The 57,671-nt window shown below is 34.3% G+C and carries 58 protein-coding genes and 1 other RNA gene (1 of these 59 running past the window's edge); 42 read left to right on the forward strand and 17 right to left on the reverse strand.

Features of this window, described 5'->3' with window-relative positions; translation table 11 throughout:
- Window positions 1-548: T9SS type A sorting domain-containing protein (locus EQG68_RS10085; protein ID WP_164975430.1), on the forward strand; the 548-nt coding region annotated here is incomplete at its 5' end.
- 74 nt (window positions 549-622) lie between these two features.
- On the opposite strand, the gene hutH is transcribed toward EQG68_RS10085, so the two are convergent.
- Window positions 623-2,122, reverse strand: coding sequence for a histidine ammonia-lyase (gene hutH, locus EQG68_RS10090; RefSeq protein WP_129464767.1), 1,500 nt, complete (start codon window positions 2,120-2,122; stop codon window positions 623-625).
- A gap of 123 nt (window positions 2,123-2,245) precedes the next feature.
- Between hutH and EQG68_RS10095 the strand changes: the two genes are divergently transcribed.
- Window positions 2,246-3,625, forward strand: coding sequence for a TlpA family protein disulfide reductase (locus tag EQG68_RS10095; protein WP_129464768.1), 1,380 nt, complete (start codon window positions 2,246-2,248; stop codon window positions 3,623-3,625).
- A 96-nt stretch (window positions 3,626-3,721) separates the two neighbouring features.
- Here EQG68_RS10095 and EQG68_RS10100 read toward each other — a convergent pair whose 3' ends face one another.
- Complete coding sequence (locus EQG68_RS10100) at window positions 3,722-5,218, reverse strand: NAD(P)H-hydrate dehydratase (protein WP_129464769.1); 1,497 nt, start codon at window positions 5,216-5,218, stop codon at window positions 3,722-3,724.
- A 270-nt stretch (window positions 5,219-5,488) separates the two neighbouring features.
- Between EQG68_RS10100 and thrA the strand changes: the two genes are divergently transcribed.
- The 3 genes from thrA to EQG68_RS10115 all read left to right on the forward strand — a co-directional run bounded on the left by thrA (window position 5,489) and on the right by EQG68_RS10115 (window position 9,978).
- Window positions 5,489-7,936 carry a bifunctional aspartate kinase/homoserine dehydrogenase I gene (thrA, locus tag EQG68_RS10105; protein ID WP_129464770.1) on the forward strand — a complete coding sequence of 816 codons (2,448 nt, stop codon included), beginning with the start codon at window positions 5,489-5,491 and terminating at the stop codon, window positions 7,934-7,936.
- 92 nt (window positions 7,937-8,028) lie between these two features.
- Window positions 8,029-8,952, forward strand: coding sequence for a homoserine kinase (locus EQG68_RS10110; protein ID WP_129464771.1), 924 nt, complete (start codon window positions 8,029-8,031; stop codon window positions 8,950-8,952).
- An 81-nt stretch (window positions 8,953-9,033) separates the two neighbouring features.
- Window positions 9,034-9,978: an alpha/beta fold hydrolase gene (locus EQG68_RS10115; protein ID WP_129464772.1), complete on the forward strand. Its 945-nt coding sequence runs from the start codon at window positions 9,034-9,036 to the stop codon at window positions 9,976-9,978.
- 93 nt (window positions 9,979-10,071) lie between these two features.
- Here EQG68_RS10115 and EQG68_RS10120 read toward each other — a convergent pair whose 3' ends face one another.
- Both EQG68_RS10120 and EQG68_RS10125 read right to left on the reverse strand, forming a co-directional pair.
- Window positions 10,072-11,112 carry a PLP-dependent cysteine synthase family protein gene (locus tag EQG68_RS10120; protein WP_129464773.1) on the reverse strand — a complete coding sequence of 347 codons (1,041 nt, stop codon included), beginning with the start codon at window positions 11,110-11,112 and terminating at the stop codon, window positions 10,072-10,074.
- 76 nt (window positions 11,113-11,188) lie between these two features.
- The gene (locus EQG68_RS10125; protein WP_129464774.1) at window positions 11,189-13,249 is read right to left on the reverse strand and encodes a S9 family peptidase; all 2,061 of its coding nucleotides are present in this window, start codon (window positions 13,247-13,249) and stop codon (window positions 11,189-11,191) included.
- A 141-nt stretch (window positions 13,250-13,390) separates the two neighbouring features.
- Between EQG68_RS10125 and EQG68_RS10130 the strand changes: the two genes are divergently transcribed.
- Entirely contained in the window at window positions 13,391-13,717 is a 327-nt protein-coding gene (locus tag EQG68_RS10130; RefSeq protein WP_129464775.1) for a YbaB/EbfC family nucleoid-associated protein, read from the forward strand.
- Between the two features lie 22 nt (window positions 13,718-13,739).
- Window positions 13,740-14,126, forward strand: a complete 387-nt coding sequence (locus tag EQG68_RS10135; protein ID WP_164975432.1) for an RDD family protein — start codon at window positions 13,740-13,742, stop codon at window positions 14,124-14,126.
- 120 nt (window positions 14,127-14,246) lie between these two features.
- Here EQG68_RS10135 and EQG68_RS10140 read toward each other — a convergent pair whose 3' ends face one another.
- Complete coding sequence (locus EQG68_RS10140) at window positions 14,247-15,272, reverse strand: threonine aldolase family protein (RefSeq protein ID WP_129464777.1); 1,026 nt, start codon at window positions 15,270-15,272, stop codon at window positions 14,247-14,249.
- A 159-nt stretch (window positions 15,273-15,431) separates the two neighbouring features.
- Complete coding sequence (locus EQG68_RS10145) at window positions 15,432-16,037, reverse strand: hypothetical protein (RefSeq protein ID WP_129464778.1); 606 nt, start codon at window positions 16,035-16,037, stop codon at window positions 15,432-15,434.
- A 114-nt stretch (window positions 16,038-16,151) separates the two neighbouring features.
- Here EQG68_RS10145 and prfB point away from each other — a divergent pair.
- Window positions 16,152-17,247, forward strand: a protein-coding gene (gene prfB / locus EQG68_RS10150) for a peptide chain release factor 2 (protein WP_129464779.1) whose coding sequence is annotated in 2 segments (ribosomal slippage) — window positions 16,152-16,214 and window positions 16,216-17,247 — 1,095 coding nt in all. Because the reading frame shifts where the segments join, the coding sequence is not laid out codon by codon here.
- 142 nt (window positions 17,248-17,389) lie between these two features.
- Window positions 17,390-18,316 (forward strand): AraC family transcriptional regulator, encoded by a 927-nt coding sequence (locus EQG68_RS10155; protein WP_129464780.1) that lies wholly within the window; start codon window positions 17,390-17,392, stop codon window positions 18,314-18,316.
- A 4-nt stretch (window positions 18,317-18,320) separates the two neighbouring features.
- Here EQG68_RS10155 and EQG68_RS10160 read toward each other — a convergent pair whose 3' ends face one another.
- Window positions 18,321-18,701, reverse strand: coding sequence for a DUF779 domain-containing protein (locus EQG68_RS10160; RefSeq protein ID WP_129464781.1), 381 nt, complete (start codon window positions 18,699-18,701; stop codon window positions 18,321-18,323).
- 75 nt (window positions 18,702-18,776) lie between these two features.
- Window positions 18,777-20,279 (reverse strand): aldehyde dehydrogenase family protein, encoded by a 1,503-nt coding sequence (locus tag EQG68_RS10165; RefSeq protein WP_129464782.1) that lies wholly within the window; start codon window positions 20,277-20,279, stop codon window positions 18,777-18,779.
- Window positions 20,280-20,534: 255 nt separating this feature from the next.
- Here EQG68_RS10165 and EQG68_RS10170 point away from each other — a divergent pair, with 255 nt between their 5' ends.
- From EQG68_RS10170 to EQG68_RS10220, 11 genes are all read left to right on the forward strand, one after another.
- Entirely contained in the window at window positions 20,535-22,163 is a 1,629-nt protein-coding gene (locus tag EQG68_RS10170) for an acyl-CoA carboxylase subunit beta (protein ID WP_129464783.1), read from the forward strand.
- Between the two features lie 249 nt (window positions 22,164-22,412).
- Window positions 22,413-22,841, forward strand: a complete 429-nt coding sequence (locus EQG68_RS10175; protein WP_129464784.1) for a hypothetical protein — start codon at window positions 22,413-22,415, stop codon at window positions 22,839-22,841.
- A gap of 47 nt (window positions 22,842-22,888) precedes the next feature.
- A complete protein-coding gene (locus EQG68_RS10180; protein ID WP_129464785.1) occupies window positions 22,889-24,559 on the forward strand; it encodes an RluA family pseudouridine synthase in 1,671 nt (556 codons plus the stop codon).
- Window positions 24,560-24,676: 117 nt separating this feature from the next.
- The gene (locus EQG68_RS10185) at window positions 24,677-25,582 is read left to right on the forward strand and encodes a hypothetical protein (protein WP_129464786.1); all 906 of its coding nucleotides are present in this window, start codon (window positions 24,677-24,679) and stop codon (window positions 25,580-25,582) included.
- Between the two features lie 202 nt (window positions 25,583-25,784).
- Complete coding sequence (locus EQG68_RS10190; RefSeq protein WP_129464787.1) at window positions 25,785-26,159, forward strand: hypothetical protein; 375 nt, start codon at window positions 25,785-25,787, stop codon at window positions 26,157-26,159.
- A gap of 85 nt (window positions 26,160-26,244) precedes the next feature.
- Complete coding sequence (locus tag EQG68_RS10195) at window positions 26,245-26,598, forward strand: hypothetical protein (protein WP_129464788.1); 354 nt, start codon at window positions 26,245-26,247, stop codon at window positions 26,596-26,598.
- A gap of 100 nt (window positions 26,599-26,698) precedes the next feature.
- On the forward strand, window positions 26,699-27,088 hold the full coding sequence (locus EQG68_RS10200) for a hypothetical protein (RefSeq protein WP_129464789.1): 390 nt from the start codon (window positions 26,699-26,701) through the stop codon (window positions 27,086-27,088).
- Between the two features lie 96 nt (window positions 27,089-27,184).
- On the forward strand, window positions 27,185-27,802 hold the full coding sequence (locus EQG68_RS10205; protein WP_129464790.1) for a hypothetical protein: 618 nt from the start codon (window positions 27,185-27,187) through the stop codon (window positions 27,800-27,802).
- Window positions 27,803-27,952: 150 nt separating this feature from the next.
- On the forward strand, window positions 27,953-28,345 hold the full coding sequence (locus EQG68_RS10210) for a hypothetical protein (RefSeq protein ID WP_129464791.1): 393 nt from the start codon (window positions 27,953-27,955) through the stop codon (window positions 28,343-28,345).
- Window positions 28,346-28,450: 105 nt separating this feature from the next.
- Window positions 28,451-28,948, forward strand: a complete 498-nt coding sequence (locus tag EQG68_RS10215; RefSeq protein WP_129464792.1) for a hypothetical protein — start codon at window positions 28,451-28,453, stop codon at window positions 28,946-28,948.
- Between the two features lie 60 nt (window positions 28,949-29,008).
- Window positions 29,009-29,542, forward strand: coding sequence for a hypothetical protein (locus EQG68_RS10220; protein ID WP_129464793.1), 534 nt, complete (start codon window positions 29,009-29,011; stop codon window positions 29,540-29,542).
- Window positions 29,543-29,677: 135 nt separating this feature from the next.
- Here EQG68_RS10220 and EQG68_RS10225 read toward each other — a convergent pair whose 3' ends face one another.
- The gene (locus EQG68_RS10225; RefSeq protein ID WP_394343612.1) at window positions 29,678-30,283 is read right to left on the reverse strand and encodes an REP-associated tyrosine transposase; all 606 of its coding nucleotides are present in this window, start codon (window positions 30,281-30,283) and stop codon (window positions 29,678-29,680) included.
- 314 nt (window positions 30,284-30,597) lie between these two features.
- Here EQG68_RS10225 and EQG68_RS10230 point away from each other — a divergent pair, with 314 nt between their 5' ends.
- From EQG68_RS10230 to EQG68_RS10260, 8 genes are all read left to right on the forward strand, one after another.
- Window positions 30,598-31,227 (forward strand): hypothetical protein, encoded by a 630-nt coding sequence (locus EQG68_RS10230; RefSeq protein ID WP_129464795.1) that lies wholly within the window; start codon window positions 30,598-30,600, stop codon window positions 31,225-31,227.
- 216 nt (window positions 31,228-31,443) lie between these two features.
- Window positions 31,444-31,911 (forward strand): hypothetical protein, encoded by a 468-nt coding sequence (locus tag EQG68_RS10235; RefSeq protein ID WP_129464796.1) that lies wholly within the window; start codon window positions 31,444-31,446, stop codon window positions 31,909-31,911.
- A 190-nt stretch (window positions 31,912-32,101) separates the two neighbouring features.
- Complete coding sequence (locus tag EQG68_RS15055; protein WP_164975433.1) at window positions 32,102-32,263, forward strand: hypothetical protein; 162 nt, start codon at window positions 32,102-32,104, stop codon at window positions 32,261-32,263.
- Window positions 32,264-32,282: 19 nt separating this feature from the next.
- Window positions 32,283-32,873 carry an outer membrane beta-barrel protein gene (locus EQG68_RS10240; RefSeq protein ID WP_129464797.1) on the forward strand — a complete coding sequence of 197 codons (591 nt, stop codon included), beginning with the start codon at window positions 32,283-32,285 and terminating at the stop codon, window positions 32,871-32,873.
- Window positions 32,874-33,038: 165 nt separating this feature from the next.
- Window positions 33,039-33,701 carry a hypothetical protein gene (locus tag EQG68_RS10245; RefSeq protein WP_129464798.1) on the forward strand — a complete coding sequence of 221 codons (663 nt, stop codon included), beginning with the start codon at window positions 33,039-33,041 and terminating at the stop codon, window positions 33,699-33,701.
- Between the two features lie 83 nt (window positions 33,702-33,784).
- On the forward strand, window positions 33,785-34,120 hold the full coding sequence (locus tag EQG68_RS10250; protein WP_129464799.1) for a hypothetical protein: 336 nt from the start codon (window positions 33,785-33,787) through the stop codon (window positions 34,118-34,120).
- A gap of 90 nt (window positions 34,121-34,210) precedes the next feature.
- The gene (locus tag EQG68_RS10255) at window positions 34,211-35,266 is read left to right on the forward strand and encodes a hypothetical protein (protein ID WP_129464800.1); all 1,056 of its coding nucleotides are present in this window, start codon (window positions 34,211-34,213) and stop codon (window positions 35,264-35,266) included.
- Complete coding sequence (locus EQG68_RS10260) at window positions 35,263-36,297, forward strand: endonuclease (protein ID WP_129464801.1); 1,035 nt, start codon at window positions 35,263-35,265, stop codon at window positions 36,295-36,297. The genes EQG68_RS10255 and EQG68_RS10260 overlap by 4 nt, the downstream gene beginning before the upstream one ends.
- Before the next feature lie 42 nt (window positions 36,298-36,339).
- On the opposite strand, the gene EQG68_RS10265 is transcribed toward EQG68_RS10260, so the two are convergent.
- On the reverse strand, window positions 36,340-38,073 hold the full coding sequence (locus EQG68_RS10265) for an amidohydrolase (protein WP_129464802.1): 1,734 nt from the start codon (window positions 38,071-38,073) through the stop codon (window positions 36,340-36,342).
- A 690-nt stretch (window positions 38,074-38,763) separates the two neighbouring features.
- Between EQG68_RS10265 and EQG68_RS10270 the strand changes: the two genes are divergently transcribed.
- Window positions 38,764-39,135: a hypothetical protein gene (locus tag EQG68_RS10270; protein ID WP_129464803.1), complete on the forward strand. Its 372-nt coding sequence runs from the start codon at window positions 38,764-38,766 to the stop codon at window positions 39,133-39,135.
- A 183-nt stretch (window positions 39,136-39,318) separates the two neighbouring features.
- Here EQG68_RS10270 and ffs read toward each other — a convergent pair.
- Window positions 39,319-39,417, reverse strand: an RNA gene (ffs, locus tag EQG68_RS10275) — signal recognition particle sRNA small type.
- A gap of 87 nt (window positions 39,418-39,504) precedes the next feature.
- Here ffs and EQG68_RS10280 point away from each other — a divergent pair.
- Complete coding sequence (locus EQG68_RS10280) at window positions 39,505-40,578, forward strand: glutaminyl-peptide cyclotransferase (protein WP_129464804.1); 1,074 nt, start codon at window positions 39,505-39,507, stop codon at window positions 40,576-40,578.
- A gap of 17 nt (window positions 40,579-40,595) precedes the next feature.
- On the opposite strand, the gene EQG68_RS10285 is transcribed toward EQG68_RS10280, so the two are convergent.
- Window positions 40,596-40,928, reverse strand: coding sequence for a tRNA-binding protein (locus EQG68_RS10285; RefSeq protein WP_129464805.1), 333 nt, complete (start codon window positions 40,926-40,928; stop codon window positions 40,596-40,598).
- Between the two features lie 95 nt (window positions 40,929-41,023).
- On the opposite strand from EQG68_RS10285, the gene EQG68_RS10290 reads away from it, so the two are divergent.
- Genes EQG68_RS10290 through EQG68_RS10300 form a run of 3 tightly spaced genes read left to right on the forward strand, consistent with a single transcriptional unit; the run spans window position 41,024 to window position 44,274 of the window.
- A complete protein-coding gene (locus tag EQG68_RS10290; protein WP_129464806.1) occupies window positions 41,024-41,581 on the forward strand; it encodes a thioredoxin family protein in 558 nt (185 codons plus the stop codon).
- Complete coding sequence (locus EQG68_RS10295) at window positions 41,582-42,997, forward strand: glycogen synthase (RefSeq protein WP_129464807.1); 1,416 nt, start codon at window positions 41,582-41,584, stop codon at window positions 42,995-42,997. It begins immediately after the preceding gene.
- Between the two features lie 2 nt (window positions 42,998-42,999).
- The gene (locus EQG68_RS10300) at window positions 43,000-44,274 is read left to right on the forward strand and encodes a glucose-1-phosphate adenylyltransferase (protein WP_129464808.1); all 1,275 of its coding nucleotides are present in this window, start codon (window positions 43,000-43,002) and stop codon (window positions 44,272-44,274) included.
- A 70-nt stretch (window positions 44,275-44,344) separates the two neighbouring features.
- On the opposite strand, the gene EQG68_RS10305 is transcribed toward EQG68_RS10300, so the two are convergent.
- Both EQG68_RS10305 and aroC read right to left on the reverse strand, forming a co-directional pair.
- On the reverse strand, window positions 44,345-45,619 hold the full coding sequence (locus tag EQG68_RS10305) for a dicarboxylate/amino acid:cation symporter (protein WP_129464809.1): 1,275 nt from the start codon (window positions 45,617-45,619) through the stop codon (window positions 44,345-44,347).
- Between the two features lie 5 nt (window positions 45,620-45,624).
- Complete coding sequence (gene aroC / locus EQG68_RS10310; RefSeq protein ID WP_129464913.1) at window positions 45,625-46,686, reverse strand: chorismate synthase; 1,062 nt, start codon at window positions 46,684-46,686, stop codon at window positions 45,625-45,627.
- Window positions 46,687-46,846: 160 nt separating this feature from the next.
- Here aroC and EQG68_RS10315 point away from each other — a divergent pair, with 160 nt between their 5' ends.
- Window positions 46,847-47,677 carry a UDP-2,3-diacylglucosamine diphosphatase gene (locus tag EQG68_RS10315; protein WP_129464810.1) on the forward strand — a complete coding sequence of 277 codons (831 nt, stop codon included), beginning with the start codon at window positions 46,847-46,849 and terminating at the stop codon, window positions 47,675-47,677.
- Window positions 47,678-47,760: 83 nt separating this feature from the next.
- Entirely contained in the window at window positions 47,761-48,255 is a 495-nt protein-coding gene (locus EQG68_RS10320; RefSeq protein WP_129464811.1) for a hypothetical protein, read from the forward strand.
- Window positions 48,256-48,296: 41 nt separating this feature from the next.
- On the opposite strand, the gene EQG68_RS10325 is transcribed toward EQG68_RS10320, so the two are convergent.
- The 3 genes from EQG68_RS10325 to EQG68_RS10335 all read right to left on the reverse strand — a co-directional run bounded on the left by EQG68_RS10325 (window position 48,297) and on the right by EQG68_RS10335 (window position 50,415).
- A complete protein-coding gene (locus EQG68_RS10325) occupies window positions 48,297-48,719 on the reverse strand; it encodes a protease complex subunit PrcB family protein (protein ID WP_129464812.1) in 423 nt (140 codons plus the stop codon).
- 1 nt (window position 48,720) lies between these two features.
- Window positions 48,721-49,869 carry an N-acetyl-alpha-D-glucosaminyl L-malate synthase BshA gene (gene bshA / locus EQG68_RS10330; RefSeq protein WP_129464813.1) on the reverse strand — a complete coding sequence of 383 codons (1,149 nt, stop codon included), beginning with the start codon at window positions 49,867-49,869 and terminating at the stop codon, window positions 48,721-48,723.
- A gap of 84 nt (window positions 49,870-49,953) precedes the next feature.
- The gene (locus EQG68_RS10335) at window positions 49,954-50,415 is read right to left on the reverse strand and encodes an Lrp/AsnC family transcriptional regulator (RefSeq protein ID WP_129464814.1); all 462 of its coding nucleotides are present in this window, start codon (window positions 50,413-50,415) and stop codon (window positions 49,954-49,956) included.
- Between the two features lie 158 nt (window positions 50,416-50,573).
- Between EQG68_RS10335 and EQG68_RS10340 the strand changes: the two genes are divergently transcribed.
- The 7 genes from EQG68_RS10340 to EQG68_RS10370 form a co-directional block, all read left to right on the forward strand.
- A complete protein-coding gene (locus EQG68_RS10340) occupies window positions 50,574-51,800 on the forward strand; it encodes an aminotransferase class I/II-fold pyridoxal phosphate-dependent enzyme (protein ID WP_129464815.1) in 1,227 nt (408 codons plus the stop codon).
- Window positions 51,801-51,892: 92 nt separating this feature from the next.
- Entirely contained in the window at window positions 51,893-53,377 is a 1,485-nt protein-coding gene (gene nhaC / locus EQG68_RS10345) for a Na+/H+ antiporter NhaC (protein ID WP_129464816.1), read from the forward strand.
- A 194-nt stretch (window positions 53,378-53,571) separates the two neighbouring features.
- Window positions 53,572-54,069 carry a thiol peroxidase gene (gene tpx / locus EQG68_RS10350; protein WP_129464817.1) on the forward strand — a complete coding sequence of 166 codons (498 nt, stop codon included), beginning with the start codon at window positions 53,572-53,574 and terminating at the stop codon, window positions 54,067-54,069.
- Window positions 54,070-54,075: 6 nt separating this feature from the next.
- Window positions 54,076-54,453: a diacylglycerol kinase gene (locus tag EQG68_RS10355; RefSeq protein WP_129464818.1), complete on the forward strand. Its 378-nt coding sequence runs from the start codon at window positions 54,076-54,078 to the stop codon at window positions 54,451-54,453.
- Between the two features lie 52 nt (window positions 54,454-54,505).
- A complete protein-coding gene (locus tag EQG68_RS10360) occupies window positions 54,506-56,959 on the forward strand; it encodes a DNA translocase FtsK (RefSeq protein WP_129464819.1) in 2,454 nt (817 codons plus the stop codon).
- A 1-nt stretch (window position 56,960) separates the two neighbouring features.
- The gene (locus tag EQG68_RS10365; RefSeq protein ID WP_129464820.1) at window positions 56,961-57,602 is read left to right on the forward strand and encodes a LolA family protein; all 642 of its coding nucleotides are present in this window, start codon (window positions 56,961-56,963) and stop codon (window positions 57,600-57,602) included.
- Window positions 57,603-57,610: 8 nt separating this feature from the next.
- Window positions 57,611-57,671, forward strand: the 5' portion of a protein-coding gene (locus tag EQG68_RS10370) for an LptF/LptG family permease (protein WP_129464821.1). 1,364 nt of this gene lie beyond the right edge of the window; 61 of the gene's 1,425 nt are visible here — the first part of the coding sequence; the start codon lies at window positions 57,611-57,613; its stop codon lies beyond the right edge, outside the window.

A 57,671-nucleotide genomic window follows, 5' to 3' on the forward strand; every position in this document is an offset into this window, starting at 1 on the left:
ATGTGGTAGAAACTTCTGTACCGGCCGGAACTATTGTAGACAACATTTCTTTCCCTGATTTTGGTGGTTATTTAGAATTACCAAACTTAGATTTTACCTTAGACGTTCGTGATGAAACAGGAACAGTTACCGTCGCTTCGTACCAAGCTCCATTGCAAACGTTAGGATTAGATGGTGCTGCCATTACTGTTGTAGCCAGTGGATTTTTAGATCCATCACAAAATAGTAACGGACCTGCATTTGGTTTATGGGTGGCTCTTGCTTCCGGTGGTGATTTGATTCCACTGCCTGAAATCCCACTAAGTGTGGATAATTTTGATTTAAATTCAATTTCATTGTATCCAAATCCGGCAAGAGAAACAATCACTCTTTCTATTCCATTTGATTACAATAACTTCAAAGCAACTATTTACGATTTGAGCGGAAGACAAGTAAAAACTGTTTCCAATCCAAATAATATTGACATAAGCGATTTAAATAGTGGTATGTATATTTTAAATACAACCCTCAACGATCTTAGTTTTAATCAAAAGTTTGTGAAAAGCTAAGCATTTTTCAAACCAATAGTTATTGAAGGGTCATCAGAAATGATGGCCTTTCGATTTTTAAATAAAGTGTGGTTTTAATTTAACTCAATCTCAAAACTCCTCAAAAAAGCAATTGAGTTTTCAATATCATAATGCAAAATGCGGTCTTCTTTGACAAATGGAACTTCCGTTCGATATGATTTCAAAAATTGCTCAATAAATTCACTGGATTTCAATGGTCTTCTAAACTCAATGGCTTGCGAAGCATTCATCAATTCAATAGCCAAAATGCGTTCTAAATTTTCAATAATTTTCAAACATTTTGTCGCGGCATTCGCACCCATACTCACGTGATCTTCTTGTCCGTTACTGGATACAATGCTGTCAATACTGGCCGGAGTGGCTAATTGTTTGTTCTGACTTACGATGCTTGCAGCCGTATATTGCGGAATCATAAATCCGGAATTCAACCCCGGATTGTCTACTAAAAATGCAGGTAAACCACGAAGACCGGAAATTAATTGATAGGTTCTTCTTTCCGAAATACTTCCCAATTCCGCTAATGCTATTCCAAGAAAATCTAACGCTAGAGCCAACGGTTGTCCGTGGAAATTTCCACCGGAAACAATCGTATCTTCCCCAACAAAAATATTTGGATTATCCGTAACAGAATTAATTTCGGTTCGAAAAACCCTTCGTACATAATCCATCGCATCCTTTGAAGCTCCGTGCACTTGCGGCATACATCGGAAAGAATACGGGTCTTGAACGTGCGTTTTCTTTTGATTGATGATTTGACTTCCTTCTAAAAAATCAATGATTCGTTGAGCGGTTTCAATTTGCCCTTTGTGCGGTCGAACCAAATGAATCAACTCATTAAACGGATCAATTCGACCATCAAAACCTTCTAAAGAAATGGTACCGATTAAATCCGCTAAATAGCATAATTGATAGGATTTTAATAAAATATGAACACCATAAGCACTCATGAACTGCGTGCCATTTAGCAATGCTAAACCTTCTTTGGATTGCAAAACGATAGGTTTCCAATTAAAATGAGCAAGTAGCTCTTTGGAATGGACTTTTTTACCTTCAAAATATACTTCTCCTTCTCCTAATAATGGCAAACTCAAGTGAGCTAACGGAGCCAAATCACCTGATGCACCTAAGGAACCTTGCGTGTAAATCACGGGTAAAACATCATGATTAAAAAAAGCTATTAATCGTTCCACTGTTTCCAATTGAACGCCTGAATTTCCGTAACTCAACGATTGTATTTTAAGTAACAACATCAATTTTACGATTGCGTTTGGTACTTCCTCCCCTGTTCCACAGGCGTGCGATTTTACCAAGTTTTCTTGGAGTTGAGAAAGATTTTCATTCGAAATTTTCACATTACATAATGACCCAAATCCGGTATTGATTCCGTAAATTGGATCGGTTTGTGATTGCATTTTTTTATCTAAATAATCACGGCATTTTTGGATGTTGACTTTCGCTTCTTCCGATAAAGCCAACGATTTATTTTCAAGTAAAATTTGATTGATGGTTTCCAATGAAAGCACATCGGAACTGATATAATGATAATGGTCCATTTATAGTTTGGTTGAGGCTCCAAAATTCCGCAAACGTTTGCATAAATGCAACACAATTGTGGTTTTTTTAATAACAAAATGTGATTGAAATTGATTACATTTGATTATCTAAACAATTTTACAATGAGAAAAATACTCTTTTTATTACTTTTTATTTGTTTCCTATCTTGTCAGGAAAAAGAAATAATCACCACCATATCCGGAACTATAAAAGATACAGAGGCAAAAGAAATGGAATTGGAAGGAATTAATTTTTCAAAGAAAATTCTGCTTCAAGCCAATGGTGCCTTTTCTGACACGTTGGATTTACCCTATGATGGAATGTACTATTTGATTCTAACAGATGAAAAATCATTTTATGTGTATCTGGAAAAAGGATTTCAGCTTCAATTGGAAACTAATGCCGATGATTTCATCAATTCTTTGAAATATAGTGGTAGTGGAAAAGATGAAAACAATTACCTTGTTCAAAAAAATAAACTCATTGAATCCAAATACGGAGACCAAAGTAACTTTGAAAATGTTATGAAAATCTTCTCTGTTGAAGAAAACGTTTTTCTTGAAAACATAGAAAGTCTGAAAAAAAGTATGTTGGAAAAATTAGCTTCTTCCAATATAAAAAATGAAGTATTTCTCAACAATGAAAAAAAAGAAATTGAAATTTTAGCATTAAAATATCAAGAACAATATGCCCCATATCATGGTTATTCTATCAATAATAGGGAATATAAAACCGGTGAAACATTTCCAAAAGCCGGAGATGATTATGATATGAATGATGAAGAAACTTTCAAACATTCTTATTCGTATCGAACATTAATTGGTGGTATTTTTCAACGCATCATGTACGAGACGCCATCTGAAGACAAAACACCTTTTGATAAAGGACTAGGTAAACTCAATACTATTAAAAGTGAAATGATTCGTAGTGAATTAGTCAAAAACATGATGTATGAAATGAATCTTTCTGCTAAAAATATTGATTTGATTTACAAAGAGTTAATGAAACATTCTATTGACTCGGTCTTTAAAAAAGAAACTACCTTAAAATATGAAACCTTAAAAAAGTTAGTAAAAGGTTCGCCCTCACCTACTTTTGATTATGAAAACATCAATGGAGGAAAAACTTCCTTGGAAAGTTTGAAAGGTAAATTTGTTTACATAGACGTTTGGGCTACTTGGTGCGGACCTTGTATTGGAGAAATCCCGGCTTTAAAAGAAGTTGAAAAAGAATACCACGGAAAAAACATCGAATTTGTTAGCATTTCCATTGATGATAAAAAAGACCATGAAAAATGGAAAAAAATGGTGGCTGATAAAGAATTGAAAGGCATTCAATTGTTCGCTGATAACGACTGGAAATCTGATTTTGTAAAAAAATATGCGATTGATGGAATTCCAAGATTCATTCTTATCGATACCGAAGGTAAAATTGTCAATGCTGATGCTCCCAGACCCTCCGATACTAAATTAAAAGAAGTATTGACCGAACTTGGGTTATAGTGTAAATGATAATTTTTTTAAACCATTTAGCAATTAAGAACCATTAAAATTGTGCACGACTTAATGAACCTTAATTTCTTAATGGTTTAATTTTTTTTAATTTTTCAACTCCAAAAATACTTTTCCCAAATATTTGATAATATCAGAAGCAATAAAACCTTCATACCCCATATCGTTCATCGCAATATCAGCTGTTCGTCCGTGAAAATAAACGCCTAAAAAAGCTGCATCTACAGCCGAGTATCCCTGGGCTCTAAAACTCGTTATCATACCTGAAAGTACATCTCCACTTCCTCCGGTAGCAAGGGCCTGATTTCCTGATGAATTGACATATACATTTTTACCTTCAATAATTAATGTGTAAGCCCCTTTAATTAAAATTACAAACTGATATTTTTGGGCTAATTGCCTCGTTTTTTCAATTTTTTCAAAATCGTCTTTCCAAGTGCCAATGAGTCGTTCTAATTCTCTGGGATGAGGGGTTAAAATTGAATTTTTAGGAACTAATTCTAACCATTCCGGATGCTCTGAAAGAATATTTAAAGCATCAGCATCAACCACTAAAGGTGTTAAGTTGTTTTTTAAAAAATGATAAAAAGCTTCTTTTGTTTCGTTTTCTTGACCAATTCCCATTCCAATACCAATAGCTTTAGGTTGAATAGCAAAATTAATGTCGGTAATTTTATAATTGTTTTCGTCGGCTATAACCATAGCCTCAGGTGTAGCTGTTTGCATAATTTCATACCCACATTTCGGAATAAATACGGTTGCTAATCCACATCCTGATCGCAAAGCTGCTTGCGAAGCCAAAACCATAGCTCCTATTTTTCCAAAACAACCTCCAATTAATAAAACATGTCCTTGTGTGCCTTTGTGTGAAAACTTTGAAATAGGTTTATATCGTCTTTTAATTTCATTTAAATCCGTGTAATAATAATTGGTTGGAATGGATTCAATGGATTTTTCATCTAATTGAATTGGTAACAAAACAATATTGTCAATATAATTTTCATTTTCAGGAAGATAAAAAGCCAGTTTAGGAAATTCAAATGTAAGCACTACATCAGAATGAATAGCTATCGTTGTTTTTTTATCCAAAAATAGTCCCGACGGAACATCAATGGATACTTTAAACGATTGATGATAATTTATTTTTTGAATCAGTTTTTGAATCCAACTTGCTAATTCTCTGGTTAATCCAATTCCGAAAATAGCATCTACTATAATGTGATTTTCACCAATATCAGGAAATTCAGAAGTTTCACTAATCACATCATAGCTTAAGTTGCATTCCTTTAAACGACCAAGATTTGAATTAAAATCAACGGAGAAATTTTCGCTAAATGACACAACATACACATGAACCTCAAAATAATTTTGTTTCAGCATTCGGGCTATCACTAAGCCATCTCCCCCATTGTTTCCCACACCACAAAAAATGTGATAAACTGTTTTTTTATCTTGAAAATGATTGACTAACCATAAAAAGGCTTGCAAAGCGGCTCGTTCCATCAGTTCAAGAGAGGAAATTTGTTGTCGCTCAATTGTCAATTTATCAAGTTCTTTAATTTTTTCTGCTGTAAAAATTTTCATCTGATAGTAGAAAATTAAGTTTGTTGAGATATTCGTAAAAGTTTAAAAATCCTTTTTTCTTCACGTAAATTTATTACATTTGTTTCAGATGAAATCACAAAAGAACATATTTTATTCAATTCTATCCTTCAATTTGTTGAACGGATATTCTTTTGGCACATCTTCTACGACTACAACCCCATTCGGGGTATAATTTACACATATCATCCTAAGCTATGCTTATTCGAAAGAATAAAATAAAATCTATGTATTCCATTAAAAATTAATCAAATGAAGGTATTAAAATTCGGAGGAACTTCGGTTGCCAATGCTCAAAATATAAAGCTAGTACTCGAAATTGTTGAACAAAAATCAAAAGAAGATAAGCTCATTGTAGCTGTTTCCGCTTTTAGTGGCGTAACCGATTTATTATTATCTGCAGCCTCAAAAGCATCTTCCAAAGATAATTCGTATAGAGATGTCGTTTTGCAAATCGAGAAAAAACATCTCGAAGCTATAAAAGAATTAATTCCGGCAAACGAACAAACGGCTTTGCTACATTATTGTAAAAAGAATATTTCGCTATTAGAAACTTTATTAGATGGTTGTTATTTGTTAGGTGAATTAACCACCAGAACATCCGATATGATTGTCAGTTTTGGTGAACTACTTTCTTCCTACATCATTGCAGATGCGATGAAACAAAAAGTGGTCAACAGCCAATTTAAAGACAGTCGTGAATTAATCAAAACCAATAATCACTTTGGAAAAGCCGAAGTTTATTTTGAAATTACAAACAAAAATATCCGAAATTATTTTTCAGATAACGCTACACAAGTAACAGTAATTCCCGGATTTATTGCTTCCTCCATGAGTAACAACACCACAACTTTAGGTCGTGGGGGTTCCGATTACACTGCTGCCATTGTAGCCGCTGCATTACAAGTAAAAGAATTAGAGATTTGGACGGATGTAAATGGTATGTTTACGGCCAATCCTAAAATCGTAAAACAAGCTCAACCCATTGAAAAAATAACCTACGAAGAGGCAATGGAATTGTCTCACTTTGGGGCAAAAGTGCTTTATCCGCCAACTATACAACCGGTTTTGAGCAAAAATATTCCGATTTGGATAAAAAATACCTTTGAACCGGAAGCTTATGGAACGTTTATTTCTTCAGAATCCAATCCAAGCGGAAATCCTATAAAAGGAATATCACATATTGATAAAATAAGTTTAATAACCTTAGAAGGCTCCGGAATGGTAGGTGTTGCCGGTGTTTCAAAGCGTTTGTTCGAAGTGCTTTCTAATCATGTTATCAACGTTATTTTTATCACACAAGCTTCATCCGAACATTCCATTTGCATTGGGATTTTGAATGCAGAGGCTGATTTGGCTAAAACATCCATTGATAAAGTTTTTGAATTGGAAATTGCTCAACAAAAAATCAATCCGTGTGTGATTGAAAAAGATTTATGTATCGTAGCTTTGGTGGGCGAACAAATGAAAAATCACCAAGGAATCAGTGGAAAAATGTTCAGCACGCTAGGCAAAAACAATGTAAATATTCGGGCCATTGCTCAAGGGGCTTCGGAACGCAATATTTCTGTAGTGATCAATGAAAATGATGTCAAAAAAGCATTGAATACACTACACGAACGCTTTTTTGAAGAACAAACCAAGCAATTGAACTTATTTGTCATGGGGGTTGGAAATGTAGGCGAAAAATTCATCGAACAAATTCACCAACAAAAGAAATTCCTAAAAGAAAATTTGAAGATTAATCTTCGGGTAATTGCCCTTTCCAATTCCAGAAAAATGGTTTTTGAAGAAGAAGGAATTGCCTTAAAAGATTGGAAAACAGCGTTAGAAAATGGTGAAAAGGCCTCTAAATCGGATTTTATTGAAAAAACAAAATCCCTGAACCTTCGTAACAGTATATTTGTAGATATCACTGCCAATGCTGAAATTTCAAAAACCTACGAACAGTATCTTCGTAAAAACATTGCAGTGGTAACGTGCAACAAAATTGCTTGTTCCTCTGAATATGAAAATTATCAAAATTTAAAACGCTTGTCGCGAAAATACAATGCTCCCTTTTTGTTTGAAACCAATGTGGGTGCAGGTTTACCCATTATTGATACGTTAAAACATTTGATAGCTTCCGGAGATCGAATCCATAAAATTCAAGCAGTTTTATCCGGAAGTTTAAACTTTATTTTTAATAATTTCAGTGAAACCTACAATTTTCATGATGTGGTGAAAGAAGCCGGCGTACAAGGTTTTACCGAACCCGATCCGAAAATTGATTTGAGTGGTGTGGATGTAGCACGTAAAATTTTGATTCTCATTCGCGAAAGCGGTTATCAAATGGAAATGGAAGACATTGAAAATGTTTCGTTTTTACCCAAAGAGTGTATGGAAACAACTAATAATGTTGACTTTTTTAAGTCCTTAACAAAACATGCAACTCATTTTGAAAACTTATTGAAAGAAGCAAAAGAAAAAGATTGTCGTTTGAAATTCGTTGCTAAATTCGATAACGGAAAAGCGGGTGTTGGTTTGCAATACATTCCAAAGGAAAGTCCGTTTTACAATTTGGAAGGAAAAGATAATATTGTGGAATTTTTCACCGATCGTTATGTCGATCAACCGTTAATCATCAAAGGAGCCGGTGCCGGTGCTGCAGTAACAGCTTCCGGAATTTTTGCGGATGTGATACGGATTGGAAATGTTTAATTTAAGGTACTGAGCTTCTAAGGTTCTAAGGTTCTAAGTTACTAAGCAACCTCTGAACCTTAGAATCTTAGAACTTAGAACCTTTTAAAAAAATGAACGAAATAAAACTATTCTGCCCCGCCACTGTTGCCAACTTATCCTGTGGATTTGATGTCTTAGGCTTGTGTTTAGAGGGTATTGGTGATGAAATGATTATTCGCAAAAGCAATGAAAAAGGTATCCGAATTACTAAAATAACCGGAGCCGATTTGCCTTTAGAAACTGAAAAAAATGTAGCCGGTGTGGCCGGAATGGCATTGTTAAATCATTTGAATTTGGAGTTCGGTTTTGAAATTGAAATCCATAAAAAAATCAAAGCCGGTAGCGGAATCGGAAGCAGTGCCGCCAGTGCAGCCGGAATTGTAGTGGGAATCAATGAATTATTGGGAAATCCTTTACTTCGAAAAGAGTTGATTCCGTTTGCGATGGAAGGCGAATTTTTAGCCAGTGTAAGTTATCACGCTGATAATGTGGCTCCTGCAATTTTAGGAGGATTTACATTAGTTAGAAGCTATGATCCGCTAGAAGTGATTAAAATTAAAAGTCCGAAAGATTTGTTTGTAACGATTATTCATCCTCATATTGAAGTCAAAACTTCTGAAGCAAGAAGTATATTACCGAAGGAAATTCCGTTAAAAACAGCCATCACTCAATGGGGAAATTTAGGCGGATTAATTAGTGGATTATATACAGAGGATTATGAATTAATTGGAAGAAGTTTGCAAGATGTAGTGGCAGAACCCTATCGAAAAAACTTAATTCCTGAATTTGATAATGTAAAAAAAGTAGCTTTAGAAAATGGTGCGTTGGGTTGCGGAATTTCAGGTTCTGGACCATCAATTTACACCTTAAATAAAAGTTACAAAACAGCTGAAAATGTGGCTAATGAAATAAAAAAAGTCTATTCAAAAACCAAAATCGGGTTTGATGTTTACACATCAAAAATTTGTGATAATGGTGTAATTAAGCTGAAATAAATTCTTTTCTAACTATTAAAATTGTGTAAATCTATTCATGTAATTTAAATGCCTAAATTTGCTAAAATCAAAATTGGATACATGTTTAAATATTATTCTGTTCTATTCCTAATTATTACTTTTTTGTCAGGTTGCAACAGTCAAAAAGGAACAACTATTGACGATTATGTTTTTCGTAAAAAAGAAGAGCGAACAAAATATATCAAAGCATATAATGAAACATTAAAGCTTTGGAAAATTCCATTTAAGGAAGAAAATATTATTACAAGCTACGGAACTGCTCATGTTATTATTACTGGTCCAAAAAATGCAGAACCACTCGTTTTATTACATGGAATGGATGCCAGTTCAACCATGTGGTATCCAAACATCAAAGTTTTATCAAAAAACCATCGTGTGTATGCCATCGATTTTTTGATGGAACCCGGAAAATCCGTTTCTTGTGGTGAAACAATATCTAAGGAAGAAACCATCGCTTGGTACAATGAAATCTTTACACATTATAATTTAAAGAAAATTAAAATTGTGGGTGCTTCTCGCGGAGGTTGGTTGGCAACTTTATTAGCTACCCAAGAAAACAGTAATATCAGCAAAATGGTTTTGTTGAGTCCGGCACAGACGCTGGAAAATTTAGACAAAATGCACAAAGCGTCTTCTGCGTTGATGTTTAAACTTTTTCCTAACAAGAAAAAATTAGAAAACACATTGAATGCTTTTGCTTTTTATCCTGAAAAAATTGATCCAATTTACAAGAATCAGTTTTTTTTAGCTAATAAATTTGCCAAAGCAAACATGAGTTTTATACAAATGCAACCCTTTTCAAAAGAAGAAATTGAAAAAATTACGATTCCAGTTTTAATTATGATTGGAGATAACGATATAGTAAATTCTCAAAAAAGTTTAGAAAAAGGCAATGAGCTTCTCCCAAAAGGTGAAATGATAACAATTGAAAATGCCGGTCACTTTTTAACCATTGATCAACCTGAAATAGTTAATCAAAAAATGATTGAATTTTTAGAAAAGTAATTTATGAGTATTGGATATAAATAAAAAACTCCAAGCTATTTACTTGAAGTTTTTCTATATTCAATTATCTATTTTCTTTATTCTATTCTCTTCTTACTTAATAAATTCTATTTTCTGAACTTCTTCCATATTCACACTGTCAAAGAAGCCTTGATCATTCATCCAGTCATCACTGAACACTTTACTCATATAACGTGACCCATGGTCAGGGAAAATGGCAATAACATTTGAATTAGCATCAAATTCACCCTCTTCGGCAAATTGACGAATGGCTTGAACAACTGCACCGGAAGTATACCCAACAAATAACCCTTCTTTAACGGCAATTTCACGTGTAGTATGAGCACTTTCTTCGTCAGTTACTTTGATGAATTTGTCAATCACATCAAAATCAGTAGCGGTTGGAATTAAATTTTTTCCTAAACCTTCTATGCGGTAAGGATAAATTTCTTCACTGTCAAATTCTTTGGTTTCGTGGTATTTTTTCAACACTGAACCATACGCATCAACTCCTAAAATTCTAATGTTTGGATTCTTTTCTTTCAAATATTTAGCAGCTCCTGATAAAGTACCACCTGTTCCGCTACAAGCGATTAAATGGGTAATTTGACCGTTAGTTTGTTCCCAGATTTCCGGACCGGTAGTTTTATAATGAGCATCAATATTTAATTGATTAAAATATTGATTGATATAAATAGAACCTTTTGTTTCTTCATGTAATCGTTTTGCAACATTGTAGTAAGAGCGTTCGTCATCTGCCGAAACGTGAGCCGGGCAAACATAAACTTTGGCTCCCATACTGCGTAACATGTCTATTTTATCACGTGATGATTTAGAACTTACCGCCAAAATACAATTGTATCCTTTTATAATACTTACCATGGCAAGGCTAAAACCTGTATTTCCTGATGTTGTTTCGATAATGGTATCGCCCGGAGAAAGTATTCCTTGACGTTCAGCTTCTTCTATAATGTATAATGCTATTCTATCTTTGGTTGAATGGCCTGGGTTGAACGATTCAACCTTAGCATAAAAATTACCTTCTAAATTATCTGTAATTCGATTGAGTTTAATTAATGGCGTATTTCCAATCAAATCCAATACACTATTATAAGCTTTTATCTGTTCTTTCATAAAAAATATGTTAGTCAAGGCAAACTTCTATTGTTTTTGGCAACCTTAAAACCTTGCAAATTTATAAAAAAAAATTTTATTTTTCAATTCCTTCTAAATCTAAAAGAAAACTAAACTCTTTTGCCAATTCTTTTAAAGCTTCAAATCGCCCTGAAGCCCCACCATGACCCGCATCCATGTTGGTGTCTAAAAACAATAAATTTTTATCTGTTTTTAACGTTCTAAGTTTAGCAACCCATTTGGCCGGCTCCCAGTATTGCACTTGTGAATCGTGCAACCCAGTGGTAACCAACATATTTGGATAATTTTGAGCTTTAACATTGTCATACGGTGAGTACGACTTCATATAATCATAATATTCTTTGTCATTCGGATTTCCCCATTCATCGTACTCGCCGGTAGTCAAAGGAATTGTTTCATCCAACATAGTTGTCACTACATCTACAAATGGAACGGCAGCAATCACCCCATTATATAACTCAGGAGCCATATTCACGACTGCACCCATCAACAAACCTCCGGCAGATCCTCCTTGTGCATATAATTTTTTAGGGTTGGTATAATTTTGTTCAATTAAATATTTTGAACAATCAATAAAATCCGTAAAGGTATTTTTCTTTTTTAATAATTTTCCGTCTTCATACCATTGGCGACCCATGTCTTCTCCACCGCGGATGTGAGCAATCGCATAGATAAATCCCCGGTCTAATAAACTTAAAAGGGTTGAATCAAAATTAGGATCCATCGAATTACCATAGGAACCATAGGCATATTGCAACAACGGATTATTGCCGTCTTTCTTCATTTCTTTGCGGTATACTAACGAAATGGGTACCTTTGTACCATCCGTAGCCGTAGCCCAAACTCGCTCTTCTTTGTAGTTGGCTTTATCAAATTTTCCACCCAAAACAGCCATCTCCTTTTTCACCTCTTTTGTTTTGGTTTTCATGTTAAAATCGATAACCGAATAAGGTGTGGCCAACGATTGATAGCCAAAACGAAGAATGTCCGTGTCAAAATCCACATTGGTACCCACAAATGCGGAATAGGTTTCTATTTCAAACGGTAAATAATACTCACCGCTGCCACTCCAAGGCATGATACGGATTTTATTTAAACCATTGGAACGTTCTTCCACCACCAAATAGTTTTTAAAAATCTCAATTCCTTCAATCAACACGTTTTCATCATGTGGAATTACATCTACCCAATTTTCTGCTGTTGTAGCTGTATCCGGAGTTTTCATTACCTTGAAATTGGTTGCTTTGTCTTTGTTGGTCACAATGTAAAAATGATCATTATAATGTGAAATGTTGTATTCTAAACCTCTCGTTCTGGGATGAAAAACCTTAAATCGATCTCCGGGTTTATTAGCATCTAAAATTTGAAATTCTGAGGTCAATGTACTACTGCTGTTAATTACTAAGAATTTTTTCGATTTTGTTTTGGCAATGTATACACTGAATGTTTCATCTTTCTCATGAAAAACTATTTCGTCTTTTTTAGCATCGGTTCCTAAAACATGTTTGTGAATTTTATTCGAACGTAAGGTAACTTTTTCTTTGGTGGTGTAAAACAACGTTTTGTTGTCATTAGCCCACACAGCTGCACCGGAAACATTTTCAATTTTGTCTGACAAGAGTTCACCGGTCTCCAAATTCTTTACCTGTAAGGTGTAAATCCTTCTTCCTACTTTATCGGTAGAAAACGATACCAATTTGTTGTCTTCACTCACATTTAAACCGCTTAAATTGAAGTAAGAATGCCCTTTTGCCATTTCATTGCAATCAAACATAATCTCCTCTTGAGCAGTTAAACTTCCTTTTTTTCGTGAATAAATCGGATATTCTTTACCGGTTTCAAAACGGGTAATGTAGTAATATCCATTATATAAAAAGGGAACAGATTCATCGTCCTCTTTGATTCGCGACTTCATTTCCTCAAACAAATCTTTTTGAAATGCTTGCGTGTGAGCCGTCATTTTTTGATAATAGTCGTTTTCGTCTTTCAAGTATTGAATGACTTCCGGATTTTCACGGTCGTTTAACCAATAATAAGGATCTACTCGCTGATCGCCATGCTTTTCAAGGACGGTATCTTTTTTAGCCGCCATTGGGGGTTGTATATTTTCTGACATGTTAATCTCCTTTTTTTGACAGGAAGTTGCAAAAATAATACAAACAAAACTTAACGTTACCCATTTAGCCATAAAAAAATAGTGTAATAAAACTATGCAATATATTACATTTGCAGTTCAGAATTTATAAAAATTATCAACATGTTTGGAGACTTAATGGGCATGATGGGTAAACTCAAAGAAACCCAACAAAAAATAGAAGAAACAAAAAAGCGTTTAGACCACGTTTTAATTGATGAACAAAGCAATGACGGGCTTTTAAAGGTAACCTTAACTGCCAATCGTACCGTAAAATCGATTGAAATTGATCCTTCTCTTTTAGAAGATAAAGAACAATTGGAGGACTATTTTATTTTGGTTATGAACAAAGCCATTCAAAAAGCAACCAACGTTAATGAAACGGAATTAGCCGCCGTTGCCAAAGAAGGAATGCCGAATATTCCGGGAATGGATATGTTTAATAGATAAACGAATACATAAACGAATGTCTATGGAAAGAGAGTATCCAACAATACTTGAAAGAATAAAATCGACTACAATTGATACAATTATTATTATTGCATTCATGTATTTCGCTTCAGAAATATTGAATTCATTTGAAAATGTTCCGGATTTTATCAGAATGATATTATTTGCCTTAATACTATTGTACGAACCAATTTTGACTGCTTTTGGTGCAACTATTGGAAACGAAAAAATGGAAATTCGGGTAAGAAGTAACGCAAATCATGCTAAAAAAATTAATTTTTTCCAAGCTGTGATTAGAGTCATTTTAAAATATTTACTTGGTTGGTTATCCTTTATCACTCTTTTTTTTAGTGATAAAGGAAGAACTATTCATGATTATGCAAGTGGGAGTATCATGATTAAAGTTTAATAGCAAATCATTTTTCTATCTACTTTACTAAAAGATTTTACAAAGCCTATTTATAGCTTTAAAATTACATGGACGATTTTGATCAATTAGGAAATTATGAAAAGTGTTTTTGAATTTTTTCTAAAACACCATCTTCTCCAACGCTTCCATCACATACGAATGCATTACTTCCTTGTAATCCAAATGGGTTACCATGCGCAGTTTTCCTTTGCCTAACGAGCTGATGGAAATGTTTTTCTGCTTTAATTTTTCAATGACCAATTCATCTTTGATGTGCGGTAAAACCGAAAAAATCACAATATTCGTCTCTACTTCCTCCACCGTTTGTACCCAGTTGGTTTTAGCTAACACTTCCCCTAATTCTTTCGCACGTCGGTGGTCTTCTGCTAAGCGTTCGATGTTGTGCTCCATCGCATAAAGTGCCGCGGCTGCCAAATAGCCGGCTTGTCGCATGCCGCCTCCTAATACTTTTCGAATGCGTAAGGCTTTGTGATAATCCTTTTCACTCATCAATAAAACGGAACCAATCGGTGCTCCCATTCCTTTGGAAAAACATACCGAAATAGTGTCAAACAATATCCCAAATTGCAACGGATCTTGGTTTTTGGCGACCAAGGCATTCCACAAACGGGCTCCGTCCAAATGGTATTTTAATCCGTGACGGTCGCATACTTTGCGGATGGCAATTAAATCGTCCATTTCATAACAGGCTCCTCCCCCTTTGTTGGTCGTGTTTTCCAACGCAACCAAAGTGGTTAACGGACTATGGTAAAAGTCAGGCGGATTGATGGCGGCTTCCACTTGCTCTGCGGTAATCATTCCACGATGACCGTCCAACAAACGACAGGAAACTCCACTGTTAAAGGAAACCCCTCCTCCTTCGTAGTTAAAAATATGGGCATATTTATCGGCAATCAATTGTTCTCCCGGTTGGGTATGTAATTTGATAGCTGTTTGATTCGCCATCGTTCCGGAAGGAAAAAATAAGGCTTTTTCCATTCCAAAAAAAGCAGCGGTGTAGGCTTCTAATTCATTTACGGTAGGGTCGTGTTTAAATACATCATCCCCCACTTTTGCCGTAAACATCGCTCTTAGCATATCTAACGAAGGCTTGGTTACGGTATCACTGATTAAATTTATTTCCATATTTTAAAGCTATATTGCTTGAATTCTTTATCTTATTTGTACTTTATATTTACTTATTTTTTACCTAAATGCATCTTATACGACTTATATGGTTTAAAAAAAAATTATTTTAAATTTCATCTTTATTCTAACCATGCAAAAACATATTTACATTAAGGACTATTTTTTATCCAAAATTATTCCATTAAACATATATATCCCAACTGGTAATCTACTTATAAAATTCTGAAACTGTTTTTCCAAATCAATTTCGTTATTGATGATTTTAAGTATTTTTCTTGCATCCATAACTTCATTGGGTATTTCAACTGAATCTGTTTTATAATAATAGTCGGATTTTAATTCCCAAAAAGAAGCACTTTGATTTAATTCTTTTTGAAAAAGATTAAAAATAATTGTTGTTCCATCTAATCCTTTAATACAGTTTTTAATTTCACTACAATCCTTTAGTTTATGATATCCACTATTTTTCAATTTCGTTATTAACTTCTCAACTAACTTTTCTGGTATTTTAATTCTTTGAGAAATTATACTAGTTTGTTCTTCCTTTTTATTAGTCTTCCATACGCTATGAGTTAGATTTCCTTCATATGTTTCATTCTTGAATTTAATTAATTCTAATCTTTGAAATTCAGCTACGTCAACGCTATAAATTTCTTCATGTAAAAGACTATCAAATTCGGTTAAATTATACTCATAATTAGTTTGTCCGAACGAAAATATTCCAATTAGTGATAAAAAAAATGTGAAAAAAAAATTTTTCAAAATAGTTAATAACAAACTTATATGACTTATATGGTTTAAAAACAATCCGTTTTTTATGATTAGGACAACTCACATCTACTCCCTACCTTTGCAAAAAACAAAACTACAATAATTATGACAAATACCGAACAAATTAAAGGTATTGTAGAACGCCTTGGTGCGTTGAGGAGGTATCTTTGACATCGATAAGAAGTTAATTGAAATTACCAACGAAGAAGAAAAAACCTTCGACCCTACCTTTTGGAACAATCCAAAAGAAGCTGAAATCGTGGTCCGCGACTTGCGTTCAAAGAAAAAATGGGTAGAAGACTATCAAAAAGCAGTCAATTTATCGGAAGAATTACAAATGGTTTTTGAGTTTTTCAAAGACGGCGATGCTACTGAAGCTGAAGTAGATAGCGTTTTTGAACAAACCAATACCTTAATTGAAAACCTGGAGTTTAAAAACATGCTTTCGGAAGAAGGTGATAACCTGAGTGCCGTTTTGCAAATCACAGCCGGTGCCGGTGGTACGGAAAGTTGCGACTGGGCTTCCATGCTCATGCGAATGTACCTCATGTGGGCCGAAAAAGAAGGCTACAAAGTAAAAGAACTCAACTTTCAAGAAGGTGATGTTGCCGGAATTAAAACCGTAACCCTAGAGATTGAAGGCGATTATGCTTTTGGTTACCTAAAAGGCGAAAATGGTGTGCATCGATTGGTGCGTATTTCACCGTTTGACAGTAATGCCAAACGCCATACTTCCTTTGCTTCCGTATATGTATACCCGTCTGTGGATGACACAATAGAAATTGAAATCAATCCGGCAGACTTGGAAATCATTACCTCTCGTTCAAGTGGTGCGGGTGGACAAAACGTGAACAAAGTAGAAACGAAAGTACAGTTGTTTCACAAACCCACCGGGATTCAAATTCAATGTTCGGAAACGCGTTCACAACAAGATAACCGTCAACGGGCGATGCAAATGTTACGTTCGCAATTGTATGAAATTGAATTGAACAAACGAATGGCACAAAGAGCCGACATCGAAGCCGGAAAAATGAAAATTGAATGGGGTTCGCAAATTCGAAACTACGTGATGCATCCTTACAAATTAGTTAAAGACGTCCGAACCAGTCATGAAACCAGTGATGTTGAAGGCGTTATGAACGGTGAAATCGATGCGTTTTTGAAAGCGTATTTGATGATGATGGGACAAAAGGAGGAATAGTTTAAGGGTTTAAAAGTTTAATATTTTAAAGGTTTAAAAGGGATTGTTAGTTAAAAGGGTTATCTTAGTTCTTAGATTTTAAAAAGTGTAAAAAAAGGTGTGAAGTTTCGATTTTTTTACTACTTTTATTAAAAGTATTGGTATGAATCATTCTAAGGTAACCTTACAAACGCCCGCCTTAACGCACGAAAAATCACTTAAAACTTTAGTCGAGAACAGAACTGTTTATTCCTTGAATAACTGTGAGTTAAACTTATTTGAAACGTACGAACAAAGCATTAAAGTTCCGTTGAAGTTTAATGATTTGGTAGTGACCAGTATGCTGCGGGGCAAAAAAGTAATGCACCTTTTTGAAGACCCTGAGTTTGAGTATCTGCCGGGGGAAACAGTTATCATTCCTTCCAATGTAGAGATGAAAATTGATTTTCCGGAGGCCACACAACACAATCCTACACAATGTTTGGCATTGGCTATTGACCAATTTAAAATCAAAGAAACACTCGATTTTTTAAACGAACGCTATCCTAAAGAAGGCTATAAACACTTTTGGAAATTGGATTATGAAAATTATTTCTTTTATAACAATTTAGAACTGGCTTCCACCATCAACAAACTCATTAAAGAATGCATGAGTACGTCGATTACCAAAGATGCGTTAGCCGATTTGACCTTACAGGAACTCTTGGTTCGTATTATTCAATCGCAAACAGTTAAAGCGATTAACAGTCATCAACTGATTGACAGCAATAATCCCATTGCCATTGTAGTGGAATATATCCGTCAGAACATTCAAAACGCAATTAGCTTGAAAGAATTGAGTGATAAAGCTTGCATGAGCACCACCTCTTTTTACCGCTATTTTAAACGAGAATTAGGCATGAGTCCTATTGAGTTTATCCTGAATGAAAAGATTAAGTTTGCCAAAAATTTATTGAATAATCCCAGAATCAATATCTCGGAGGTTTCGTATGCCACCGGTTTTGAAGATGCCAATTACTTCATTCGGGTGTTTAAAAAATACGAAGGCGTTACCCCAAAACAATACCAATTAATGAATGTGAATGGATAATATGCTATTCGTTTCGCTTGATGTCCATTAAATTAGCAGCTTCTTCTTCTGTAAACAATCGGTAATTTACTTTAAAAGTTTTACCAAAAGGTGTTTCCAACGAAAAACCACCTGCTCCTATTCCATCCGTTACATCTAACGTAAAATGTGCGTGCTTCCAGTATTCGAACAAATCTTTGTCCACCCAAAATTCAAAACCGCTGACTGTTCCTATACAAACATCGCCGTAGCGAAGGTAAAAGCCGCCTTTTTCAAAGCATTGGGGTTGGGTTCCTTCGCAACAGCCACCCGCTTGATAAAACATTACATCACCGAATTTTTCCTGTAACAGTGCAATTAATTCCAACGCTTTTTCTGTTGCGTCCAATCGTTTTACTTTTTCCATTGGTTAAAAGTTTAAAAGCCACGAATCCACAACCTCTTTAGTGAATCCGTGGCTTTATGGGTATTTTGGTTGTTTTTAGAAAAATCCTAATTTATTTTTATTGTAGGAGATCAACATGTTTTTGGATTGACGATAATGCCCCAACATCATTTTGTGGTTTTCACGGCCAATTCCGGATTGTTTGTAACCCCCAAACGGTGCTCCTGCCGGATACGCATGGTATTGATTCACCCATACTCTACCCGCTTGAATGGCTCTTGGCACTTGATACAATTCATGAGCATCGCGTGTCCAAACGCCTGCTCCTAAGCCATACATGGTGTCATTGGCTATTGCAATCGCTTCTTCTGTAGTTTTGAAAGTGGTCACCGCCAAAACCGGTCCGAAAATCTCTTCTTGAAAAATTCGCATTTTATTGTGTCCTTTGAATAACGTAGGTTGAATGTAATATCCGCCTTCCATTTCACCACCCAAATGATTGACTTCTCCACCGCACAATAATTCAGCTCCTTCTTCTTTTCCTAATTTGATATAAGAAAGTATTTTATCTTTTTGTATTTGCGACGCTTGTGCTCCCATCATTACTGATGTATCAAAAGGATTTCCGGTTTTGATGGCATTAACTCTGGCTATTACTTTTTCAATAAAGACATCATAAATGGATTCGTGAATCAATAATCGAGAGGGACACGTACACACTTCACCTTGATTCAAAGCAAACAACGCCACGCCTTCCAACGCTTTGTCTAAAAATTCATCGTCGGCATCCATCACCGATGGGAAAAAGATATTGGGTGATTTTCCACCTAATTCCAGCGTAACCGGAATAATGTTTTCTGTGGCATATTGCATTACTAAACGTCCGGTGGCGGTTGAACCGGTGAATGCTGCTTTGGACACTTTTGGATTGGTAACCAGTGTTCTGCCTAATTCCGCTCCAAAACCATTTACGATATTCACTACCCCTGCCGGAAGTAAATCTTCAATCAATTCCATTAAGACCATTATGGAAATTGGCGTACTTTCTGCGGGTTTTAACACCACACAATTTCCGGCAGCTAAAGCGGGAGCGAGTTTCCATACTGCCATTAATATTGGGAAATTCCAAGGAATAATCTGTGCGACTACACCAATAGGTTCGTGCACAATGATGGAAACGGTGTCTTTGTCTAATTCACTAATAGAACCTTCTTCTGCCCGAATCACTCCTGCAAAATAACGAAAATGATCAATGGCTAAAGGCATATCTGCAGCCATGGTTTCTCTGATGGCTTTTCCATTATCTAAGGTTTCAACAGCGGCTAAATGTTCTAAGTTCGCCTCCATTCGGTCGGCAATTTTATTTAAAATAATGCTTCGCTCTGTTGCAGAAGTTTGTCCCCAAGTTTTAAAAGCTGCATGTGCGGCATCCACAGCCATTTCAATATCCATCTTAGCCGAATGAGCGGCTTTGGCCATTAATTTTCCATCTACCGGCGACAATACTTCAAAATATTGTCCGGTGGAAGGTGCGGTCCATTTTCCGTTAATGTAGTTATCGTACTTTTCTTTTAATTGGGGTCTTGCTATTACACTCATAATCTGTTATTTTTTGGTTTACTCAAAAGTACTTTTAACTGTTTTCTTAAAATAGCACATTTTTGGCAAATGATAGCACAAAATTGATTTATCGTATTTTTTACTCGTTAAAAATGAGACTTACATATTTTTTACGCTAAATTTTAAACTATCCTCAACTCCCAACTCCCAACTCCCCACTCCCCTCTCAAAAAAACAAATTTCCTACTTCTCAAACGATTTCGTATTTTAGCATCCGAATAAAAAATAAACCCCATGGATTTAAACTTCAACAAAAACGAAGACCACAATAAACTTTTATTAGCCGAATTAAAACGCCGTTTTGCTCAAGTGAAATTGGGCGGTGGCGAAAAAAGAATTGAAAAACTGCATGCCGAAGGTAAAATGTCCGCTCGTGAACGCATCGATTATTTGTTGGATGAAAAAGCCAAAAGCATTGAAATCGGGGCTTTTGCCGGAGACGGAATGTACAAGGAACACGGCGGTTGTCCGTCCGGTGGTGTGGTGGTGAAAATCGGGTACATCAAAGGAAAACAATGTATCGTAGTGGCTAATGATGCCACAGTGAAAGCCGGTGCTTGGTTTCCGATTACGGGAAAAAAGAACTTGCGTGCCCAAGAAATCGCCATTGAAAACCGTTTGCCGATTATTTATTTAGTGGACAGTGCCGGGGTGTATTTACCCATGCAAGATGAGATATTTCCCGACAAAGAACATTTCGGACGTATCTTCAGAAACAACGCTATTATGAGCAGTATGGGCATTACGCAAATTGCGGCTGTTATGGGGAGTTGTGTGGCCGGAGGAGCCTATTTACCGATTATGAGTGACGAAGCGATGATTGTCGATAAAACCGGAAGTATCTTCTTAGCCGGAAGTTATTTGGTAAAAGCCGCCATTGGCGAAAACATTGACAATGAAACGCTGGGCGGAGCGACTACCCACTGTGAAATTTCTGGCGTAACCGACTATAAAGCCAAAGATGACAAAGATGCGTTAGACCGCATCAAAAGTATTGTGGGTAAAATAGGTGACTTTGATAAAGCCGGATTCAACCGAGAGAAAGCGGCCAAACCTGCTTTGAAAGAAAGTGATATTTATGGTATTCTCCCGAAATCGAGAGCGGATCAATATGACATGATGGAAATTATTAAACGTTTGGTGGATAACTCCGAAATGGATATGTATAAAGACGGATACGGACAATCCATCATCACGTGTTATGCTCGTATTGATGGCTGGGCGGTAGGAATCGTAGCCAACCAACGCACCGTTTCCAAAACCAAAAAAGGGGAAATTCAATTTGGTGGGGTGATTTATTCGGACTCTGCCGATAAAGCGACGCGTTTTATTGCGAATTGCAACCAAAAGAAAATTCCGTTGGTTTTCTTGCAAGACGTGACCGGATTTATGGTAGGAAGCAAATCTGAACACGGCGGTATCATTAAAGACGGAGCCAAAATGGTGAATGCGGTTTCCAATTCGGTGGTGCCTAAATTTACGATTGTTGTAGGCAATTCGTATGGAGCCGGCAATTATGCCATGTGTGGAAAAGCCTATGACCCTCGCTTAATTGCCGCTTGGCCGAGTGCTGAATTAGCGGTAATGGGTGGCACACAAGCCGCCAAAGTACTGATGCAAATTGAAGCCTCTTCTCTGAAAGCGAAAGGTGAAATTGTGGATGAAGCCAAAGAAAAAGAGTTGTTTGATAAAATCAAAGCCCGTTATGATGAACAGGTTTCGCCTTATTATGCAGCCTCCCGATTATGGACCGATGCCATCATCGACCCGCTGGAAACGAGAACCTGGATATCCATGGGCATTGAAGCGGCAAACCACGCTCCGATTGAAAAGCAGTTTAATTTGGGGGTAATACAGGTGTAGTTGTATTGATTGACAATTGCTATGTTTCTATGTGGTTAAATTGTTTAAAACCACATAGAAACATAGTTTTATTTAGTCTAAATGCCGTTTCACTTCATCTAGAGCATCATAGCTATGTGAGCCCAAAATTGGGCTATCTATCCCTTTTTTTTGCTATGTTCCTATGCGGTTAAATTGTTTTTTATTACAGATTGCACCGCTGAGAATTAATTGGCTTAATTTTTGATTCTCAAACAAAAATCAATTCAAATGAAAAAAATTCTCTTTTTGCTGATTACTTTGTGTTCAACTTCAGTTATTGCTCAAAACGAAGATTATATTGGAACTTACGAATTTTACAATAAAGATGTCAAAGGTGATGTGATTAAGTATGAACTTCTCTTAAACGCTGATCAAACCTTTACTTTTCACTTTTACAGAAACATCATTTGTTCGGTTTGCAAAGAAGAAAACAGCTATGGAAAAGGTAGTTGGAAAATTGAAAATAAAATAATTCATTTTACAACCAACGCAGATGATTTGGACTCAAAATACACCTTAAACTTTTCCGGATCTACAGCACGATTAATAAAAAAATCACCGAGAGACTTAACAGACAAAATTGTCCCTACTGCTCTTCAATTCTATAAATCAAAGATTTTTTGGATTGAAAACTTAAAAATTTTGAAGAAGGAATAAATCCCAAAATCACCCAAATTCCAATTTCCTTTTATAGCTTTGCAGCGATGAAAAACCACACCCATTTTATCGCTTTCAAGCAAAACATTTCCGGTATTGAGTTACCTCAAAAATTCACCTTTCCGTTTTATTACGAACCGCATGAATTGAGTAAAATAGCCGCTTCTGAACTACAAGACTACTTGCACACCCAAACCGATTGGGAGCACAATTTCGGCTTACAAGAAGGCCAACAAGGCTTAGTCATCGGGAAAATGTTTGGCGTGTTGGTCGTGCAAAATGAAGCGGGAGAAGTAGGTTATTTAGCCGCTTTCTCCGGAAAATTAGCCGATAGCAACGAACACCGTCACTTTGTGCCACCCGTGTTTGACATGTTGCAACAAGACGGTTTTTTTAAACAGGAAGAAAAAATCCTGAACGAATACAACCGCCAAATTGAAGCCTTGGAAAACGATACAACGTATCATACATTACAAGCCCAATTGGCCACTACCCTTTTGCAAGCCGAACACGACAAAGCCGAAAAGAAAGAACAAAGTCGATTGAATAAAATTCGTCGGGATGAAAGGCGGATGAAAGCGGAACAAGAACTGCCCTTTGAAGACTACAAAGCCTTGCAGAAACAATTGAGCAAAGAAAGCCAGCAGGAAAGCATTCAGCTCAAGCAAATGAATTATTATTGGAAAGAAACGATTGCCCAAGCCCGGCAAAAAGTAGCTGATTTTGAAGCAAACATCCAACGGTTAAAAGACGAACGCAAAGCCAAATCGGCGGCGTTGCAACAGAAATTGTTTCAGCAATATGCATTTTTGAACGCACAAGGCGAAACCAAAAGTTTGGGAGCTATTTTTGACAACAATCCGCCGGCGAGTGCGGGAGAATGTGCCGCCCCGAAATTGTTGCACTATGCCTTTCAACACCAACTGCAACCGATTGCCTTGGCTGAATTTTGGTGGGGACAATCGCCAAAGTCTGAAATACGGAAACACGGCCATTTTTATCCCGCGTGTACGGGCAAATGCAAACCCATTTTGGCTCACATGTTAGTGGGCTTGAACGTGGACGACAACCCGTTGTTGCAGAATCCGGCGGAAGACAAGGAGTTAACCTTTCTATACGACGATGCCTATTTATCGGTAGTGCATAAACCGGCCGAGTTTTTATCGGTACCCGGCAAAGCGATACGGGATTCGGTGTATACCCGTTACCAAGCTCGGTTTCCGGAAGCGACCGGACCGTTGATTGTGCACCGGTTAGACATGTCCACCTCCGGGATATTGTTGTTAGCCAAAAGCACGGAAGTCTATTTGCAACTGCAAGCCAAATTCATGAAACGCACGGTGCAAAAAAGGTATGTAGCCTTATTGAACGGAATAATTAACCAAGACCGTGGCGAAATCAATTTACCCTTGCGGGTTGATTTAGACAACCGCCCAAACCAGTTGGTGTGTTACCAACACGGTAAACCCGCCAAAACGCTGTGGGAAGTGGTTGAACGCCGGGAGCACACTACGTTGGTACACTTCTACCCCATCACGGGCCGCACGCACCAGTTGCGGGTGCACGCCGCCCATACGGAAGGCCTCAATGCCCCTATTGTAGGCGATGATTTATACGGCACCAAAGCCGACCGCCTATATTTGCATGCCGAACGCATACGGTTTTGGCATCCGGTGTTGGGGAAAGAGATGGAAGTGGTGGATGGGGTTGGGTTTTAGGTATTTGTCAGGAAAAACTGGTTTTAATATTATGAGGATTTGAAAAAGTTGTGTAGATTTGATAATATTTACTAGTTGTCAGTAATTCTAAACAGCATTATTCTAAAAATAAGAGAAATGGATGAAACTCAAGAACCAGATTACACTTACTATTTAGCTGAAAGAAAAAGGCGGAAAACTGTTTTAAAGAATTTTGTCAAAAAAAACATTAAAAGAGTAAGTAGCTATTTGAGTTTGATATTAGTTATTCCTGCATTATTAGGTGGAATTTGGCAGGTATTGGAATTAATCAGCATCCGCTTACAATTAATACGCTTTTTCTCTGCAAGTCAACTGATAGCTGACGGAATAATTGTAATGATATTTTTGTCTTTTACTAGTATGGGTATTTTAATGATTATTGGAATTTATGTAATTGATCCGCCCAAAAAACCACCAGTTCCTATTTTAGAGAATGATGAACCAAAATATGCACTTGGAAATGCTATAAGTGCGGTGCTAATATTCGGTGGCTATCATTTCTTAATGAACTATCTGTCAAACGACTTGGAAGCAAAACCTACCGGGCATAATTTGTGGATGCTTTTCATGGCTGTGGCAGGATTTCTAATTATTACATTCCTTATGTTGAAAGGCTTTACAGAAACCAAATTTAGTCTAGGAAAAGTTAATGGCCTTTTGCACTATTATATGTCCTATTTTATAATTGGAGGTTACTTGTATTCCCTTTCAAGAGTATTTATAATGTTTCATTTGATCTTCATGGTTCCAAAAGATTTAGTAAATATTCAACAAATTGAATGTAAAGTCGAGTCACTATATCCGAAAAACGCCCACAAGCTTCAATATTTTAATGATAAATATGCTTTCATTGAAATATACGACACCATTAAATTGGCAAAAAAAGATTCTATCGCTGGGAAAATTCTAATCCTCAATTTTGATGAACTTTTAGAGGAAAAAAATTGTGGACAAAAAAATATAGATGAAAATATTATAAAACCAAAAATTAAATATGATTAGTTTGAGCTAGAAACCCCCAAGCTCTCCTGAGTCTTCTATGATAGCACGTGCTCTGCGAATTGCGTTTTTTAATCCGAAAAACAGCTTTTGATTTTTGCGAGAAGTTGAAAAAGTTGTTTAGATTTGAATATATTTACCAGGCTCCCCTAAGTCTTCAATGACAGCAATCTTTTTAAAAACTTAAAGAAAAAAATTTTACACTATGTTCGAGGAGTTTAAAATAAAATACTTGGGAATTCAGCCCATCGGTAAAGTATCAACAAATCAACTTGAAGGACTTATTGCGAGAGAATTTCCGAGGTATATAGATGAGATTATACTAAAATTTAATAGCATTAAGGCTGATAATCCAAATGCGATAAACAGAATTTCAGCTGCAATTTTGAAGCTTTCAAACAAAGATATTTCAAAAATTGACAGTTATATTGAAATGTCAAATAATGACTGTAGAGATGTTTTAGCTTTAGCAGAATATCCGAGGTATTCCAAACTTGGTTTCTCAGATTTAAATAATAAAAGAATGAGAACTATTTATTTAGAAGATTGGGCAGAATATTCTAAATGGATAAATGAATAGTAAACAACAATACTGAAGCCTTACACCTACATTGATAGCATGTTGAATTAATAATAATATTGAAGTAAAAAAAATAATTCTACAAATGGAAATTCCTACTTCTTATATTTGGTTTTTAAAGTTAAAATTGACAAAGTTTATTCCATGGCAATTCGATATTGAATTAAATTTAAACTCTGTCATTAATCAAAGGTTTAAAGAAGAACATAGTTTAAATCGCGAAGTTTTAACTTTTGGAAAAAGGCAAGATATGGATACATTTGCTGGTTTTGAAATAAAAAATGGTAAAGTTTGTGAAAATGTTGTTGTCTTTCATTTATCATTTCAAAAAAACACATCAGATTGGAATATCATTGAAAATGAATATTCAGACTTTTTTGAATTTATTCAAAACAAAGTTTTGCCAGAAATGAAAGAATGTATTAAGGATGAAATTTAAATACATATAGCTTAGCTAGCCTCCCTAAGTTTTCATTGATAGTATCTTTTCAGGGAATTTCTTTTAGCTAAATATATATTTTCACTAACGATTTCATACAATGAAAAATAAAAAATTAGAAAAATATCATTTTGAAGAAATAGTATTGATACTTTTAATATTAGCCACGGATTTATCAAATTATGATGAAAATAATTTAGAATTGTTTGGTGAGGATATTGAAGGTAGAATTGAATCACTATTTACTAAAGAATTTCTTAATTCTCTTGATAAAAAATATGGATTTGATGACAAAATTATATTTAAGCTTGAAGAATTGAAGTTAATTGTAATTAATCTATATGAATCGAATTGGATAAAAAAGTTGACATACACCAACATTGAAATTGATAAGATTAAAATTAAATCAATAAGTATTTTAAAAGATTTAAAGATATCATATGTAGAACCAGAAAAGTTTGCAGAAAGTCATTTGAATATTGAATGGTAATTACCCTTGCTCTACATTCTAAGATAAAAAGCAAGTAATATTTGATAATTACAATTAATAATGAATTACATTACAAACAATTAATAATTTTATTTTTTGAAAAACAAAGGTCTTTTACTTGCAATAATTCTTTACTTTCTAATCGTAAATACGTCTTACTTTTGGGAAAGTCATCTCGGTCTTTTAGCTTTTCCGTTTTATCTTATCTTAGGGGTTGTCTATTTGGGATTTATTTTTGTTTTCATTAGAAATATCTACTTTTTGATTAAGGAAAATTTTTCAGAAAAAAAGCGGTTCATTACATGTGGTCTTTTACTTCTGGTGTTGACCTTAACCTTTTTGAAACCCAAAGGAATATTTGACTTTGAAAGACTTGAGTCTTCTAACATTTTAGAAGCACAAAGCGAAGGAGCTGCAAATTGCACAACAGTAATAAAATTAAAAAAAGATTACACGTTCAATAAACGGTCTATCTGCTTTGGCGTATCAAAAGTCAAAGGCAATTTTATTTTTCAAAATGATACCATTTATTTTAAAAATATTCAATTAGGTAAACTTGATACTGAATTTTATTCATTTGCTGTTATTGAGCCAGATGAGTTTAATAAAATGAATAAACATTTTATCTTGAAATGTTTTAAAAACAAAACAGATTCTACAGGAACAAAATTAAACATCACAAAAATAGAATGGGAATCATTGAAGCATTTATAGAAACCCGCTCACCTAAGTCTTATATGATAGCACGTGCTCTGCGAAAATCGTTTTTTAATAAGAAATACAGCTTTTAATTTTTGTGAGCAATTGAAAAAGTTTTATAGATTTATTTATATTTACAAATCAGTACAAATTTTATAGAAAAACATGATGAAGTACTATTTAACTTTTTTTACTATTATTTCATTTACTTTTTCAACATTTTGTCAAACAAAAGAATTTATTAAAATTAAACTTGTAGATTTTTCGAGTGTTGAATTACCCCCAAAGTGTGGACGTGAACCATTCGGTGTAGCATTAAAATTTGAACTGCTTGAAAATTTAGATTCAACGAATAAGGGAGAAAATATTTTAATTATAATTACATGCCCTATTGAGATTGGAGTGGAAAATTATAAAGATAATAGTCACTTTAAATTTTCAAGATACACAGACAAAGAAGAAATTAAAATGCTTGAAAAGGATTGGAATGTTTGGAGCGTTTATGAAAATGAAAATCTACCGACTTATTGGGCTGATCAAATTGAAAAAATAGAATGAAATTTCAATCGTGCTTAATTAAGTCTTCTTTAATGGCAGCTAGGCTCTCCTAAGTCTTCTTTAAATAAAACTTACAAAGTTCTGACCTAAAAACATAACACTGATATGAGAAAAACGTTAATTATAATTACGATGTCTTTAAGTTATGTATTGATTTTCTGTTCTGAAAAGAAAACTGAAAGCAAAAAAGAGATTATAAAAATTGAAACGCCTGAATATGTAAAAATGAATAAAAACAGTAAACTAACAGATAGTTTATTGAATGTAGCCATTAGTAAAGGCGATGAAAAAGTCTATAATACGGTAGCCGGAAATTTTATTTTAGATGCTAATTATGAAGGATTGTTATATTATTCATTAATGATGGCAAATAAGTATAATTCTCCTGAAGCACATTATCATATCTTCTTAATTTTGAGTAATCCAAACAATGGTCAACCGTTTGAACAACTGGATGATAAAACTAAGAACTTAGCTCTTTATCACTTGGTCAAATCAGATGAATTAGGTTATGAAAGTGCAAAGTATTCTATAAAAGAAGTATTTGGAAATGATGAAGTTAACCAAAAGTCTGATTTCTATTTAAAGAAATATAATAATTGAAATGTTGTAATGGGTTGACGAATAAATGCTTGCTTAATTAAAAAAATAATTTAACTACACTTGAAAAGAGATTTTATCATAGTACTTCTAATTCTGATTACCTTTTCGAGTTGTTATCAATCGAAAAAGGAGAAAATAGATAAAACAAGCGATTATCAATACGTTGATGAAAGAGCTGTTATATTGAAAGATTCGTGGTATTATGATTGGTTAAAAAAAATATATGGTTATGTACCATGGCAACCAACAGAGGAAGATTTGAAACTTACTCAAACTATTTTAGAGCATGCGATAGAAAATTATGAGTTTGACTTTATCAAGAAACCAATTAAATCAAATATTGAAAAATACTTCCGACAATATATTCCATTTCTCAATGAAAAAGGGGAAAAAGCTATTGAAATAAATGCATTTTGTGAGCTTTTAAAAATTCCTCCTAAAGAAGAATTAGCTAAAAAAGGAGTTACTGAATGGAATGAAATAGATTGGAAAAACTATTACGTTCAAGTAGATGACGGAGGCCTTTGTTATTGGCGAATAAAAATAAATATTGATAAAATGAGTTATGAATCGGTAATGGTAAATGGGTTTTAGGTTATCAAGGTTCAATAAGTATTCTTTTATAGCACCTACTCTACAAATAGCAATTTTCAACCCGCTCACCTAAGTCTTCTGTGATAGCACATGCTCTGCGAATGTCTGTGACTTCGCAGCAAAATACTTCCTATTTTAATACAAATCATAACGCTGCACATTGTTTACATTCATCACATCAACAATCGGATTATCTGCTTTTTCAATAATAACCAAACCAACATTATGCACATAATTAGAAGCACTTGAATACAAATAATGTGACGCTTTTTCAACTAATCCAGCTCGAACCGGATTCAAATGAATATAATCTAATTTTGACCACATAAACAGATTGGTATAAATTTCTTCCGGATGATTGCCATATTGCCAAAATTGAAATACTTTATTTCTGGAATGGCTTTCAGTTGCCAATCGAAAACGTTCTAACATCCATTCTTTTCTGCTTTCCGGTTCAGATTGTATTTTGCTTAAAATTGTTTTGGCTGTAAACTTCTTAAAATCACGAATTAAATCAGATAACTTTCCATCACCAGATTGAACAACCATATGAATGTGATTGCTCATGATCACATAGCCATACAAAACCATAGCTTTATTTTTGATACAATAATCCAAAGAAGCAATGACTTCGTCTCGGTATATTTTTCTTGAAAACACGTCAATCCAATCTACCACCGTAAGGGTAATAAAATGCGGTAGTTTTTGATCTCTAATGACATAACCTTCTTCCATATTCATTTATTTAATCAAATATAATAAAAATTGGAATTGTATATTTGCTGCGAAGTCACAGACATTCGCAGAGCGTGTGCTAACTTTGGATATGGAAGACATTCGCATAGAATCGTGCAAACTTCGGATAGCAAATTTTTAGGTTTTATCAGGAAAAGCTTGGTTTAATATTAAAAATTTAAAAAAAGTTGATTAAGTTTGAAGATATTTATTAGTTACTAAACAATTGAAAACTCATGAAATATTGTTCTTTAATCTTTTTTCTGATTCTTTTCTCATGTTCTAGAGAAGACAACTCTCATACTTTAATTAATACAAGATTGGATAGAATAACAACAAAAGATTCAAGCGGAAATATTCTAAATGTAATTGACTATGAATATGATATAAATGATTTAAAGATAATCACTGAAACTAATTCAAATGGAGAAATTTTCACAAGCACTTTGAATTACAATAGTGAAGGAAAGGTTACTTCAATTACATATAGTAACGGTACGGAAATTTTTTATTCATATGGTTTCTTTGATGATAACTTAATTGGTAGTGAAATCAAGGTAAATGGAACAATTATTAAACATCGTTATTATTATGACCAAATGCAATTAATATCAGACAAAATATACGAAAATGATATTTTAATTTGTGAAATAAATTATACTTATGATGGATTTACAATTAATGTTTCTAATAATTGTACTTCGGAAAACTTTATTATCGAACAAGACGGCACTTCTATAAGTCCGTTAGCAAGTGCTTATGATTATCAACTTCTAAATATAAACAATTTAGGTTCTAGAAATTTCAAATCTATTTTAAATGTTAATACAAATCAATTTACCACTTATGTTTATGATGAATATAACGAAAGAAATCTTGTTCTTAATAAGAGAATGTATATTAATGGAGAATTGATAAATATAATAATTTATGATTATGATTTACGTTAAAATTAAGTTGATTAAACAAAATCATTTGGCATCCGCTACACCAAGTCTTAATTTATCGCACACTGATCTTTAAAACCCCGCTCCCCTAAGTCTTCTTAGATAGCACGTGCTCATCAAATAGCAATTTCTCAATACGTATTACAACTTTTAATTTTATGAGCAATTGAAAAAGTGGTGTAGATTTGGGGATTTTCTTAGTTGTATACTAGATTAAATATGATTTTACTTTTTAAAAGATCAATTTTTCCATTTCTATTATTATCAACAGGATTAGTTGGTTTATATCTATTGAGTTTTACAAATTGGTTTCAAATACATAAAATATGGATTCTTGAGGATTTTCAACTTTATATTATTTTTTCTGCATGGTTAATTAGTAGTTGTTATTATTTTTACGAAGTTCAGAAAAAAACTTTATTTGAACAGTCATTTGTTATAATTCCTTCTGAAACAGTAATTGAAGAAAAAGATGAACGAATTAAATTATTAATAAATGAATTTAATTTTGATAAGTTTGAAGATGAATATGGAATTATTTATTCCCGAGAATCAATGAATGGGTCAAGGCAAAATTTAGTGATAGATTTTAATGAATCAGAATATATAATCTATGTTAATCTAAATTGGCTTGATTACCTTGCAGGAAGAGATATTTTAAAACAATTTGAAAAGAGACTTAAATAGCAACTACCCCACTCCCCTAAGTCTTCTTTGATAGCACGTGCTCAACAAATAGCAATTTCTCAATACGTATTACAGCTTTTAATTTTTATGAGCAATTGAAAAAGTTGTGTAGATTTGAGTAAATTTATTATTTATAAATAATTCTATATCAGAAACAAAAATTTAAAGCAATTTTAATCAACACCAACGAATGAAAAAACTAATTTTAGCAATTGGAGTATTAATTGGAATAACGAATATTTCCTGTTCAAAAAATGATGATAAAATTAATTGTTCTCAATTAAACATTCAATCTGCAGAAGACTTGACTTGTGAAGAAATTGCTCAACAATTTGATTGTAGTTGTGATTAAATAAATAATTTATAAAATTATGAGATTAAAATTAATAACGATATTATTATTATTTTTTACAATTACATTATTATCACAAGATTCAAAATTTAGTGTTGAAGCTAATTTCCCAATTCCTATTGGAGATAACTTTCTTGGAAAAAATTATAACGGAATTTTTGATGTTGGTGCTAAATATAAATTTTTAAATCATAAAACAATTGATATTGGGGCTTCTGTAAATTTTGGTTATTTTCAGAATACAAAATCCGGTGCAACTAACGTAAACCAGCTTTTTGACGTTAAGATTTTTCCAATACAACCTCGAATTTTTATGGAATTCAATATCCCAAGTTTAGAAAAATTTCACCCTCACGTTGGAATAGGATATTCTATATTAATTTATGACGCAAAATGGAAAGAAAATACGAATGCTGATTTACCTGCGGATATTGACGATAATGAGAATGGTTTAAATTTTAATATAGGATTATCCTATGATTTAACTCGCAAATTATTCATACAAGCACACTATGACTTTATAAAGGTTGGAGTTGAAGACGGAATTCCTGATAAAAGTTATAATACGAATATTAACATTCTTAAAATTGGAATTGGATATCGAATTTAAAAAAAAATACACTGCCTCTGCCCTTAGTAAGGATAGGATATCTCACTAGAAATAATGATTTTTTTTATCTGCTATAAGGCTATAAACTTTTTTAGTAGTTGAAAAAGTTGTGTAGATTTGGGGAAAATCGTAGATATTGAACCAAAAGTAAAACCAATCAAAAAAATGAACGAGTTACAATTAACAGGCGGAGCAAGAATTGGAATGGCGAATGCTACATTTCCATTGGCCACTTTAAAAGTGAATAAAGATAGATTGGAATTAAATGCTTCAATTGTTGGAAATTTGATTTTTCAAGCTTCTGACATTGTTTCAATTGAACCGTATGTTATGATTCCGTTATTGGGACAAGGAATAAAAATTAATCATAACGTTGCCAACTACAATGAGCGAGTGATTTTTTGGACATTTAAAGACCCGAGTGCTGTGGTTCAACAAATCAAAGCAACAGGATTTTTAAGTAATCAAAATGCAACTGAACAACAAATAGACAGAACAATCATTGAAAAACAGGCAAAAGGAGGTTTTCCCATCAAAAAAGGTTTTGCCATTGGAGCAATAGTGGTTTGGAACGCACTTTTCTTAACTGATTTTATTACGTTCTTTCTGGGTAAAACAGATAAATTTCCGATTGGATATGGAATTTTAACAGCTATTGGACTTTTATTTCTAACGGCTCTTTTGAGCTTACTTTCTGCAGATTTTAGACGACTGATTTTAAAAGAAGGGAAAACAGTACATGACATCAAAAAATTTGCAATTTTTGCTTTGATAATAAGCGGTTTTATGCTGCTGCAATTTGGAATAATTACAAAATTTATGGATTAATTTCACGAATTAAGATTGCATAAGAATCATTTGATAGTATATGCTTTGTGAACCCCTAGTAACTTTGTTAGCCTAATTTACTAATGAAATATTTTACATTTAAATACAATCCAAAATGGACTGCAATTTTAATTGTAGTAATTTGTTTGTCTGGAATGTTAATTGGAAATTATGTGCAAAGATTTAGAATTTCAGAATACCGCTGGATTTATCAATTAGGTAGCTTTTTGAATTTTATAATGGTTTTGAGTGCACTTTGTTGGTCATCATTACATCCCTTACTGATATGGTATTTCAATAAATCAGTTTGGAAAAATTATCTCATTTGGATAATTTTGGGATTAATTCCAACAGTTTATTTTATAACAATGATGATTATGGTAGAAATTAGGTTTGGAGATAAAATAAGTTGGATTTAAGAATTCTCACTTATACTATAATTTGGTTAAACTAATTTTAATTCAAATCAATTAAAAAAAGTTTATTTTTGCTTTCAAATACCACAATAATTGAAATTAATTTATTTAATCTGTATTTTCCTGACGTTATCAGGCTATGCCCAAGTTGGAATAGGTACCACTAATCCGGATGCTTCTTCCATATTGGATATTTCCTCTACTACAGGCGGTTTATTACTGCCCCGAATGAACACCGTGCAACGCGATGCAATCAATGCTCCGGCAGTAGGTTTATTGATTTATTTAATAGAAGGAAATGTTCAATGCCTTCAAGTTTTTAATGGTACAAACTGGGAAAATATTTATTGCCCCTCAACCAATACGGTACCAACTGCCAACAATGTTACTTTTTCCGGTGGATTAAATGTAGGTCAAGTTGTTACAGGAACCTATACGTATCAAGATGCACAGCTTGATTTAGAAGCTACTTCCGATTTTCAATGGTACAGAGCTGATTCGAATACGGGAACTAATTCCATTGCTATTTCGGGAGCTAATGCATTGACTTATACGCTTACCTCCAATGATGTTGGAAAATACATCGCCTTTGGTGTAACCCCAAAAGCACAAACCGGTGCGTTGACGGGCGTGGAAGTTACATCGCCTTACCAAGGAGCAGTTACAACCGTTTCTGTTGCCGCAAGAATTAACGAATTCCATTATGATAATATTGGAACCGATGTAAATGAATTTGTGGAGATTAGAATTACAGGAGCAATGGGTAGTCAGCCTGCAAACCTTTCACAATATTCCATTGTTTTATATAATGGTTCGAATCAATCAACTTATGACAGTGCCACTTTGAATACCTTAGTCCAAACGTGTGATAGTACAGATTGTTATTATGTTTGGCAACCTATTTCAATTCAAAATGGTGCTCCTGACGGTATTGCTTTGATTGGTCCTTCCGGTTTGATTGAATTCATAAGTTATGAAGGAGTTTTCACTGCGTTAAATGGTGGTGCAGCCGGAACCAGCAGCACAGATGTTGGTGTGTTGGAAGATAGTATCAATACAACCGCAAACGGTTCTATTCAAAGAACTTCAAGCGGAACTTGGCTTTTGAATCAAACCTCAAATTCCAAAGGATTAGTAAACGGAATATGAAAAAAGTATTCATTTTTATCACTACCCTATTTTTCTGGTATGCTGCAGAGGCTCAAGTGGGTATTGGAACAACAACTCCTTCCGTTTCTTCCGCTTTAGAAGTGCGAAGCACCTCACTAGGTGTATTGCCGCCACGTATGACCACCCAAGAACGCGATGCCATTCCGGTTACGCCAACCGCTAAAGGGCTGATTATTTTTAACCTGGATACAAAAGTTTTAAATCTATTTGATGGAGTTACTTGGCATGCCATTGTAAACCATGAAACCGTTTCAATTTGCAGTGAAAATACTTCGTATGCTTCTCTTTTAGCTTGTTTACAACAAAATTATACCCCAAGCCAAACATTAGGTTACAATGTTGCCCGAGATATTTTATACAGTGAAATTGATGTAAATCCGATTACGCAAGAATTAAAAGGTATTTATTCTGATTATACAGTAATCATGGATTATTCAACAAGTCCGGACCCTTCCGTACATGCTTTTAATAGGGGGATTAATGCAGAACATGTTTTTCCGCAAAGTATGGGAGCGAGTCTTGAACCGGCTCAAAGTGATATGTTTAATATATTTCCCAGTAAGATTGAAGTTAATTTTTCAAGAGGAAATTGCCCTTTTGGTGAAATTGTTGATGCCGATACAGAAGTATGGTATTATTTAACACAAGAATTAACCACACAACCCACAATGGCTATTGACAACTATTCTGAAAAAGATAATGAAACCACCTATCCTTTACTGACAGCTACTCAACAATGTTCATTTGAACCCTCTGAAAATAGAAAAGGAGATATTGCCCGAGCTGTTTTCTATTTTTATACAATTTACAATTCCATAAATAATAATACATATCCAGAGTATGCCAACGATGCTTTTTTTAATAGTATGAAAACAACGCTGTTGCAATGGCACAATCAAGACCCTGTAGATCAAATTGAAATGGAACGAAACAACAAAATTAAATTGTATCAGGGCAATGATAATCCTTTTATAATTGATGCCACACTTGCTGAGCGATTGTTCAATTAATATTAAAGATTGGTTGATTTAAGACCAATTCAAAACCTGTGGTTACAAAAAAATATATTTTTCAAAAACTATTTTCCCCTCTTTAATCGTTTTTAAAACCCGAATATTTTTAAGTTCTTTTGGATTACTTGTTAATGGATTTTGATCAAGTATAACAAAATCAGCAAGCTTTCCTTCAACCAAAGAGCCTTTTACTTTTTCATCAAAGTGCTGATATGCAGCATTTATGGTTATTGCTTTGAGTGCTTGATAAACTGTGGCACGTTCTTGCTCACCAATAACATTTCCGGAGCGTGATGTTCTATTGACAGCAGACCAAATAGTAAATATTGGATAGATAGGCGTTACGGTCGCATCGGAATGGTTGGTATACATAATCCCCATTTTATCAGCTGTTGAAATTGGACTGAGAAAGTTTGCTCTTTCTTCACCCAGATTCTCTGTATGTACATCTCCCCAAAAGTAGGCATGATTGGTAAAGAAGGAAGGTATTATTTTATACTTTACATATTTTTCAAGTTGGTCTGGCCTTACAAACTGTGAATGGATAACGACGGTTCTTCTGTCTTTATCAAGCGGTTGTTTTAAAACGGCACAAGCCTTTTCATGAGCTTTTAATACCATATCGATAGAGGCATCACCATTGCAATGCGTAAAAACTTGATTATCATTTTTATATGCTAAAATAAATAATCGTTCCAATTCTTCTTGATTCACACTAGGAAGTCCGGTACAAAGATGTGAACAGCCGGCAACACGGGTTAAATACGGTTTTTTAAAGAAAGCTGTTTTACCTTGTGGAGAACCGTCTCCAATAATTTTGGTTCCCTGAATTTTTAATTTATTGGAATAAGTATTGAATTGTAATAAGGAATCCTTCAAATTAATTTCTAACTCTTTAAAACCTGCCAATGTAATTAAATCGATTTTGAATTTTCCTTCATCAGCCATTTTCTTATAGAAATCTAATTTTTTTCTACCGACCATACCATCATTGGCAGTTGTAATTCCGTTTTCGGCATAATAATTTTGGGTAAGCTCAAAAAATACATCCGATTTTGAGTCAAGAACTTGAATCATATTCCCTACAAATGGATACATAGCCGTTTCCTGCACTAAGCCATTGGGTTCGTTAGTTCCCGGAAAACGATCAATATTACCACCCGGAGGATCGATGCTTTCCGCTGTTACCCCCATCATTTTTAGTGCTAAACTATTTGCCACACCCATATGACCACTCGTATGATCGAGATAAACCGGATTATTCGGAAGCACAGCATCAATTTCATTTTTATTGAGATGACGTTTTTCTTCTAATTGATTATCATCATATCCCCATGCAAAAATCCATTCACCATCCGGAATATTATGCTCTTTTTTGTACGCTTTTAATTTTTCCATGACTTGAGGAATAGAAGTTACATCGCCTACTGGTGGCGGACTTAAATTGAGTTGTCCCATAGAATGCGAAACTTTATCAAAATGGCTGTGAGGGTCAATAAAGCCGGGTAATAATGTACTCCCCTTCAAATCAATTTTTTTGGCCTGACTGAATTTTTTTTCTGCTTCCTTAAAAGAACCAACAAAAATAATTTTCCCGTTTTCTTCTGCTACAGCTTCCATATATTGAGGAGAATTTGTTTCCATTGTAATAATTTTACCATTGTGATAAATGGTAATTGCACTTGTATCTTTTGAAGAATTACCCTCCGGTTCAGACTTGCAACTAACAAATGAATAGACAATTACAATGCAAATGAATAAATACTTTTTCATCTTTTGTTTTTATAAAATTAAAAAAGGAATACCTCTGATTAGTCTAGTGAAAAGGATTAAATAATAATACAAATATATAACTAAAAACATTTATTTAGTCCAAGTGAAATGCATTGTTTTTATGTCATATATATTTATAAAACGTTAATATTGTGAATTATATATAAATAATTATTAAAAATAGTGTGTTTGTTTTTCTGCATCTATTTAATAATATTTATAGCATTTTAGAGTAGATTTCTCTATAATCGGGAAATTATCGTTTTTGATAACAAAGTCATCGATCATGAGAGTATTGTGGGAAGAAAAGGGTCACAGGACATTTTGGAGTTAGTCTTGATTTACGAAGTAAAAAATGATAAAATTTACAAAGTAACCGTGATGCGGAAATAATTCTTAGCATTAACTATTTTACATGTTTTAGGTTGCATTAGGATATTTTTTTCTATATATTTGAGCCTCAAAAAAAAGATTTTTACTTCCAAATCTTTTTGTTATTCCTTTCACATCACAAACTTCCATAAGTACAATTAAAACGAGTTTATAAGGAGGTTATAGCGTGTTTATAGCCTACCATCTCCTTATCAAAGCCATATCATAGCCATAGTAAAGCTATGGAAAAGGTTAGTTTACAGTATGTACAAGGTTAATTTTTTATTACATTTACAAGTATAAAGAACATACATTTCATTGTCTAAATTACACAACCTATTGCTCCTTCTTTCCTCCCTCATCGGTTATTTATCATGGGGAGAAGATAACCACGCCTTCTTATTCGAAGCCGAGTGGGAAGTATTTTCCAAACTGTTTTCCGAACCGCTTGCGGTCATGCATCCGTTTATCTTATTACCGCTTTTGGGACAATTATTGCTCATCATTACACTTTTTCAATCCACACCTTCCAAGCGTTTAACCTTCATTAGTATCGGTTGTTTGGGATTATTATTCGGGATAATGACACTCATTGGTTTGTTAACACTAAAATGGACGATCCTGCTGTCAACCCTGCCGTTTTGGTGTATAGTAGGGTTGATTTTTCGCTTTTATAAAAAAACAAAGTAAACTTTACTGTATGGATTTAGAGTAGAATTCAATTCTGTTGTTTTTTCCTTCATCTCACAACATCTTTAAATTAATTGAAAATCAATAAAATACATCAAATATGTTATTGATTAAGGGGGGTTTTATATCAAAAAATTAAGAGATGATAAAAAAAATTCGATTAGAACAATCGTTTAAGAAAAAAAATGGCAAGCGACCTACATCGCACCGCTACAACCGCATACCTTTGCTGTGTTCCCACCCTGGAGGAGTTTGCAGGAGCTGGTCGTGTAGGACTTGCCGTTGCAAATATACACTATTTTTATGTTTTTACAAGTAATATAGTTCAATTCAAATTGCTATATTTGTCAATATTATCGCAAAATTCCCATGAAAAAATATAACCTATTCTCGTTCATATGCTTAGCTGTTTTGTTTTTTAGTTGTGAAAATTCTAAAAAAAGTAATTCAGGTTTATTTCAGTTAAATACAACTCCATCAAAAGCACAGTTCACAACCAATGAAAAAGCTACTCTTAGCATTTCAAACACAAAAAACAAACAAATAGACAGTATTGTTTTCTTTGCAAATAGCAAAAAAATCAGTACCATATTAGGAAATAAAAACATCGATTTTCAATTAACAAATCAAAAATTAGGTTATCAAAACCTAAAAGCATTGGTTTATTTTGAAAATGAATATGCCGAAGTGACCCACCGAATTGAATTGATTTCTAAAATTGAGCCTAAACTATTGTCATATACTTTGATAAACTCCTATCCCCACGATAGCAAAGCTTATACGCAAGGACTTGAATTTCATCGCGATACACTATACGAAGGAACAGGCAATGGTGCAGGCAATGCAACAGGTGTTAAAGGGATTTCCAGCTTGCGAAAAACTAATTTTAAAACCGGGGAAGTTTATAAAAAAATTGAATATCCGGAAATTATTTTTGGAGAAGGAATCACTATCTTGAATAACAAAGTTTATCAACTTACTTGGCAAAATGGTTTTGGATTTATCTATGATGCTGATAATTTTACTGAAATAAAACGTTTTAATTATTCTAAACGTATTCAAGGTTGGGGATTGTGTAACGATGGTAAAATGCTCTACCAATCTGATGGAACTGAAAAAATTTACATGCTTAATCCGGAAACGATGTTAATAGAGAGTAATATAAATGTGTATTCCGGAGCAAACAAAATCAAATCTGTAAACGAGCTGGAGTGGATTAACGGAAAAATTTATGGAAATATTTATCAAAAAGATGCCATTGCGGTGATTAATCCAAGTAACGGTGAAGTCGAAGCAGTTCTCTATTTAGGTGATTTAAAGAAATTAGTCACACTACATCCGGATATTGACGTATTAAACGGAATCGCTTATAACCCTAAAAGCAACACAATTTTTGTTACGGGAAAGAATTGGGATAAATTATTTGAAATTAAAGTAGATTAATAAGCAAACTAAATTAACTAACCTATTTTTAGACCATTTTCCACTTTTTTATCGGAGGCTAAAAGTACGATATCATTGTCTGTTCCTACCGAACCCAATACCAAACATTCACTCATGAATTTGCCGATTTGCTTTTTAGGAAAGTTGACTACTGCTACAATTTGCTTACCGATTAATTCCTCTTTACTATATCGTTTCGTAATTTGAGCCGATGATTTTCTGATTCCAATTTCATTACCAAAATCGATGGTTAACTGATAAGCCGGTTTACGTGCTTCCGGAAAATCATTTACCTCTACAATAGTTCCAATTCGCATTTCTACCTTTTCAAATTCTTCCCACGTGAGCATAACAAAATATTCTTAAAAAATTAAACTCAAAAATAGGAATATCAAACTAAAAATTCTTAACTTTAAACATTAACTTAAAATAAATAGTTGTACTAATGGCCAGAACAGAATCAAACATGATTTCTTTGGGAACTTCTGCTCCAAACTTTCATTTAAAAGACACCAATTCCAATGATTTTTTTACGTTTTCAGATTGCAAAGGCGAAAAAGGAACATTAGTATTTTTTATTTGCAATCATTGTCCGTTTGTGCATCATGTGATTGATGAAATCATTTTAGTTGCCAATGATTACCGCGTACAGGGTATTGGGATGGTTGCCATTTCCAGCAATGATGTTGAACAATATCCACAAGACAGTCCGGAATTAATGACTGAATTTGCTTTTGAAAATAAGTTTGAATTTCCGTATTTGTATGATGAAACGCAGGAAGTAGCCAAAGCTTTCGGTGCAGCTTGCACGCCCGATTTCTTTCTTTTTGACAATCAGGACAAATTGGTTTACCGCGGACAATTAGATGATTCCCGTCCCGGCAACGGCATTCCACTCAGCGGAAGTGATTTACGAGGAGCCATTGATAGTGTTTTATATAATCGAGTGGTTAACCCGAATCAAAAACCTAGCATTGGTTGTAACATTAAATGGAAAAAATAAATGGAAATTATTCATATTAGTGCCGAGTGTTATCCGGTGGCAAAAGTGGGCGGTCTTGCCGATGTTGTGGGGGCTTTACCAAAATATTTAAATCAATTAGGACATCATGCAAAAGTTGTTGTTCCGGGTTATGACAATAAATTTTCAAAAGAAAATGAATTTGAAACCATTCACCAAGGACAATTGCGATTAGGATGGTTTACTTTTTCCTATACTATACTCAAGGAGAAAACCAATAAACTCGGGTTTGAGTTGTATTTAATTGCCATTCCTGAATTGTTTGACCGTCCCAACGTTTATTCCTATGAAGATGATACAGAGCGATTTACTGCTTTTCAAGTGGCTTTTTTAAATTGGTTGACCGAAACCAATCAAACACCGGACATCATTCATTGCCACGACCACCATACAGGACTAATATCGTTTATGATGTCGCATGCACCAATTTATCAACATTTGAATCATGTTCCAACTATTTTAACCATTCATAACGGTCAATACCAAGGATGGTTTGGTTTTGATAAATTACATTATTTACCACAAGTAAGTTCGTCACGATTAGGGTTTTTAGAATGGAACGGCATCATCAATCCACTAGCTTCAGCTATTAAATGTGCATGGAAAGTAACCACTGTATCACCCAGTTATTTAGACGAATTGAGTGAAAAAGCCAATGGTTTAGAAAATCTATTGCGATTTGAACGTCCAAAATGCCTGGGAATTTTAAACGGAATTGACAATGAAGTTTGGAATCCGAAAACGGATGATATGCTTGAATTCAATTATGATGTAAAGACCTTAAGTACCGGAAAATCAAAAAATAAAAAGTATTTATGTGAACAATTTAATTTAGATCCAACCAAACCACTTTTCACTTTCATTGGAAGATTGGTTGGTGAAAAAGGAGCCGATTTATTGCCTGAAATTTGCAGTATTGCCTTAAGTCGAAATCCAAACGAAATCAATATTTTAATTTTAGGTTCAGGTGATTCAAATGTGGAGCATGGATTAACCCAACTCACTCATTTTTATAAAGGAAATTACAATGCTTACATTGGGTACAATGAAAAGTTAGCCCATATTATCTATGCCGGAGCAGATTATCTTTTAATGCCTTCCAGAGTGGAACCATGTGGATTGAATCAACTCTATGCTTTACGTTATGGTACAATTCCGATTGTTAGAAGAACAGGAGGACTTAAGGATACAGTGATTGACATTGGCGATGGAGGATTTGGAATTTGTCACGACCAGACAAGCGTGTATGATGTAAATTATTCTATTACCAGAGCAATTGATTTATATAACGATGTTAAAAATTTTGATAAAACCAGAAAAACAATCATGCAAATTGACCATTCTTGGGAAAAAGTTGCACAAGAATATATTGAAGTTTACCAATCATTAAAAAAATAACCATGAAAAAAGATGTTTTAGCCATTATTTTAGGAGGAGGACAAGGCTCACGATTATATCCATTAACGGAAACCCGTTCAAAACCGGCAGTTCCTATTGCAGGGAAATATCGATTAGTTGATATTCCAATTTCCAATTGTATCAATTCTGACATCAAACGAATGTTTGTTTTGACACAATTTAATTCGGCTTCGTTGAATCAACACATTAAAAACACATACCATTTTAGCTATTTCAGCACTGCATTTGTTGATATTTTAGCCGCAGAACAAACGCCTGATAATCCAACTTGGTTTCAAGGAACGGCCGATGCGGTTCGCCAATGTATGCAACACTTCTTGAATCATGAGTTTGATTATGCTTTGATTTTATCCGGTGATCAATTGTATCAAATGGATTTTAATGAAATGATTGACGCTCATCAACAAAGTGGAGCTTCAATAACGATTGCTACTTTACCTGTATCTGCCAAAGAAGCACCTGAATTTGGTATTTTGAAAACGGATGAAAACAGTTTTATTTCCTCCTTTATAGAAAAACCGGCGGCTGATTTATTACCACAATGGACTTCGGAGGTGAGTGATGAAATGAAAAATGATGGAAGACATTATTTGGCATCCATGGGAATTTACATTTTTAATCGTGAATTGCTAATTGATTTAATGAAAAATCCGGATACCAAAGATTTTGGAAAAGAAATCATTCCACAAGCCATTGGAAAACAAAGGATATTAAGTTATCAATACGAAGGCTATTGGACCGATATTGGAAATATTGATTCATTTTTTGAAGCTAATTTAGGTTTGACCGATGACATTCCTAAGTTTAATTTGTTTGATAATAACAGTAAAATTTATACCCGTGCAAGGGTTTTACCACCCGGAAAAACCTTAGGAAAAACAACGATTGAAAAATCGATCGTGGCAGAAGGTTGTATTTTAAACTCGGCGGTGATTGAACATTCTGTGATTGGAATCCGTTCACGGGTGGATGAAGGTACAACCATTAAAAATTCTTATGTGATGGGTAGTGATTATTATCAAAACCTTGATGAACTGAATCAAAACATCGCCCACAATATTAAAAATATTGGCATTGGAAAACGTTGCTATATCAACAATACGATTGTCGATAAAAATTGTAGAATTGGAAATGATGTTTATCTAAACGGCGGAAAACATTTGGAGGACATGAATACCTCTTTGTACACTATAAAAGAAGGTATAATAGTAGTTAAAAAAGGAGCTACATTACCCGATGGATTTAGGATAGAATAATATCCATTGATAAAAAAAGGATTCTTGAAATATTCAGGAATCCTTTTTTTATGTATGGAATTAGTCTAACTTACTGGTTTTCTACTTCATGCAATTTTCCAATAGAACTGGCAACCACAGTAGCAACCGTAGCATCACTAGTAACATTTACAACGGTTCTACACATATCCAATGGTCTGTCGATAGCAAAAATCAAGGCTAATCCGGCTTCCGGTATGCCGGCCTGACCAAGGACAATTACAAGCATTACCATTCCGGCACTGGGAACGGCAGCTGAACCTATAGAAGCTAACGTTGCAGTAACTACAATCATCAACTGCGTTTGTAAATCCAAAGGAATACCCATTGCTTGAGCAATAAAAACTGCAGCTACTGCTTGGTATAAACTGGTTCCATCCATGTTAACGGTTGCACCTAAAGGCAATACAAAACTGGACACTTCTTCATCTACTCCAACATGTTCAGTTACTCTTTCCATCGTAACGGGCAAAGTGGCCGCACTGGAACTTGTTGAAAAAGCTAACAATTGAGCCGGAGAAATTGCTTTAAAAAATTTAATCGGTGAATATTTGGCTAATACTATCAACAGCGTTGGATATAAAACAAAAACCATTATTGCAAGTCCGATTACAACCGTTAATGCATAAATCAACAAGGCATTTAAGGTAGAAAAATCAGGTATTTCGACCATCAAAGCAGCCATTAAAGCAAAAACACCAATGGGAGCTCCGAGCATGATGATGTCAATTATTTTTAGAATGACATCATTTAACCCTTTAAAAAAATCTACGACAGGCTTTGCTTTGTTTTCGTCGATTAAAATTAATCCAATACCCAATAGAATAACAAAAAGAATCACTTGTAGCATCGAAGCATTGTCGGTCATTGCTTTAAAAAAATTGTCCGGAACCACATCAACCAACGGTTGTAGAGGTCCGCTATTTTTAGCTTTTTCGGCTAATTCTATTTTTTGAGCGGCATCACCGGCAAAATTTTCTAACAGACTCTTACGGGATTCGTCATTAATATAATCGCCCGGTTGAATTAAATTGGCTAACACCAAACCAATTGAAACAGCACAAACGGTTGAAAACAAATACAAAGCGACCGTTCTTCCGCCGAGTTTAGATAACTTTGCTATATCTTTTAAGTCCGAAAGTCCCACTATCAGCGATACTACAATCAACGGAACTGCAATCATTTTTAATAAATTGATAAAAATGGTTCCGAAAGGTTTAACCCAATCCACGACAATTTCTTTAAGTTCCATATTTTTCATCAGGTACCCAAAAATCAAACCGAGAATCATTCCAATAAGAATCTTCCAATGTAAGGCTAATTTCATATGTGTTAGTTGTATGTTTTTTGTAATAAATAAAAATCGGCCAACACGATGGCAGCCATAGCTTCCACGATAGGAACTGCTCTCGGAACAACACATGGATCGTGACGACCTTTTCCTTCCAAATCAACTAAGTTTCCTTCTTTATCGATGGTTGATTGTTTTTGCATAATGGTAGCAACCGGTTTAAATGCAATTCTAAAATAAATATCCATCCCATTTGAAATTCCGCCTTGAATTCCACCGGATAAATTGGATTGCGTAGTACCATCTTCGTTAAACAAATCGTTGTGTTCACTTCCTTTCATGCGAGCTCCGCAAAAACCGCTACCAAATTCAAAACCTTTCACGGCATTGATGGACAACATGGCTTTTCCTAATTCGGCATGTAATTTATCAAAAACGGGTTCGCCCAAACCAATGGGAACATTTTGAATTACGCAAGTAATGGTACCTCCAATGGTATCGCCTTCTTTACGAATCGAACGAATTAATTCTTCCATTTTGGCAGCAGTAGTTTCATCAGGACAACGAACCGGATTACTTTCAATTTTTGAAAAGTCTAAATCTTGGTATGGTTTATCTATAAAAATATCGCCCACTGAAGAGACAAAAGCATAAATTTTAATATCCGAAAGGATTTGTTTCGCAATTGCACCGGCTACTACTCTACTTGCTGTTTCACGAGCAGAACTTCTTCCGCCACCGCGATAATCCCTGATTCCATATTTTTTTTCATAGGTAAAGTCGGCATGACTGGGTCGAAACGCGGCCTCAATATGACTGTAATCATTGGATTTTTGATTGGTATTTGGAATAATAAAACCAATGGGGGTTCCGGTTGTTTTTCCTTCAAAAATTCCGGATAAAAACTGAACTTCATCAGCTTCTTTACGTTGCGTAACAATAGCAGATTGACCGGGTTTACGACGAATCATTTCGAGTTGAATGGCTTCAAAATCTAACTCAATTCCGGGTGGACAACCGTCTATGATTCCGCCTAAAGCTTCGCCGTGTGATTCTCCAAAAGTTGTGAGTTTGAATAAAGTTCCGTAACTGTTTCCTGCCATTTTGAAATGAAGTTTCAACAAAAATAAGTTTTTTCAATAAAATAGTGCTATTAAAATCAAATTGAATTCACATTAATATAATATGAACTTGCCATTCGTTAACTTTTAGGTAAAACGTACTCGGAAAAATGTCAGTTAATTTGCTAAACCTCATTTACGTATGCTTAAAAAGAGAAAAGTTGAAGTGGTGGTCATTTCAGATGTGCATCTTGGTACATTTGGTTGCCATGCCAAAGAATTGTATCATTATCTTTCTACCATAAAGCCAAAAACATTAATTCTGAATGGAGACATTATTGATATTTGGCAGTTTCGAAAATCATATTTCCCAAAATCGCATTTAAAAGTTATCAAAAAAATTATTGATTTAGCTTCCAAAGGAACCGAAGTGTATTACATCACAGGAAATCACGACGAAATGCTCCGGAAATTCAGTGATACAAAAATCGGTAATTTTTCGATTATTGATAAGTTGGTGTTGGAATTAGACGATAAGAAAGCTTGGATTTTTCACGGTGATGTATTTGATGCTTCTGTTCAACATTCAAAATGGATTGCTAAACTGGGTGGTTGGGGATATGATTTGTTAATCTTAGCCAATCGCTCGATCAATTGGGTGCTCCAAAAAATGGGAAAAGAGCCCTATTCCTTTTCTAAAAAAATAAAAGCGAATGTAAAAAAAGCTGTAAAATTTATCTCCGATTTTGAAGTTACAGCCTCCGAATTAGCCATTGAAAACAAGTATGACTATGTGATTTGTGGCCATATACACGAACCTAAAATGATTCGAAAAGTCAATAAAAAAGGGACTACTTTTTACTTAAATTCAGGTGATTGGGTGGAGAATTTAACTGCGTTGGAATACAATAAAAAACGTTGGAAATTATATCGCTACGACAAAGATTCCAACATGATTCAAGAGGATTTTTTTGAGATGGAAACCAAATTAAGCGAACAGCTTATTGCATCTTTGTTATTCTCCAACAAATAACCATTTTAACATTCTTTAACTTGTTAACAATACGATTTGAACAAAGAGAGCGTTATCTTTGTACAAATCTTAAATTAACAATAATGAAAAAAGTACTTTTATCAGCCATCTTGGTTTTTGGCTTTATCTTGAGTACGAATGCTCAGGAAATTTCTAAAAATGCAATTGGTTTACGACTTGGTGACAACGATGGTTTTGGTGGTGAAATATCCTATCAAAGAGGTCTTTCTGACAACAACCGACTTGAATTTGATTTAGGTTGGCGAAACAGTAGCGATTGGGATGGTTACAAACTGGTTGGTTTATACCAATGGGTTTGGAACATTGAAGGCGGATTTAATTGGTATGCCGGTGCAGGAGCCGGTATTGGAAGTTGGAACCGAGACTTTGGTCCCAATAATTCCAATAGTGAAAATGGTACTTATGTGTTAGCTGCCGGAGACATTGGAATAGAATATAACTTTGACTTTCCTTTGTTATTGTCATTAGACTTCAGACCCGAGTTTTACTTTGGAGATGGATATAGAAATAACAATTTTGGTCCGGATATTGCTTTGGGAGTTCGATACCAATTCTAAAAATATTTCAAAAAATACGTCCCTAAATTGGGACGTTTTTTTTATTGGATGATAATGTTTTTTTTAGAATTAATTTTAACTATGCAAATGGGATAGGTCATCACAGTTGTAGCTAGACCTTTGGGAACGTTTTCTTTGATCGTTATAATAATATCATTATCTGTTTCTTCAATATTTTCAATTGAAAATGAATAACCTCCGGAATTTTTCTCCCCCATATTCAATAACAAAAAATTACTTGTGTAGATGTCTGAGGGTTTTATTTTATTTTTCAAATCCTTATCATTCAACAACATTTTAAATTCTTTTTGTTCGGTAATCATTTCAAAAAAGCGAAAATTGGCTCCCCCCTGTTCGGATTGTTTCAAAATTTCGTAGAGGGGCGGTTTTTCATCTGTATTTTTTTGGGTTGAACAAGAAAATAATATTATACAAACCGTCATTGTTGCAATGATTTTTTTCATCTTAACTTGAAATTGAATTGAATTGATTTTTAATGGCTTTTTCATAAACCGCTTCATACAAAGGCAGAATATTTATTATATCAAACTGCTGAGCCACTGCAAAAGCATTCTTCTTAAATGTAGATAACGTGACATCATCCTGAATTATTTTAAGTGCATTTTCTGCCATCGCATCAATAGCCCCCACATTGCTTAGATAACCTGAAAAACCATCTTTATTTACTTCAGGTAAACCACCGGTGTTGGTTGAAATTACCGGTACACTACAAGCCATAGCTTCCAAAGCAGCCAAACCGAAACTTTCCGTTTCCGATGGAAGCAAAAACAAATCGGTGAAACATAAAATTTTATCAATTTCATTGCTGTTTCCAAAAAAGATAACTTTGTTAGAAATGCCTAATTCTTCACATAAAAGTTCGGCATTTTCTTTTTCCGGCCCTTCGCCTACCATCATTAATTTTGCCGGAATTTGTTGTTGAATTTTATAAAAAATCTTGATGACATCCGGTATGCGTTTTACTTTTCTAAAGTTACTGATATGCGTAATGATGCGTTCATCATTTTTTGCCATCAACGAGCGATAACAAGGGGTTCCTTCTTCCACTTTTGCTTTATTGATTTCGATGAAATTCGGAATAACTTCAATTTCTTTTGTGATTGCAAAGTGTTTATAGGTGTCGTCTTTCAAACTTTGTGAAACGGAGGTTACCACATCCGATTGGTTAATGCTAAACGTAACCGCCGATTTATAAAATGGATGTTTTCCAACCAAAGTAATATCGGTTCCATGCAAAGTGGTCACCATCGGAATATAAATTCCTTCTGCTTTCAACATTTGTTTAGCCATATAACCTGCGTAGGCATGTGGAATGGCATAATGCACGTGTAAAAGTTCTATTTTATGCAATTTTACCATGTCCACTAATTTACTGGAAAGTGCTAATTCGTAGGGCTGGTAGTGAAAAAGCGGATATTCGGGAACATTCACTTCGTGGTAATGCAAATTCGGATTAAGTAAAGCCAAGCGAACCGGCTGTTTATAGGTAATAAAGTGAATTTCGTGACCCCGTTGAGCCAATTCTAAACCCAATTCAGTAGCCACTACTCCACTTCCTCCGAAGGTTGGATAACAAACTATAGCTATTTTCATGTATAAATATTAGACTAACAAAGTTACATTCTTTGGCTTTTGCTTGTGGTAAGAAATCGTTAAAAAATTATTTTGTTGTATTATTTAGAGCAATTCATATTCCGTACTGTTTTTTAATTCAGAAATCATAAAGGAGCTATGAGTACTGCCAATGTGTTTTAAATTTGTTAGTTTAGTAACCATAAACTCACGGTATTCTTCCATACCACTAACACAAATTTTAAGAATGTAATCGTAATCACCACTAACGTGAAAACATTCGAGTACCTCGGTTAATTGTGTTACTTCATGTTCAAAGGTGTTTAAATATTCTTTCGTGTGCTGAATTAATTTGATGTGACAAAACACCACAAAACTTTTATTAATCTTGGTTCTGTCTAACAATGCCACATAATTGCGAATAACTCCTTCCCTTTCTAATTTTTTTATTCTTTCATAAACCGCAGTTACCGAAAGATTAAGTTTATTGGAAAGCTCTTTGGTTGTTTTTTTACTGTCTTCTTGCAAAAGCATGAGCAGTTTTTTATCAATTAAATCAAATTCCATAAAATAATATTTTCTATTTTGTTCAGCAAAATAAATCAAATATACCAATATAATCTAAATAAACATAATATAATAGAATAAAAAACTAAAATATATATATTATATTGATATTTTTACTAAATGTTATTTTATTTGTATTACATATAAAATTACAAAAAATGAAAAATAACCAATTTAATCCGGCTGACCACATTCAAGATTTACAATATTTTGGTGAATTTGGGGGTGTTAATCCTTCGATTTCTGATAGTTCAACTTATACCTTTCTTTCTGCAAAAACGATGTTTGACACCTTTGAAGGAAATGCCGAAGGTTGTTATTTGTATTCACGTCATTCCTCGCCCATGAATTTGTATCTTGGTGAAGCTTTAGCAGCGATGGAAGGAACAGAAAGTGCTAATGTTGCCGCTTCAGGCATGGGTGCGATTACGCCGGTTCTAATGCAATTGTGTTCAGCAGGTGATGAAATTGTTTCCAGCAGAACTATTTATGGCGGAACTTATGCGTTTATGAAAAATATGTTACCCAAGTGGAACATCAAAACGCATTTTGTTGACATTACTAAATTAGATGTTGTTGAGGCAGCTATCACAAACAATACCAAAGTGTTATATTGTGAAACCGTAAGTAATCCTTTATTAGAAGTAGCCGATATTGAACGCTTAGCTCAATTAGCAAAAAAGCACAACATCAAATTGGTTGTGGATAATACTTTTTCACCCCTTTCCGTTGCTCCGGCAAAAATGGGAGCCGATGTGGTAATCCACAGTTTAACAAAATTCATTAATGGAAGTAGTGATACGGTTGGCGGTGTAGTTTGTGCGTCGCAAGAATTTATTAACGATTTAAAGAATGTGAATAACGGTGCGAGTATGTTGTTAGGGCCGACAATGGACAGTTTGCGTTCGGCGAGTATTTTAAAGAATCTGAGAACGCTTCATATTCGTATGAAACAACACAGTTATAATGCCAATTATTTAGCCGAAAAATTTGAAAAAGATGGTTTGAAAGTCGTTTATCCGGGTTTAAAAAGCCATCCTAGTCACGAAATTTATTCCAACATGATTAACAAAGAATATGGTTTTGGAGGAATGATGACGGTTGATGTTGGTTCGCTTGACAAAGCCAATGAACTGATGGAATTAATGCAAAACAGAAATTTAGGTTATTTAGCTGTGAGTTTAGGATTTTATAAAACGTTATTCAGTGCTCCGGGAACTTCTACTTCATCGGAAATTCCGCTTGACGAACAAAAAGAAATGGGGTTAACAGATGGATTGATTCGATTTTCCATTGGTTTAGACAATGATATTGAACGAACGTATCAGATGATGAAAACGTGTATGAAAGAAATTGGGGTTTTAAAAGAACTTCAACAAGCATAAGAAATATTTTAATCCGACTTTAACGAGTCGGATTTTTTTATTTAAAGATAAAATAATGATTTTTTTATATCTTGCATCCATAAACAAAATTTATGGAAAGTCAAGACATCAAACCATTCGATCCAAAAAACGAAGAACTTATTGAAAACAAAAATTTATCCCTTTTTGAAGCTTTACTTCCTATCTTTTTATTGATTGGAATTTTAGGATACAATGTATATGCGTATGAAGATAACGCCACCTATGGCCCAAATCAATTTGCCCTAATTATTGGTGCAGCTATTGCAGCCATCGTAGGCTTTAGAAACAAAGTTTCGTATGGAGCCATGATGGAAGACATTTCTAAAAATGTCAAGTCGACTTCCGGTGCTATTCTCATTTTATTGATGGTTGGAGCACTTTCCGGAACATGGTTGATCAGTGGCGTCATTCCAACGATGATTTATTACGGACTTCAAATTCTTCATCCGGCTATATTTTTACCTGCTTGTGTTGTTATTTGTGCTGTTATTTCAGTTGCTACGGGTAGTTCGTGGACAACTTCTGCAACTGTCGGAATAGCTTTAATTGGTATTGGAAGCACGATTGGAATGCCATTGGGAATGGTGGCCGGAGCTGTTGTTTCCGGAGCTTATTTTGGTGATAAACTTTCACCTTTATCAGATACCACTAACCTTGCCCCAGCGATGGCAGGAACCGATTTGTTTACGCACATTCGCTATATGACATTGACGACAGTTCCAACTATGATTTTGACTTTAATTATATTTATCTTTCTCGGATTAACTCAATCCACTAATGGATCCGGTGACAATTCTGAAACGTTGAACTCAATTCAAAAAACGTTCCATATTTCTCCTTGGTTATTTTTAGTTCCCGGTGTTGTTATATTATTGATTATAAAAAAAACAGAACCTTTAATTGCTTTGCTAATTGGAACTTTACTAGGAGGAGTTTTCGCTTTAATTTTTCAACCTGAATTAGTAGCTAAGCTAGGCGGAAGTACTAATCTATCTTTTTTCTCAGGCTATAAAGGTGTGATGAATGCCATTACGGTTGAAACTTCAATTGAAAGTTCAAATACTGTTTTAGCAAAATTATTTTCTTCTAAAGGTATGTTTGGCATGCTTAATACTATTTGGTTAATTCTTTGTGCCATGGTTTTTGGCGGTGTGATGGAGGCGATTGGTGCATTAACCCGAATTACCGATTCATTATTGAAATTATTTCACACTACATTTGGTTTATTTGCGAGTACGGTTGCCAGTTGTTTAGCATTAAACCTTACTGCTTCTGATCAATATTTAGCCATCGTTGTGCCAGGAAAAATGTTTGCTAAAGCTTATCAAGATAAAGGACTTGCTCCGGAGAATTTGAGTAGAACGTTGGAAGATTCCGGAACAGTAACTTCTGTATTAATTCCTTGGAATACATGTGGAGCTTATCAATCCGGTGTGCTGGGTGTATCCACTTGGTCTTATTTACCCTATGCTTTTTTCAACATCATCAGTCCGTTTATGACTTTGTTGTTTGCTGCGTTTAATATTAAAATTAAACAACTAAGAGGCAAATTATAATACTTATTCTTCATCTTTAGACTTTTAAACTTTTTTTATAAAAAAATAGTTCGCTTAAAAATGATGAAGATTAAGAATTAATTTCTTTTGATAAGCTTTATAAAAACATGCAATAAAGGCAGTATTTTTTTAGTTTTGTAAACAATTCTAACTAAATAATTCCTATTTTTGAAATCTTTAAAAAATTAAAAAAAATGGCAACAATAACCTTAGGAGGAAATCCTATTCATACCAGCGGAGAATTACCAAAAGTTGGTTCTAAAGCACCTGATTTTCAATTAGTAAAAACCGATTTATCAGTTGCTTCTTTAGCTGATTTTGCTGGTAGCAGATTAGTTTTAAACATCTTCCCCAGTATCGATACCGGAGTTTGTGCTACCTCAGTGAGAACATTCAATCAGAAAGCATCAACTTTGGATAACACAAAAGTGTTGTGCATTTCACGTGATTTACCTTTTGCTCAAAAACGTTTTTGTGGTGCAGAAGGCATTGAGAACGTTGAAAATTTATCCGATTTTAAAAACGGAAGTTTTGGTGAAAATTATGGTTTGACAATTACAGACGGACCATTGGCTGGACTTCATTCCAGAGTTGTTATTGTCGTGGATGAAAATGGTGTTATTACCCATGCAGAACAAGTTCCTGAAATAGCTCAAGAACCAAATTATGAAATGGCATTGGCCGTTTTATAACGCATCATGGAATTTCAAAAAGATAATAGCTTTATCAAAGGACGTTTAAAAAGTGTTGTTTATGCTTTAAAAGGTGTTTATAAACTGTTAGTTACTGAACACAGTGTGATGATTCAATTTTCTTTAGGAATTCTCATAAGCATTGCCGGATTTTATTTTGATATTTCTAAAAACGAATGGTTAATTCAAACCCTTTGTATCGGTTTGGTGTTATCCATTGAAGGATTAAATACAGCCGTTGAAAAAGTTGCTGATTTTGTTCATCCTGATTATCATGAAAAAATAGGTTTTATCAAAGATATTGCTGCAGGTGCTGTTTTTTTTGCTGCTCTAACGGCAATAGTAATAGGAATGATAATTTACGTTCCTTACATTATAAATTAAAATGAAAATAGTTTTAAAATAGTTAATTTTACAACCAATTATAACGAAGTTAATGGCTAAAACATCTTCGACAGGTTCTTCCAAAAAAGAAGCAGATTCAAAATCTGAACCAAAAAAAATTTTCAAATTCACCAAACAACATCGTTTTTTGTTTGGCTGTTTTTTGGTGCTTTTTTCAGTGGCTTTGTTTCTCTCGATGGTTTCCTTTTTTATTTATTGGCAAGAAGATCAAAGTGCTGTTAACAGCATTGGCAATCGTTCCGTAGATGTAAAGAATTGGTTAGGAAAAGTGGGAGCCTATTTAGCTGATTTATTCTTATACCAAGGATTTGGAATAGCCTCTTTCCTACTCGTTCGACTCTTGTTTATGTCCGGAATCTACATGATCCTGAGTCTTCCTTTAAAAAAATTAAAGGATTTATGGTTTTGGGATTTATTTGCTATGGTCAATTTTTCGTTGATGTTTGGATTCTTTTCTGAATATATTCCGGAGTTAGGTGGAATTGTTGGGTTTGAGATGAATTCCTATATCCAAGATTTTATGGGAAAACCAGGAACACTGTTGGTTTTGGTTTTCAGTTTTTTAATTTATTTGATTTTTAAAGTAAATGTATCACCGGAAACTTTTCAAAAATTATTTGAAAGAAAGAAAAAAGAAATCAAAGAAGATTTAGAAGAAGCGGCTGCTAACAGTCCATTTGATCAACCTATCGAAAATAAAAATTCAGATGAAATTCCGGAAGAAGGTGTAATTTCAATCAAAAAACCGGTTTCAACTTTTGAAATAAACAAAGATTCTCTGAAGCCAACCATTGAAAATGCTTCAGAAATTAATTTAGAACCAAAGGTCAAAGTACTTGAACCAAATCCGCAACCTGTATCAAGAGAACCGGAAATCATTCAGACTAATGATGAGCATTTTGTAATTGAAAAAGCTCCTGAAGAAGAACAAATTGAAGAAAATTTAGCCGAAAGATTAGTGGCTGATTTTGGGGAATTTGATCCTACCTTAGAATTGTCTAAGTACAAATTTCCAACCTTAGATTTACTGAAAGATTATGGAGCCAGTAGTATCACTATCAATCAAGAAGAGTTAGAAGAAAACAAAAACCGCATCCTTGAAACGCTTCGTAACTATAAAATAGACATTGCTCAAATCAAAGCTACGGTTGGCCCATCGGTTACTTTATATGAAATTGTACCCGAAGCCGGTATTCGTATTTCAAAAATTAAAAGTTTAGAGGACGACATTGCCTTATCGCTTTCTGCTTTGGGTATTCGAATCATTGCTCCAATACCCGGAAAAGGTACAATTGGGATTGAAGTACCTAACAAAAATCCAACAATGGTTCCAATGAAATCCGTTATTGGTTCAACACGATTTCAAGAAGCAGAAATGGAATTGCCGATTGCATTAGGGAAAACCATTTCTAATGAAACGTTTGTAGTGGATTTAGCGAAGATGCCTCACCTATTAATGGCTGGAGCTACCGGTCAAGGAAAATCGGTAGGATTGAATGCGGTGCTGACTTCCTTATTGTACAAAAAACATCCGGCTGAAGTAAAATTTGTGTTGGTGGATCCCAAAAAAGTTGAGCTTACGCTTTTCAATAAAATTGAGCGTCATTATTTGGCTAAATTACCGGATACTGAAGATGCCATTATCACAGATAACAATAAAGTAATCAATACGTTGAATTCACTTTGTATAGAAATGGACAACCGGTATTCTTTGTTAAAAGAGGCTATGGTTCGAAATATCAAAGAATATAATGAAAAATTCAAGTCCAGAAAATTAAATCCAAATGATGGTCATCGCTTTTTGCCTTATATTATTTTGGTAGTAGATGAATTTGCAGATTTGATTATGACCGCCGGTAAAGAAGTAGAAACTCCTATTGCCCGATTAGCTCAATTGGCCCGTGCGATTGGAATACATTTGATTATTGCCACACAACGACCTTCAGTGAATGTAATAACCGGTTTAATTAAAGCCAACTTCCCGGCTCGAATTGCATTTAGAGTAACCTCTAAAATTGATTCACGCACAATTTTAGATACACAAGGAGCCGATCAGTTAATTGGTCGTGGAGATATGCTTTATACCAATGGAAATGATTTGGTTCGTGTGCAATGTGCTTTTGTGGATACACCGGAAGTAGAACGTATTACTGAATTTATTGGTTCACAAAAAGCCTATCCGAATGCTTATTTACTACCTGAGTATGTTGGTGAGGAAAATGGCACAATGCTTGATATGGATATATCCGAACGTGATTCAATGTTTAGGGAAGCTGCTGAAGTGATTGTAACCGCACAACAAGGTTCTGCTTCACTCTTGCAACGTAAATTAAAATTAGGCTACAACCGAGCCGGACGATTGATTGATCAATTGGAAGCAGCCGGTATTGTTGGCCCTTTTGAAGGAAGTAAAGCTCGATCAGTAAATATTCCTGATTTGAATTCGTTAAACGAATTTTTTAACAACGAACAAAACAACGCTTAAAATGAAAAAATTTATCTGGATTTCAATTCTATTTTTATCTGTATTTACAATGCAAGCACAAGATAAAAAAGCAAAAGAATTATTAGATGAAGTGACAGCAAGAGTCAAAAGTTATGAAAACATTACCATCGATTTTAAATACAGTCTTCAAAACAGTAAAGAAAACATCAATCAAGATAGTAAAGGGAGTGTGATTTTAAAAGGAAATTTATACTATCTAAATTTTATGGGAACTACCAAGATATTTGATGGTAAAAAAACATACACCGTGGTACCGGAAGACGAAGAAGTGACAATTTCTAACGTGGATGAAAAGGATGAAAATGCAATTACACCTTCGAAAATGTTGACTTTTTTCAATCAAGGTTATAAATATTACTGGGATATTACTCAAAATATAAAAGGAAGAAAAATTCAATACATCAAGTTAGTCCCAATTAGTTCAAAAGATCAACGAAAAGAGATACTTTTGGGTATTGATGTGCAAACCAAACACATTTACAACTTGATTGAAGTGGGTAAAAAAGGAACCAAAACAACGCTCACTGTTAATTCTTTCAAAACCAATCAGCCATTATCGAAAAATCAGTTTACCTTTGACGAGAGTAAATATAAAAATTACTACATCAATAGAATAGACTAATTTTTACGGTGAAAATTCTTGATCGCTATATACTGTCTTCCTTTTTAAGTACATTTGCTACGGTATTTG

The sequence above is a fragment of the Flavobacterium piscinae genome, from assembly GCF_004122145.1.
Classification (GTDB): Bacteria; Bacteroidota; Bacteroidia; order Flavobacteriales; family Flavobacteriaceae; genus Flavobacterium; species Flavobacterium piscinae.

Excerpts from the sequence above, each read along its gene's own strand:
- EQG68_RS10210 (WP_129464791.1), top strand. The coding sequence starts at position 27,953 with ATGATGAAGTACTATTTAACTTTTTTTACTATTATTTCATTTACTTTT.
- EQG68_RS10280 (WP_129464804.1), top strand. The coding sequence starts at position 39,505 with ATGAAAAAATATAACCTATTCTCGTTCATATGCTTAGCTGTTTTGTTT.
- EQG68_RS15055 (WP_164975433.1), top strand. The coding sequence starts at position 32,102 with ATGAAAAAACTAATTTTAGCAATTGGAGTATTAATTGGAATAACGAAT.
- EQG68_RS10110 (WP_129464771.1), top strand. The coding sequence starts at position 8,029 with ATGAACGAAATAAAACTATTCTGCCCCGCCACTGTTGCCAACTTATCC.
- EQG68_RS10195 (WP_129464788.1), top strand. The coding sequence starts at position 26,245 with ATGGAAATTCCTACTTCTTATATTTGGTTTTTAAAGTTAAAATTGACA.
- EQG68_RS10225 (WP_394343612.1), bottom strand. The coding sequence starts at position 30,283 with ATGAATATGGAAGAAGGTTATGTCATTAGAGATCAAAAACTACCGCAT.
- EQG68_RS10360 (WP_129464819.1), top strand. The coding sequence starts at position 54,506 with ATGGCTAAAACATCTTCGACAGGTTCTTCCAAAAAAGAAGCAGATTCA.
- EQG68_RS10215 (WP_129464792.1), top strand. The coding sequence starts at position 28,451 with ATGAGAAAAACGTTAATTATAATTACGATGTCTTTAAGTTATGTATTG.
- EQG68_RS10165 (WP_129464782.1), bottom strand. The coding sequence starts at position 20,279 with ATGAGTGTAATAGCAAGACCCCAATTAAAAGAAAAGTACGATAACTAC.
- EQG68_RS10355 (WP_129464818.1), top strand. The coding sequence starts at position 54,076 with ATGGAATTTCAAAAAGATAATAGCTTTATCAAAGGACGTTTAAAAAGT.
- EQG68_RS10125 (WP_129464774.1), bottom strand. The coding sequence starts at position 13,249 with ATGTCAGAAAATATACAACCCCCAATGGCGGCTAAAAAAGATACCGTC.
- EQG68_RS10190 (WP_129464787.1), top strand. The coding sequence starts at position 25,785 with ATGTTCGAGGAGTTTAAAATAAAATACTTGGGAATTCAGCCCATCGGT.
- EQG68_RS10365 (WP_129464820.1), top strand. The coding sequence starts at position 56,961 with ATGAAAAAATTTATCTGGATTTCAATTCTATTTTTATCTGTATTTACA.
- EQG68_RS10185 (WP_129464786.1), top strand. The coding sequence starts at position 24,677 with ATGGATGAAACTCAAGAACCAGATTACACTTACTATTTAGCTGAAAGA.
- EQG68_RS10250 (WP_129464799.1), top strand. The coding sequence starts at position 33,785 with ATGAAATATTTTACATTTAAATACAATCCAAAATGGACTGCAATTTTA.
- EQG68_RS10305 (WP_129464809.1), bottom strand. The coding sequence starts at position 45,619 with ATGAAATTAGCCTTACATTGGAAGATTCTTATTGGAATGATTCTCGGT.
- EQG68_RS10095 (WP_129464768.1), top strand. The coding sequence starts at position 2,246 with ATGAGAAAAATACTCTTTTTATTACTTTTTATTTGTTTCCTATCTTGT.
- EQG68_RS10260 (WP_129464801.1), top strand. The coding sequence starts at position 35,263 with ATGAAAAAAGTATTCATTTTTATCACTACCCTATTTTTCTGGTATGCT.
- EQG68_RS10160 (WP_129464781.1), bottom strand. The coding sequence starts at position 18,701 with ATGGAAAAAGTAAAACGATTGGACGCAACAGAAAAAGCGTTGGAATTA.
- EQG68_RS10135 (WP_164975432.1), top strand. The coding sequence starts at position 13,740 with ATGGAAAGAGAGTATCCAACAATACTTGAAAGAATAAAATCGACTACA.
- EQG68_RS10100 (WP_129464769.1), bottom strand. The coding sequence starts at position 5,218 with ATGAAAATTTTTACAGCAGAAAAAATTAAAGAACTTGATAAATTGACA.
- EQG68_RS10240 (WP_129464797.1), top strand. The coding sequence starts at position 32,283 with ATGAGATTAAAATTAATAACGATATTATTATTATTTTTTACAATTACA.
- EQG68_RS10170 (WP_129464783.1), top strand. The coding sequence starts at position 20,535 with ATGGATTTAAACTTCAACAAAAACGAAGACCACAATAAACTTTTATTA.
- EQG68_RS10120 (WP_129464773.1), bottom strand. The coding sequence starts at position 11,112 with ATGAAAGAACAGATAAAAGCTTATAATAGTGTATTGGATTTGATTGGA.
- tpx (WP_129464817.1), top strand. The coding sequence starts at position 53,572 with ATGGCAACAATAACCTTAGGAGGAAATCCTATTCATACCAGCGGAGAA.
- EQG68_RS10340 (WP_129464815.1), top strand. The coding sequence starts at position 50,574 with ATGAAAAATAACCAATTTAATCCGGCTGACCACATTCAAGATTTACAA.
- EQG68_RS10140 (WP_129464777.1), bottom strand. The coding sequence starts at position 15,272 with ATGGAAATAAATTTAATCAGTGATACCGTAACCAAGCCTTCGTTAGAT.
- EQG68_RS10320 (WP_129464811.1), top strand. The coding sequence starts at position 47,761 with ATGAAAAAAGTACTTTTATCAGCCATCTTGGTTTTTGGCTTTATCTTG.
- EQG68_RS10200 (WP_129464789.1), top strand. The coding sequence starts at position 26,699 with ATGAAAAATAAAAAATTAGAAAAATATCATTTTGAAGAAATAGTATTG.
- EQG68_RS10300 (WP_129464808.1), top strand. The coding sequence starts at position 43,000 with ATGAAAAAAGATGTTTTAGCCATTATTTTAGGAGGAGGACAAGGCTCA.
- EQG68_RS10315 (WP_129464810.1), top strand. The coding sequence starts at position 46,847 with ATGCTTAAAAAGAGAAAAGTTGAAGTGGTGGTCATTTCAGATGTGCAT.
- EQG68_RS10115 (WP_129464772.1), top strand. The coding sequence starts at position 9,034 with ATGTTTAAATATTATTCTGTTCTATTCCTAATTATTACTTTTTTGTCA.
- EQG68_RS10130 (WP_129464775.1), top strand. The coding sequence starts at position 13,391 with ATGTTTGGAGACTTAATGGGCATGATGGGTAAACTCAAAGAAACCCAA.
- hutH (WP_129464767.1), bottom strand. The coding sequence starts at position 2,122 with ATGGACCATTATCATTATATCAGTTCCGATGTGCTTTCATTGGAAACC.
- EQG68_RS10155 (WP_129464780.1), top strand. The coding sequence starts at position 17,390 with ATGAATCATTCTAAGGTAACCTTACAAACGCCCGCCTTAACGCACGAA.
- EQG68_RS10285 (WP_129464805.1), bottom strand. The coding sequence starts at position 40,928 with ATGCTCACGTGGGAAGAATTTGAAAAGGTAGAAATGCGAATTGGAACT.
- thrA (WP_129464770.1), top strand. The coding sequence starts at position 5,489 with ATGAAGGTATTAAAATTCGGAGGAACTTCGGTTGCCAATGCTCAAAAT.
- EQG68_RS10335 (WP_129464814.1), bottom strand. The coding sequence starts at position 50,415 with ATGGAATTTGATTTAATTGATAAAAAACTGCTCATGCTTTTGCAAGAA.
- bshA (WP_129464813.1), bottom strand. The coding sequence starts at position 49,869 with ATGAAAATAGCTATAGTTTGTTATCCAACCTTCGGAGGAAGTGGAGTA.
- EQG68_RS10180 (WP_129464785.1), top strand. The coding sequence starts at position 22,889 with ATGAAAAACCACACCCATTTTATCGCTTTCAAGCAAAACATTTCCGGT.
- nhaC (WP_129464816.1), top strand. The coding sequence starts at position 51,893 with ATGGAAAGTCAAGACATCAAACCATTCGATCCAAAAAACGAAGAACTT.
- aroC (WP_129464913.1), bottom strand. The coding sequence starts at position 46,686 with ATGGCAGGAAACAGTTACGGAACTTTATTCAAACTCACAACTTTTGGA.
- EQG68_RS10290 (WP_129464806.1), top strand. The coding sequence starts at position 41,024 with ATGGCCAGAACAGAATCAAACATGATTTCTTTGGGAACTTCTGCTCCA.
- EQG68_RS10175 (WP_129464784.1), top strand. The coding sequence starts at position 22,413 with ATGAAAAAAATTCTCTTTTTGCTGATTACTTTGTGTTCAACTTCAGTT.
- EQG68_RS10325 (WP_129464812.1), bottom strand. The coding sequence starts at position 48,719 with ATGAAAAAAATCATTGCAACAATGACGGTTTGTATAATATTATTTTCT.
- EQG68_RS10295 (WP_129464807.1), top strand. The coding sequence starts at position 41,582 with ATGGAAATTATTCATATTAGTGCCGAGTGTTATCCGGTGGCAAAAGTG.
- EQG68_RS10245 (WP_129464798.1), top strand. The coding sequence starts at position 33,039 with ATGAACGAGTTACAATTAACAGGCGGAGCAAGAATTGGAATGGCGAAT.
- EQG68_RS10265 (WP_129464802.1), bottom strand. The coding sequence starts at position 38,073 with ATGAAAAAGTATTTATTCATTTGCATTGTAATTGTCTATTCATTTGTT.
- EQG68_RS10235 (WP_129464796.1), top strand. The coding sequence starts at position 31,444 with ATGATTTTACTTTTTAAAAGATCAATTTTTCCATTTCTATTATTATCA.